This window comes from Vibrio sp. 10N.247.311.49 (assembly GCF_041467655.1).
GTDB lineage: Bacteria > Pseudomonadota > Gammaproteobacteria > Enterobacterales > Vibrionaceae > Vibrio > Vibrio crassostreae_C.
Genome location: NZ_JBFSVA010000001.1, coordinates 125,344 through 183,014 on the forward strand (window position 1 = coordinate 125,344; position 57,671 = coordinate 183,014).

Consider the following 57,671-nt stretch of genomic DNA (forward strand, 5'->3'; position numbering starts at 1 on the left):
AGAGCCGGCAGATTTACAGTCTGCTCCCTTTGGCCACTCGGGAACCCCTCCAGGGTGTGTCTTACTCTTCACAAAGTAAGCCTAAATTGATGTTTTCCCATAAGCCCATCAATCAGGTTGTTCTCTTAACTCTTAAAAGAGGTAAGAAGAATATGGTGGAGGGAGACGGATTCGAACCATCGAAGGCGGAGCCGGCAGATTTACAGTCTGCTCCCTTTGGCCACTCGGGAACCCCTCCAGGGTGTTTTTTCCTAACTCATAATGGATAGGCTAAAGAGATGTTTTTCCCAACGCATCTCTCAAGTGCGGAGCGCATCATAGCAAACACGTTAAACCTGTAAAGAGTTTTTCTTATGGTTTTGTGTTGAATGCTGCCTTTTTGGGCAAAGATGGCGAAAAGTACGCATATTGCTCGGGAAGTGAACATCTATACTAAGGTTTACGTAGTGATAGGTAACACCTTGAGGTAACTCGCTTTCTACATTGTGTTTGGTTTGTGCAATTCGCCAAGAAACGTAAATGGAATTTAATCTAGATTTACACTTCTTGACGTTACAGCATTCATCAGTTGATAGAATACGGTTAATTTCATTTATAGATATTAATACCAATCGTAGTAAATAACATGTCATCCTAGCCTGTTAAAATGCTCGAGAACAGCGTCAGAAATTTTGATTGTAGAATAACTACTTATCGAAACTATCTGTTGAAAAGAGCTACCTTGTTCTCAAGCCTTTTCCCTACGCTATTTCTGACCACTTACTCACTGTGATTGGTATAAACCTTACTTGCAGACCATTATTATGAAGCATAAATCTGTTTTAACCCTGCTTAGCTTGTCTATTCTTATGGCGTCTCCAGCCGCACTAGCTAAACGCATGGGCCCTAGCACTGTCACTGTTGTTACTGAGCAAGTTGATATTCACCAAGTTAGCCAATCTCTTTCTTTGGTAGGTAAGTTAGAAGCAGAACAATCTGTGATCATTACCTCTGAAGTAGCGGGCAGAGTTGACTCTATCAACATCAAAGCCAATCAAGATGTCACCAAAGGGCAGATGTTGGTTCAATTAGATGACGACAAAGCAAAAGCAGCAGTTGCAGAAGCGCAAGCGTATTTAAAAGACGAGAAACGTAAGCTAGCGGAATTTCAACGCCTAGTGAAACGTAACGCGATCACGCAAACTGAAATTGACGCTCAGAAAACCAATGTAGAGATCGCCAACGCTCGTTTAGCTGCTGCAAATGCCAATCTGAAAGATCTTCACATCAGCGCGCCATTCTCGGGCACTGTTGGTTTTATCGACTTTAGCCGCGGTAAAATGGTGACTGCAGGTACTGAACTCGTGACCTTAGATGACCTATCGGTAATGCAATTAGATCTGCAGATCCCGGAGCGCTACCTTTCTAAACTGTCTAAAGGTATGAAAGTAACGGCTCGCACTAGCGCATGGGGCGACACTCAGTTCACTGGTACTGTAGTAGGCATTGATTCTCGTATTAACGCTGAAACCTTGAACCTTCGAGTTCGAATCCACTTCGACAACAATAATGATTATCTAAAGCCAGGTATGTTAGTGGCGGCGGATATGGACTTCCCACCAGTGGAAGCGCCAATCATTCCAGTTCAAGCGCTTGAGTATTCAGGTACGAAGCGTTTCGTTTATGTTATCGACGAAGATAATAAAGCAACTCGTACAGAAGTTTTCCTTGGGGCACGTATCGATAACGAAGTCGTGATCGACAAAGGCATCGAAATTGGCCAGAAGATCGTGGTGCAAGGTATCGTGAACATGCGTGACGGCGTCTTGGTTCAAGAGCTTGCCGTTAATCGCCCAGCTGATGCAGCAAGTGATAAAAAAGCACAAGAAGGCGCTAACTAATGTTGTTATCTGATGTTTCTGTAAAGAGACCAGTAGCGGCCGTCGTATTGAGCCTACTATTGGTTGTGTTTGGTATTGTCTCTTTCAATAAGCTCGCGGTTCGTGAGATGCCAGATATTGAAAGCCCGGTAGTATCGATCAGTACTCGTTATGAGGGTGCGTCTGCCACCATCATTGAAAGCCAAATAACCTCCAACCTTGAAGACCAGTTATCCGGCATCAGTGGTATCGATGAGATCGAATCCACAACGCGTAACGGTATGTCGCGTATCACGATTACTTTTGAGCTTGGTTACGACCTCAATACCGGTGTGAGTGATGTTCGTGATGCTGTAGCTCGTGCGCAGCGTTCATTGCCAGATGAAGCCGACGACCCAATTGTTTATAAGAACAATGGTAGTGGTGAAGCTTCGGTCTACATCAACTTAAGTTCGACGGAGATGGACCGAACGCAGTTAACCGACTACACCGAACGTGTGTTGATTGACCGCTTTAGTTTGATTTCTGGCGTGAGCTCGGTGGATATCTCAGGTGGCTTGTACAAAGTAATGTACGTGAAGCTGAAACCTGCGCAGATGGCGGGTCGTGGCGTTACTACCTCGGACATCACTTCTGCTCTGAACAGTGAGAACATTGAAAGCCCAGGTGGTGAAGTACGTAACGATGCGATTGTGATGTCGGTTCGTACTGCTCGTTCTTACACTGAAGCGGAAGATTTCGAATATCTAGTCGTTAAACGTGCCTCTGATAACACACCTATCTACTTGAAAGACGTAGCGGATGTTTACATTGGCGCAGAAAACGAGAACTCGACCTTTAAGAGTGACGGCGTTGTTAACGTAAGCATGGGTATCGTGCCTCAGTCAGATGCGAACCCACTTGAGGTGGCTGATTTAGTCCATAAAGAAGTCGAAGCAATTCAAAAGTTCTTGCCAGACGGTACTCGTTTAGCTGTCGATTATGACTCAACAGTCTTTATTGACCGTTCAATCTCAGAGGTATACAGCACACTCTTTATCACGGGTGGCTTGGTTATCCTTGTGCTTTACATCTTTATTGGTCAAGCACGTGCAACACTTATTCCAGCGGTAACCGTACCTGTATCTCTGATCTCGTCGTTTATTGCCGCGTACTACTTCGGTTTCTCCATCAACCTGATTACCCTGATGGCACTTATCCTGTCGATTGGTTTGGTGGTCGATGATGCGATCGTGGTGGTTGAGAACATTTTCCACCATATCGAACGTGGTGAGTCACCGCTGCTTGCTGCCTATAAAGGTACTCGTGAAGTAGGCTTCGCGGTAATCGCAACAACGCTTGTATTGGTAATGGTATTCCTACCAATCTCGTTCATGGACGGCATGGTTGGCCTATTGTTTACCGAGTTTTCTGTATTGCTTGCGATGTCGGTGATCTTCTCGTCGCTAGTCGCATTAACGCTAACGCCAGTGCTAGGCAGTAAGATCCTTAAAGCGAACGTTAAACCAAACCGTTTCAATTTGTTTGTCGAGCGCGTATTTGGCAAGCTTGAGTCTGGATACCGCGCGGTATTGCGCCGTGCTCTTAACTGGCGTTGGGCCGCTCCAATCATCATTATCGCGTGTATGGGCGGTAGTTATGGCTTGATGCAACAAGTGCCGTCGCAACTGACGCCACAAGAAGACCGTGGTGTTATCTTTGCGTTTGTTCGTGGTGCTGATGCAACCAGTTACAACCGTATGTCTGCCAATATGGACATCGTTGAAGAGCGCCTAATGCCGCTGCTTGGTCAAGGTTTCTTGAAGTCATTTAGTATTCAATCACCAGCGTTTGGTGGTAATGCGGGCGACCAAACGGGCTTCGTTATCATGATCCTGGAAGATTGGGATGAACGTGATGAAACCGCTCAGGAAGCGTTGAACGAAGTACGTAAATCTTTAAATGGTATTCCTGATGTACGTGTATTCCCATTTATGCCGGGCTTCAAAGGTGGTTCAAGTGAGCCTGTTCAATTCGTACTGGGTGGCTCTGATTACTCTGAGCTTCAGAAATGGGGCGAACTGTTAAAGCAAGCGGCTGAAGACTCTCCAATGATGGAAGGTGCGGACATCGATTACTCTGAGAAAACACCAGAGTTATTGGTAACCGTAGATAAACAACGTGCAGCCGAGCTAGGCGTTAGCGTTTCGGATATTTCAGATACGTTAGAGATCATGCTTGGCGGCCGTAGTGAAACCACTTTCGTTGACCGTGGTGAAGAGTATGACGTATACCTTCGTGGTGATGAGAACAGCTTTAATAATGCTAATGACTTGAGCCAAATCTACATGCGAACTCAGTCTGGTGAGCTGGTTACACTCGATACGTTGACGCACATTGAAGAAGTGGCATCCTCGATTCGTTTGTCGCACTACAACAAGCAGAAATCGGTGACCATCAAAGCGAACCTAATGGAAGGCTACACGCTGGGTGACGCACTTGATTTCCTTGATGAACAAGCGATTGAACAGCTACCGGGCGATATTTCAGTGAGTTACTCTGGCGAGTCAAAAGACTTTAAAGAGAACCAATCAAGTATCTTAGTGGTATTTGCGCTAGCGATGCTGGTCGCGTACTTGGTACTGGCCGCGCAGTTTGAAAGCTTCATTAACCCGCTGGTGGTGATGTTCACTGTACCTATGGGTATCTTTGGTGGCTTCTTAGGTTTGGTGTTGATGAATCAAGGGCTCAATGTCTACAGCCAGATTGGTATGATCATGTTGATCGGTATGGTGACCAAAAACGGTATCTTGATCGTAGAGTTTGCTAACCAACTTCGTGACCGTGGCATTGAGTTTGAAAAGGCGATCATTGATGCTTCGGCTCGACGTTTACGTCCAATCTTGATGACGGCGTTCACCACACTAGCCGGTGCAATCCCATTGATTACTTCAACAGGCGCAGGCTATGAAAGCCGAGTGGCAGTGGGTACGGTTATCTTCTTCGGTATGGGCTTTGCAACTTTGGTTACTCTGTTCGTAATCCCTGCGATGTATCGACTGATTTCTGGCTCAACACGTTCTCCAGGTCATGTGGAAGCGGTTCTAAATAAAGAGCTGAGCCATGACAACGTGGGAAGAAGCAGTCACGGTTAATGAACACGCACGGCTAATGAACATGCAATAGTGTAACAATATTGAAAAGCCTGCGTTTGCTCCTAGCGAATTGCAGGCTTTTTTTGTATAACAAACAGAGCTCAACGAATTAATACAATAAATCGAATAAAGGAAAGTAAAGTGGCTGAATTTAAATACAAAGATCTTTCTCAAGAAGAACAAGATAAGCTAGATGCAGCAACCTTTCGTCGTCTGCTAGCACACTTAGACAATAATAAGGATGTGCAGAACATCGACCTTATGATCTTGGCTGGCTTCTGCCGTAACTGTTTCAGCAAGTGGTATAAAGCGGAAGCTGAGCAACAAGGCCTAGACTTGGATATCGATGACGCTCGTGAGCGCGTATATGGCATGACTTACGATGAGTGGAAACAAAACCACCAACCAAAAGCGACACCTGAGCAACTAGCGGCGTTTGAAGCGAAGCAGAAGCCAGAGTAATTTGTTCTCGTTGGTGGTTGATTAATAGAATGAATAAACAAAAAGAGCCCATCAAGGCTCTTTTTAGTTTGGAGTCGGTGCTTGCTCTGTATTTAAGCCAGCTCACCTGTTTGCGAGAAAGCTTCTAGCTTCGCTGCATAAGGTTGTAGGTCACCGATATTCAGATTTACCCACTCGTCATTGAAGTAAGTGTCTAGGTAACGTTCACCGCTATCACATAGCAAAGTCACGATAGAACCTTTTTCTCCACGAGCTTTCATTTCACTGGCTAACTGAAGCACACCGTACATGTTAGTACCGGTTGATGCGCCAACCTTGCGGCCAAGAATTTCAGATAACCAATGTGTCGTTGCGATACTTGCTGCGTCTGGGATTTTTCGCATTTCGTCAACCACACCAGGAATGAAGCTTGGCTCTGCTCGTGGGCGACCAATACCTTCAATCTTGCTGAATGTATTGCCTTTCACGTTCGCATTGCCTGTTTGGAAGTATTCGTGGAATACAGAGTTTTCAGGGTCGACAACACAAAGCTTAGTTTCATGCTGTTGGTAGCGAATGAAGCGGCCGATAGTTGCAGAAGTACCGCCAGTACCTGGGCTCATTACTACCCAAGCTGGAACTGGGTGATCTTCCATCTGCATTTGATTGAAAATTGAGTTCGCGATGTTGTTGTTACCGCGCCAGTCGGTTGCGCGCTCAGCGTAAGTAAATTGGTCCATGTAATGGCCATTCAGCTCTTCTGCTAAACGGCGAGACTCATCATAAATTTCATCTGAGCGGTCAACAAGATGCGCTTGGCCTCCGTAGAATTCAATCTGCTCAATTTTCTTCTTCGCTGTGCACTTTGGCATCACTGCGATAAACGGAAGACCTAGTAGGCGAGCAAAGTAAGCCTCAGACACGGCTGTGCTGCCTGATGAAGATTCAATGATCGTCGTTTCTGGGCCAACCCAGCCATTACAGATAGCGTATAAGAACAGAGAACGCGCTAAGCGGTGCTTCAAAGAGCCCGTTGGGTGTGTGCTTTCATCTTTAAGGTAAACATCAATGCCTTCGATACTTGGTAGTTCGAGCTTGATAAGGTGCGTATCCGCTGAGCGTTGGTAGTCGGCTTCAATTTTACGAATCGCGTTGTTAATCCATTGATGGTCAGTGCACATAAGCGTTCTCCTGATCGAGTGTAGGAATTCTTTGTAATTGGTATGGTTCTAATTTAGCTACAATCAGAGAGAAAAACTTTGCCATATTTGCTTTGTTTTGCTTAACTTGTAGAAAATAATTCTCTTTAAATGCGATTTGGTGAAAGTGTGATAGATGCCGTAGATAAAAAAATATTAGGATTACTGCAAGAAGACAGCACCCTGTCATTGAATGACATTTCTGAAGCGGTCAATCTCACCACAACGCCTTGCTGGAAAAGGCTTAAGCGCCTCGAAGAGAACGGCATTATTGAGAAAAGAGTGGCGTTACTGAATCCCGAAAAGCTCGATCTTTCTTTTACCGCGTTCGTATTGATTAAAACCAGTGATCATTCTCATGAGTGGTATGGTCGTTTTGTGAATACTGTGTCGGAATTTCCAGAAGTGATGGAGTTCTATCGCATGGCTGGCGAATATGACTATATGATGAAGGTTCAGGTTAAAGACATGAAGTGCTTTGATGATTTCTATAAGCGCTTGGTGAATAGCATTGATGGTATCTCTAATGTGACCTCGACGTTTGCGATGGAACCATTGAAGTACACGACAGCATTGCCGCTTTAAGCTGCGCCTAGTAATAGATTAACTATCGCTTTAGTTTAACTATCTTCTCAGTTTAGATCTCGTCTCTGCGATAAAGAAAAGGATTATTCATGTTTGCAAAAGTATCTACCGCTATCCAGCTGGTACTGGCGGTCGCCATTTTTTACTTGGGTTACACCATCTACTCATTGACTAATAAAGTCGGTGAAATCGTTGATACTTACCCGCAAGTTATCGAAGACATATCGGGCCTCACCAAAGGGCTCAAAGTAGAAGAGCTATTAGCGCTTGCAGAACATGTCAGCGATCTTGCTCCTCAGGTGTTAAACACTGTCGAAGAAGTTAGAAAGACGATCGATGATGTGAATCAAACCGTAGCCTCGGTCGACAACAAAATCCCTGCGATATTAGATGAAGTGAAAAATGTTCGAACGGAAGTCGAGCAGGTAAGAACCGATGTTATTCCACCAACATTAACTGAATTAAAGAGATACCGCGTAGACGTAATGCCACCAATGCTCGCTGAAAGTAAGTCTTACCGCGAACAGACTATTCCTGTCATCGTCACGGAATCTGAAATGCTACGAGCGGAAGTCCCAGGTATTTTGGCACAAGCTAATTTGTTAGCTGATAAGAGTAAGGAACTCGCTCAGGGAGCCGCTGAGGGCGCGGTGAAAGGCGTAGTGTTATCGCCATTTAACCTTCTACGAGACGCAGGTGATGGCATTAAAACGCGAGTTCAAGGCGAGTTTGAGCCAACGTTAGAAGTTGAGTAGGTTTTATTGATTTTTGCGTGACGAGTTTTCTTAAGCGTCATTAAAGAAAGAGGCTAGGTATTAAACCTAGCCTCTTTTTGTTTGTGCTTATTTGGGGCTTGTAAGAAGCGTTTATCCGCTATTTATTTGAGTGCTATTTAGTAAAACGCATCACACCTTCTTGTACTGCTGTCGCTACCAGCTCACCTTTCTGGTTGAAGATCTCGCCGCGCACTAGGCCGCGAGTGTTCGCTGCCGTTGGGCTTTCAATCGCATAAAGCAGCCATTCGTCCATTTTGAATGGGCGGTGGAACCAGATTGAGTGGTCAATCGTCGCCACTTGAAAATTTGGCGTCATGATAGAGACTTCATGTGGGTGAAGCGCCGTCACTAAGAATCCCCAATCCGATGCGTAGGCAAGCAGGTATTGGTGGATCAAGTGGTTGTCTGGCATCGCGCCATTCGCTCTTACCCAAAGGTATTGTTTCGCTTCCGTCTTCTTAGGTTTCAGTGGGTTTACCACCGTCACCGGACGCATCTCAATCGGCTTTTCGCCACAGAAGGTTTTGCGCAGTTTCTCTGGTAAGAATTCCGCAATGTGGCTCGCTAATTCAGTTTCTGAGGCAAAGTTCTCTGGTCCCGGAATATCAGGCATTGAAATCTGGTGCTCAAACCCTGGCGCATCGCCATGATAAGAAGCAGTGAGATAGAAAATAGGGCGGCCATTTTGAATCGCTTTTACACGGCGTGTGCTAAAGCTGCGTCCATCTCGTAGGTTCTCAACATCGTAAATGATTGGCTTTTCAGGATCGCCGGGAAACAGAAAATAACTGTGGAACGAGTGAACACTACGGTCGTCTTGAACGGTATAACGAGCAGCAGAAAGCGCTTGTCCCAATACCTGACCGCCGTATACCTGTGGTAGGCCTAGGTTCTCACTTTGCCCACGGAATAAACCTTCTTCCAGTTTTTCTAGCTGAAGTAAACTTAGTAATTCTTGTAAAGGTTGACTCATCGCCAGCATTCCTCTTCGTAAAATGGGTGTCAGATTATGGTGTTAATCATTTAGCTTAGTCAGATATCTGTCAATAAATCATAGGGTTTCAAGACAGAATATGAAAGCTCTCTTATAATTGGTGAGTAGATTTGCCGAGTCCGGCAAACATGTTGAGAGAAATTGAATATGAAAAAGGCTCTAATTCTTATTACGTCTTTAGTATCGTTTGGCCTACTTGTTGGTTGCCAAGCAACATCAGAAACGAGCGCTTCTCAAGAAGTGGTTGCAGAGAACACTCAAGTGATTTCAGGAACAGTAAGCTACCGTGAAAGAATTGCATTGCCAGAGAATGCAGTGGTTACCGTTACGCTAGAAGATATCTCACTGGCTGATGCACCATCGACGGTTATCGCAACTCAAGAGTTCACCACAGACGGTAAGCAAGTACCGTTCGCATTCGAGCTGAGCTACGACAACGACAAAATTAAAGCTAACCACCGTTACAACATGCGCGCATCGATTCATGTTGACGGTAAACTGCGTTTCATAACGGACACGATTAAGTCAGTAATTACTGATGTAGAAAATACACAGCAAGCAGACCTACGTTTGGTTGGTGTTCGTTAATCAGAAATCGATGCCACTGTTAAGGCATCTTGATTGGCTTAACTTAGCCAGTTGAATCAGCGATTAGTGGCAGCTCTAGGGCTGCCATTTGTATATTCCGAGTTTGATCTTTCCTGCATCACTCACCTCAATCCCTTCTTTAACCAAATGCTGCTTTTGTCGGTCGAACGAATCACCCTTTAAAGAGATTTCACCCTTGCTGTTTATCACTCGATACCAAGGCAGTTTGCTACCTTCTGGCAGGTTACCCAGCGCTTTACCAACATGGCGCGCATAGCCCGGAAATCCTGAAAAACGTGCTATGTCTCCATAAGTTGTTACTTTCCCATATGGAATTTGGTGAATCACAGCAAAGATTTGGCTCAAAAATTGGTCCATACTAAATGTTCCTAGTTCATAAATACCAATCACAGTAAGTAAGTGTTCAAAAATAGCGCAGGGAAAAAGCTTGAGAGCAAGGCCGCTCTTTTTGATAAGAAGTTTTGATAAGTAGTCATTCTCCAATCAAAAAATCTAACGAGGTTATCGAGTTTTTTAACAAGCTAGGGTGACCAGTTAATTACTACGATTGGTATGGTACCACGGATCGGTAGAAGGAGAGGGCTATGGTATTTACAACGTTTCAGTTCTTGATCACCACATTATTAGCGGTTGTTTGCGCGAGAGCAATCAGTTTAAGTGAGGGAGATATCCCGGTGCTTGCAATGGTCATTCCTGCCTTATGGATTTTACCGCAGGGAGGCATAGCAGGATTAGCTTTGCTTGCTGCCATGACCACTTATGGTCTAACCCTTCCTTTGCAGCCTATCACGCTGTCTGTCAGTGCGTGGGTACTGTTCCCGCTATTGATGGTGGTCTTTTCAAGACGCAGTAGTTTGTCGGTCGTGATTATTTCCGGCCTAATTGTGACTACTTTGCAGGTCGGGATCATGGTCACGCAATCAGCAGGCAAGCTTGAAGGCGTCCCGTGGGTTACCACACTTCAAACCTTATCAATCATCGTGATTTGGTGGGCGGCAAATCATCTTAAGCCTGCTAGCCGACACAGCTGGTGGTCATTAGGCTTAATACTTCCATTATGGATAGCCGATTTACCTTATGCCGCTTTGGTTGCCTTGTGTGTAACGGGCATCATGGCATCGATGGAAACGCTGACGCGCTTGAAAACCTTCCGCTGGAATAAACTATTATGTTGGACACTGCCAACGGTTGGTTTTGCAGCTTTGGTGATTACCCCAAGTATCGAAGTACCTAGTCCAGTCTTTGTAGTATGGTTGTGTCTATTAGGCACCGCGTGGATGACAGACTACATCATTCGTACAGAAGATAACGAAGACATCGATATCTAGTACGTAGATAACCCGAACCTTACAAATGCAGGTAAATGGTGAATTTACCTGCGATTTTCTAGTGGTTTGAATAAAGGATAAGCACTTAGACCGCAATTGTTCAAAAATAGGGTGGAAGGGCTTGCAATGGTTGCTGTGATGCTTAATAATCCAATCACTCTTTGAGGCAAGCCTCTTAGAAAACGAATCTATGGGGGCCTGGTCCTCCCGCAACAATAGCTCGTGAACTCGGTCAGGCCTGGAAGGGAGCAGCCGCAGCGAGTGACTTGTGTGCCGGGATGTGGCTGGGTTCCCACCCATTATGATGTTTGCAAATTAACTTAGCATAAATTGCAAAGAAGTTAGCAAATTTGCACTATAAGTCAGCATAGTCTATTTTTTGTTGTAGGTTTACAACAAAAGTGATGCGCACTATGTTTGACCAAACCAAAAAATCCTCTCACGTTCACAACATCTGCAAGTTCATGAGCTTGAAAAATGATGCTGTTGTTCGCACTCTCTCTGTTTTAGAGTTCGATTTTTGTTTCCATCTCGAATATAACCCTGATGTTAAAGGGTACATATCTCAACCACACGGTTTTTATTACTACTTTAATGGTCGCAAGTGTCGTTATACGCCAGATTTTTTAGCCGATAATCATAACGACCAATCTACTCTTATTGAGATTAAGCACTCAAGCCAGATTTTAAAACCAGACTTCAGGCTCCGATTTGCTGAAAAACAGCGAGTAGCACTAGAAGAACAAGGAAAACGCCTTGTTTTAGTGACAGAGAAACAAATTCGTATTGACCCAATATTTAGTAACTTAAAGCTGTTACATCGTTACTCTGGTTTGCATACCATCACTAAAGCGCAAAAGTCTGTTCTCGGATTTATACAACGTAGACAGAAAGTACAATTACGCGAAATCTCCGACCACTTAGGACTGTCTGAGCATGAAACTCTGATATCAACACTCTGTTGGCTATCGTCAGGGAGAGTTAATACTGATATTAGAAGCTCTGATTTTGGTTTGAATAGCTACGTTTGGTGTTAGGTATGACGTCAGATTTTGATGACGTTTTTGGTTTCATTGATGAAATGGAAGCTTCTGCCAACGAAGCGGAATTAGTAACCCAAATACCGAGTGATTTATTTGAAGAAGATAAATCGTATCTCCCTTCCATTGATACCTATCCTGTAAAAACTCAACAAGAAGTATTACGACGTCTTAAAGTCATTCAATTTACTGAAAAACGTCTAAAAGGTGGGTGGACAGAAAAAAATCTTGTACCGATTTTAAATCAGGTTGAACAAGAGCTAGGGCTATCTCCACCGAGTTGGCGAGTTCTTGCCGGCTGGAAGAAAATGTATTTTGAATCAGGGAGAGCCGTTCTTTCGCTCATTCCTAAACACGCCCAAAAAGGAAATAGAACCGTTCATACAGATTCACAGTCGCTCATTGATGAAGCGATTGAAAAAAAATACCTGACTAAAGAGCGTTTAAGCGTTGCAGAGGCTTACCGCTATTACAAAAGCCGAGTAATTAAAGCCAATCAAGAAATAGTCGAAGGCAAAATCAAGCGAATTAGCCAAAGAGCATTTTATGACAGAGTGAATAGTTTACCACCCTATGATGTTGCAGTGGAAAGGTATGGAAAGCGATATGCAGATAGAGAGTTTCGTTCTGTAGGCCAGCAAATTGAGGCGACGAAACCGATGGAGTACGTTGAAATTGACCATACTCCAGTCCCTGTCATACTGATTGATGATGAATTGGATATTCCATTAGGTCGCCCATATCTAACCATGCTCTATGACAGGTTTAGTAAGTGCATCGTCGGCTTCAGCGTTAACTTTAGAGAGCCTAGTTTTGATTCCGTCAGAAAAGCACTATTAAGTACTTTGCTAGACAAGCGCTGGGTAAGCGAAAAATATCCCTCAATAACAAATGATTGGCCATGTCATGGAAAAATAGACTATCTGGTCGTTGATAATGGTGCCGAGTTTTGGAGTGATAGCCTAGAGGACTCTTTGAGACCTTTGGTGTCGGATATTCAATACAGCCAAGCTGCCAAACCGTGGAGAAAGACCGGTATAGAAAAGTTATTTGATCAACTAAACAAGGGGTTGGTTAACGCTCTGCCTGGAAAAACATTCACAAATCCCACTCAGCTTAAAGATTACGATCCTAAAAAAGAGTCTGCCGTTAGAGTTTCTGTATTTATGGAGTTAATACATAAATGGGTTATCGACCGCTATCACATGGACTCTGATAGTCGAGAAAGGAATGTTCCTTATCATAAGTGGAATGAATCGAAATGGCTTCCAAATTTCTACCAAGGACAAGCTGCGGCCGAGTTACGTATTGAGTTGGGGTTGTTAAGGCACCGGACGATAGGGATCGCTGGGATAAGGTTGCACAATTTATGCTATCAATCGGATGAGCTCATAGAGTATCGAAAATACAATTCGGTTAATTCACAAGGGAAACTCTTCGTCAGGACAAAAACCGATCCGTCGGACATAAGCGCTATCTACGTTTTTCTTGAATCAGAAAAGAAATACATAAAAGTCCCAGCGGTTGATAACAGTGGGTATACCAATGGACTTTCGTTGTTCGAACATGAGCGAATTCAAAGAGTGCGCAGGTTGAATACCCGAAGCCTCGTCAATGAAGAGTCTTTAGCCGATACCTATCTCTATATGGAAGCTCTTATTGAAGGGGAAGCTGAGAGAATGCGTAGTTCTAAAAACAAAAAGCTCACCCAACCTAAAACAGGGAACACTTCTAAGATTGCAAAATACAGAGATGTTGGCACGGAAGGACCTGGCTCAATCGTTAGAAAAAATGAAAGCAGTAATTCAGCATTAAACGTTGTTAGTACTCAACTATCATTGGACGATGATGATCTTGAAGAGATAGAGGGCTACTAATCGTGAATTTTACTTCCATGCAGTGTGAACAATTGAAAGCCTACGATAATTGTTTTATTGAGTACCCCGAAATTACGGAGATCTATTCGATATTTGACCAACTTCGCTTTAATCAATTACTAGGCGGTGAACCTGAGTCATTCCTATTAACAGGCGAATCGGGAAGTGGAAAAACCGCTTTGATCAATAACTACCTTTCACGCTTCAATACAGGAACGAGTTGGTCCAAGCAAACAGTCCTAAGTACCCGAATTCCTAGTCGAGTAAATGAACAAAATACTCTGACTCAATTTCTCGTTGATCTGGACTCAAAATCAGGAGGACGTTCAGTACGAAAGAGAAATGAAATTGCACTTGCTGAAGGAGTGGTAACTCAGTTAAAACGTAAATCTGTCGAGCTCATTATTGTTAATGAGATTCAAGAGCTTGTGGAGTTTTCGACTGCGGATGAAAGACAAACCATCGCTAATACATTTAAATATATCAGTGAGGAAGCCGGTGTATCCTTTGTATTGGTTGGAATGCCTTATGCTGATGTTATCGCGAAGGAGCCGCAGTGGAACTCTCGATTGAGTTGGCGCAGAGAAATCAATTATTTTAAATTGCTTCAGGTTGAAAGTGACGCGAAAAATACCAACACTCAATACAGTATTGATGCTAAACAAAAGAAACACTTTGCTAGATTTGTGGCTGGACTAGCCTCTAGAATGGGCTACGAGCCAACGCCAATACTGACTAAGAATGAAATTCTATATCCCTTGTTTTCAATGTGTCGTGGAGAGTGTCGAAGGCTCAAGCACTTTTTGAAAGATGCCATGATAATGAGCTTTAAAGAGAACAAAAGTACGTTGAACAAAGAAGTACTATCTAGGACATTTATACTGAAATTCCCCTATTTGGAGAACCCATTTGAATGTTCATTAGAACAGGTGATGTTAGAGCAAATAGATAAAGGTTCAGCGTACAATATGAGAGCGATTACAGCAGAGGATAGGATTATCGCCCCCCGATTTACAGATGCATTACCGCTGAGTACGTTGTTAAGTACAAGTAGCCTGAAAGTATAAAACTGCGATGTTGATAACCAAATCATTGAGACGCTAGTTTTTCCAGCAACACCGCCTTCTCTTCATCACTCATTTTATCAATGGCGCACGCTAGCTCAGCGCTCAATTCGCTCCTACAGAAAAAGTAGTTTAGCGGCACATCTAATTCTTCAGCCATACGTTCAAGCGTACCAATATCGGGTACATGCCTGCCTTTCTCGTAATGATTCATACGACCGCTAGCAGAACTCTGCTCCATACCAATTTTCACCCCTAAATCTTTTTGGGTGATCTTGGCTTTTTTACGCGCAGCTTTGAGCCTCGCAGGGATGGGGTTGTCTTTTTGCACTTACACATTTCTTTTCAACCTTTAGATAACTTAGATTGTCTAAGTTTTACTGATTTTTGTATACTTAGCAATCCTAAGTTTTTATTGCCTGTAAGAGTCACATGAAGAAAGTAACCAGAATTAACCCTCACATGTTTAACCTATTGATTGAGAAAGGGATGGATAATTTCTCCGTCACAGACGCTAGGGATGCTTTGCTAAACAGTGCTTCAACCTTCTCGAGTAAGGACGACGCTCGAAAGTATGTTTATAAGCAACTTCTATCTTTTGAGGAGAAAGGCTGGCTTTCTGTTATTGGGGTTCGCAGAGACAAACGCTACCATCAAACTAACGAATTCAAAGCGCTCACAATTGAGCCTAGATCGGGTCGAAATAGGAAAGCTAAGGTCGACTCAACGGATATTCAAATTCCAGAGTGCTCTCTAAATGCACTAGAGCGAGAGAAGAAACAGCATGAAGGTGAGCTGGCGATTACTCTAGGCGAGATTGAGGAATACCAATCGTTGTTAGCGCGTTTCCCAAACAACAAGCAAGATATGCAGCCGCTATTTAATGCAGCAAGAGAACGCTCAGCCAAGCTATTAGGCAGAATTAATGCACTAACCAACTGGATGCAAGTCGCCCAAAGTAAGGCTCCTCAATGTTAAGAGCATGGCAAGCCGAGTGTGCAGATCAAGCTGTCGAGAAATTCACTTCAAACAAGCATTCACACTTCTTCTGCCAAGCGACTCCTGGAGCGGGTAAAACCGTTATGGCCGCCGAGGTTGCGAGTCGGTTATTTGAAATAGGCATGATTGACTTAGTGCTGTGCTTCTCGCCCTCTCTGACTGTTGCTGAAGGGATGCAAAAGACCTTTTCATGGAAGCTCGAATGTTCCTTTAATGGAGGTTTGGGTTCTCTTGGAGGCTCTTACACCTACCAATCAATCCGTTTTTTGGATGAAAACTTTTGGTACACCGTCAGCAAATATCGAGTTTTAGTCATATTTGATGAGATCCACCATTGTTCGTTTGATGACGAGGGGCGGTCAAATTCATGGGGGCTAGAAATTGTTTCTAAGATCCAAGGCTTTGCTCGTTACACTCTGGCGCTGTCGGGCACGCCTTGGCGTTCTGACCGACTACCGATCGTCATGGCTGAGTATTCCGACCCTGATGGTAAGGTTGTTTGCGATTATCAATACGGCTTGCAACAGGCAGTTGAAGATAAGGTATGCCGCCGCCCTAAAATCGTTTTAATCGATAATGAACACCTGAGCGTTAAGGCTGGCAGTGACAATCAACACTTCGCCTCTATTCTTGATTGCCTTAAACAATCCGATGTCTCTTACCAAAGCGTCATTCACAACGAAGACGCTATGAATTACATACTAAATAGCGGTTGCCAAAAGTTAGAGCAGATAAGGCAAGAGTCCCCAAGTGCTGGAGGCTTGGTGGTCGCCTCTTCTATTAAGCACGCTAAAGACATTCAAAAGCGACTTGTTGAGCACTTTAATCAATCAGCATGCATAGTGACTTATCATCACGATAATCCGTTAAATGAAATTGAATCTTTTCGTCATTCAAGCGTTCAGTGGATAGTCAGTGTTGGGATGATAAGTGAAGGAACGGATATTCCAAGGCTGCAGGTTTGCTGTCATATGAGTTCGGTAAAAACGGAGCTTTACTTTAGACAAGTCCTTGGAAGGATATTGAGAGTTAATGATTCACCCAATCAAGAAGCCTGGTTGTATACCTTTGCCGAAGAAAATTTGATTGGGTTTGCTGAAAGAATTGAGCAGGATATTCCTGATAGCTGCTTGTACATTAAACAAGAGAATAATGTGCCGAGCGCTACTGATGAAAAGCACCTGACACCGAGTACCGTGTCGGGAAGCGTTCAATCTGATCGACCTCACCCAAGCCTACTTAATTGGGGAGAAGCTTCAGATGTTATCAACTCAAATAATGTAGGACTCACTTTAGCTTTGGATGAGCTGAGATTAGGTCAATTTAAGCAGAGGGTTATTGCAGCGTTCACTTAAACTGTAGTAACTCATATTAGATCTTACACATCGGCTTGTTAGTCACGACTAGATCGTACAAGCCGACTTGTTGAAATCGTAACTCATTCTTGGACAATTATGATTTAGAGTATTAGCTTCAAGGCCAGACTAGCACGGGAATAAATCAAACCTTGGGGTGAGTTTTTATTCAAACAATAACGCCTCTCTCCTGTTAAATAATTCAACAAAGAGAAAGGCGCTAGATTACTAGACAGGTTATCTATAACAAGGCTAAAGCTCTATTATGAGCTTTCTTTTTTGAACAACATCAAAAGTTAACTGTCCATTGGTTTGCGATGGTAACGAGTCCTTGCTCGCTATAATATCCATCTCAAATATACAGCTATCAAAACCTTGAGTTAACTGTGCTTGCGTTTGACCAAACACTTCACTCAAGCTCTTATTGTAAGAGCCTGAATTAAGTAGATGCTCACCAGCGTTAATATCTGGTGACACAGTTCTGATATTGGTCTCAATACTATTTTTACAAGTTAGCGTTTCCACTAGGTAAGAGTATGTATGGTCTGCCTCAGGAGCCCATGATACATCTATCACTTCGCCTGCAAAGCTTGTCGTTAATGTAAAGGGTAACGGTAGTTCATTCACTGCCAGTGAACTTTGAACAACATCCCCTCTCAATAACTTTACAATGTACTCTGAGGCGCTTGCTGAAACATCTCCACCATAATAGTAAACACCTCCTTCCGCCGATGTTTCAGCTAACGAGAAGTTTAGGCTATCAACTTCAGCAACTAGCTGGTCACCGCCATTAATTGCAACATAGTTAAACGAACTATCTTGAACATATCCTTCGATTTCAGCCTCGGATGGGCTTGTTACCGATAATGCAAAGAACACTCGTAAATCAGAAGCTGCATAATCACTACTGTAACGAGTGACAGTATCCTCTGAGTTTGCAGAGGAAGAGCTACCGCCGCCGCTTCCTCCACCGCAACCTACAAGTAACGTTAACATCAGCGCACAGTATAATTTCTTAAAATGACCCACTTTTATTCTCCTTCAAAATAGGTCGTACTTTACGTGTACCAAACCAGTAGCCCAAGCACATTAAAGGAAACATTGCTAATGTCCGCCATAGGTTATTTAAACCGACTAACTGGAATAAATATACAATCCCAAAGAAATATAAAAACGATACAGCTATACACAAAGTGAAGTACGGATATTTATTGCGTACAGGCCTCAGCACTGGTGCGAATATGATCGTAATCGTATAGACAACACTTCCGAGAGCAGCCAAAAGATAATCACCTTTAAAAAAAAGAATCCCTACTCCACACCAAAGCACACTACATATAGCAGTTACATCCCATTTATCATCTCTGTTAGTCACATCTCACCACCGTATTACAACCGACTGACGCGGCATCGTTAATTGTCCCTACATTTTCTACAGTTTGCTTGATAACCGGAGCCCCAAAATACACGGTATCATCTATCATTCCAGCAGCCTTTCCTGCAGGACCAATCATCATACCAATAAAATTAGGCCAACTGGAGTCTAAACCCCATGCAGCCGTTGCCAAGTACCCCCCCGCAACAGGGTTCAATGCACCAACCCCAATCGACATCGTAGATAAAACATTCGCGCCGATTTGAGCGGTTTCTTCAGCTGTAGTTTCAAGATAATCAGACATTGGCTGTCCAGCTTCTTCCGCTAAATATGCATTTGCAGCATTTTTCTGAAATGTTTCTTTATCCACATACATACGCTGTCCTCGGTAATTTACCCAGCCCATCTCGTTATAAAGATAGATAGTAATCACACTCATAGCAGAGCGCATCACTGCATCTCGGCTATTCGCTCCACTGGCCGCCGCTGCAATGCCCGACACAATCACCATACCTCCGGCTTCCTGAAGCGTCAGCGTTTTATCACCGTCATGAACAATGCCACCACCAAGCTTACCAATGACACCACTGATAAAGCCTTGCTTGAAGCTGCCACCTTGCAGCTCATGGAAGCCGCCTTGCACCACACCATGAGCGACGGGCAGAGCGGCGCCAAACGGACTTGTGCCACCCGCAGCACCATGAGCTACCCCATAGGTGACACCCGCAGACAGCCCTCCTAACACGCCAGCTTGCATCGAGTCACCAAAGTCACCTGTCGTGATATAAGTTGTAGTAAAAGAGGTACTAGCCCCTGAAGCCATCACTGCTCCTATAGTTTCTGTTCCAAAAACTCCAGCGGCTCCATACCCCATCGCGATAGCGCCAACCACCATCCCTGCCATTTGTATAGCCGGGTTTTCAAAGGTTTGACTCACCACAAAAAAGGCCATGGCCGCGGCCCACCACACCCAATGCCCCGTCGGGTCCGTATATTTTAACGGGTTGTTATAAACGTACGCGTAACGGTTGTAACTTTGGCTAAAGCTTGGTTCTGGTACGAACGTATCCGCACTCAAGAATCGACCAATGGCTGGGTCGTAAAGTCGAGCGTTCATGTTGATAAGACCGCTGCTGTTACCGACATTTTCATGCCCAGTGAAACCGCGCATCTCAGCGTTGGTAAACATAGGTGTGGCTTGTAACTCTGCCGACGCTAAAAGCTCACCAAACGGCGTATAACCACGCTCTATTTGCACTTGCCCATTCGGGTCGGTGATTAAATCTGCCGTCCCTAACGCATCTCGATGGAAGTAAGCGGTTCGGTCAATTTGCTTTTCACTGCCAATTAACGTTTTCACGTGCTCAGCGACCGCCTGACTGTCTGCCATAAATCGGTGGCGCATCGCTGTTACAACCTTACCGTCCGCGTTGGTCGACACCTCTAACTGGTACTCAGGGCTGATGTAGTAGGTTGTGACACCATCAGACGTCTGTTTTACACGCTCTCGCTCACTGCCATACTCATACTGAGCAACCGCGCCATTGTCATTAATGTGCTTGGCCTTGTTAAACGAGTTCCAAGCGATGGTTCTTCCGCGACCTGAAACCATATTGCCGTTGGCATCATACGTGTAATCGCCAACCAATTGCCCGTTGGCATTAACATTAAACTGGCCTTGTCCGGTTTTATACGTCAAGTTTCCATACACATCATAACGGTAATCGCGTTCGACCTGAGCAACGCTGCGGTTATCGCTGTAGTGCCATTGTGTTAAACGGTCAAAATCATCGTACTGGTAGTACTCTTGTTGATTTCGGACAGCACTGACTTTGCGCAGAACGTTACCACGCTCATCGTAAGTATAATGAATGTCTCGAAGGTAGTTATCTCCCATTCCCGTCGTTATGCGTTGAACCGTTCCGCGAGAGCGGTCAATATCACGCCTTGTCAACATTCCATTACCAAAGAGTTCCCCACCAATTCGTCCAAAGTTATCACGACTGGTCGCTACCCAGACAATTTCCGCCGTATCATCGTCTAGACGTTGGTCCATTATCTCTTGAAGCTCTGCCTCCGCAACCACCAAATCATCGAGTTCATCGGTTAAGTTAGACAGTAAATCGGTTTCTTGTCTGGCTAACGCGGCATTTTGCTGAGCTTGCACAATCAATTCATTCGCGCGACGCTCTGCATTATCAGAGGCGGCTTGATAGTGGTTAGCCTGACTCTGCTTTTGGTTTGCCTGAGCACGCTGACGATTCGCAATCGCTTGATAGTGGTTTGCCCATTGATTATAAACTTGCGTTAAGTTAATACTGGCTTGAGCACCATTGAAGCAAAACTTATTGCCTTTCCACGTCGTACAGCGGTGAGTTTGAACCATCCATAATGGTACTTTAGCGGTAAAATACTCTTTCTTTTTACAATTTCCTTTCCAATCTTTCTTAGTACATCGGTCATATTTGTAATACGCGTAGCCATTTTGTGTTTTGTAGTTACTGAACACTCGATTACCAAAAGCTCGCCAGTAATATTGTGCGCTACGACGATAACTCGCGGCGCGGTTAGCATTAATATTGGCACTTCTAAATATCGAACTCGCGCTGGCACTGAGTTTGTTGGCGGTATGTTGGTAACTATTACTTTTGGCAAACAACTGCGCTGCCGCTTGACGTAAACGCTCAGACTCTTCGATATAAAATTGCGCACTTTTCTCAAGCTCATAAGCCTGCATCTCGAGTTCAACAATGCGCTCTGAGGTGGCTTTTAACGCTTCCTCAATTTGCAGGTATTGGCTATCCCAAATATCAGAATAAGGGATACTCATTCGCTTAAGCAGACCATTCACATCGTAATCTTTATCTAAATTCATCCCCGACGGGAAGGTAACCCTACTGAGACGACCTTCTTCATTGTACTCGTAGTAGGTCGTGTACTCTGAGCCATCAATGGATAGGGTCATCGATTGAGTGCGCCCCAACGCATCGTACGTATAGCGACGCTGGCTACTGCCAGCGCTGCTGGAGGCATCCAGTCCGCCTTTCAACGATTGATCATATTGCCATTGATTGATTTCATCTGGGCGAGTTTCATTAATTTTACGACCGAGTGCATCATAAGTGAATGTGGTGCGCTGTCCTTTCGCATCCTGTTGCCAAACCAGCTCCCCCCACGCGTTGTGACCATACGTCCAAGTGCCCATCGCAGGGTCAATCATCTTAGTTTTATAACCGAGCTGGTCATAACTCAGCTCCGTTATCAGTCCATTGGTATCGGTTTGGGTGAGGTTACCGACTGCATCATAGGTATAGCGTAGGGTTGACTGACCATTTTCTACGATTTGGACCGTTTGTCCCAAACCATTGGTTTGCTCAACCTTCTCAAATGTACCGGGGCCCGTTATTGTTGCGGTTAAACCTTGATAGCGAGTGGTCGCAACAAGGTCACCGACATCTTCCGTTGGTTGAGTTTGAGCAGTAGGTCGACCTAGCGCGTCATAAGTAGTTTGTAACCAGTACGTCGCATCCCCTGCAAAATACCCCTCGAAATAAGGCACAGTTTCCCCAACGAGCTGCCCTTTAACATCGTAAGCCTTATCAACCATCACGGTCTTACCATCACCGTTCAATTGCTTGGTGCGTACTTCACGCCCCAACTTGTCAAAATACGTGGTCGATAAACCGCCCTGAGAGGTTTGCGTGGTCACCATGAAGACACTGCGGTCACCCAGCGTCAATCCGTGTTGGTCTAGGCCGGCATCGGCGCCATCGCTCCATTCATAAACTTGCTCAACCCAGTTACCATCGGGCAAAGTTTTCTTAATTTCTCGACAATAATCGTCATAAGTAAACCGGGTCATCAACCCATTCGCATCGGTGACGGTGTCGGGCAATCCACACGAGTTGTTATAAGTGGTCGTGACAAAGTGACCAAGGGCGTTGGTATGTTTCGTCACTCGACCTAAAGCATCGTACAGGGTCGTCGATTGACGCGTTTCACCACTGCCAGTCGTACGCTCTAAGGTGCGAAATCCGCTGGCATTGTAGTCAAATTGCGTCGTTAACGAGAGTGCATGTCCAGGCTCGACGGTTTGCTTAACCAAAGCCCCGGTATTTGCATCATAAGAAAAGGTCGTATTTCTCGTTTGAGAATCGTGACCATTGGATTTGGTCACAGATACATCACGAGGTTTTCCGATTAACCAACGCTGCGTATCATGCTGATAGCGTGTGCTCGTTTTTTCAACAAATCGTTCACCATTACCATCCTCGACCGTTCGTGTGATGGTATCGGGGAAATTAAGCGCATCGTAACCTTGATATTGCGTAACCGTATGGGTCAAAAGGTTTCCTGATGTATCCCAAGCTGATTGACGGCTTTCAATCATTTGTGGCCAAGACTGCCCAGCGATAGGAGACGTCACCTCACGATAGTCAAATTCACTTTGAGCAATCTTTTGGTTATTGATTCGCGTTTGTGTACGCTCAGCATAGGGTGTCCAATCACTGCTGTAGCCGGTCACGGTGGAGGTGAGAGTGTGGCTCGCTAAGTCTTTGGTTTGTATTTCCCCAAATCCGAGCAGGCCCTTATCAGGGTGAGCGTGATACCCTCTATAGAAGTACTCAGTACGGTTCATACCGCCTATGCCATTACTGCGCTTAAGTGCCTTGACCACTTTGAAGTTTGGCTCAACGGTGTATATCCCAAATGCACTTGTTTATGGTCAATAACCGACAAGCCATGAATAAAATAGGTGTGAGTTTTCCGGACTGGAACGAATCTACAGTTGGCCAAACCATTGCCTTTGTTGCTGAAGATAAAGAGATGATGGTTGGACTCGCTTTTCAGCCCTATTTCTCTGTGATGGTAAATGAAGGTTTATTTGAGATCTCCAGTGTTTGTGAGGTGCCTGACATTGCGGTTGAGGTGAGGTTTACCCGTAATCAAACGATTGGGAAAAGTTTTCTGGGCTCCAAGAAACGTCGAATCAAACGTAGCATGGCGAGAGCCGATTTCTCTGGTGATGGACAATCATTACCAGCCACTAATGAAGAGCGAATCATCGATAGTTTTCATCGAATCCCAATCTCCAGCGGTTCATCAGGGGAAAGTTATATTTTGTTTGTACAAAAGGAGTTTGTTAGAGAGCGCGTTGCAGCAAACTTTAATAGCTATGGTTTAGCCACCAATCAAGAAAGAAAAGGCACGGTACCTGACCTACGTTTTTGACCCTTTTATGAAAGCTCTTTTTCGGAGAAGTAAAAACAAGGAGTTACAGACGTAAGAAGAAAAAGGGTATCTTGGTGAATTGTGACTTTAAGCATGCAGAATCAGATTGTTAGAGACTATATTCTACAGTGTCCTGCCGAATAGGCAGCTAAGAAAAATCTGATAACCTAGAATGCCGTTATTGCCTTGTGTCCTGCCGAATAGGCAGCTAAGAAAAAAGCCATGCTTTTATCTTTGACCATAGATTGGTGTCCTGCCGAATAGGCAGCTAAGAATAGGCCAGGAAGAAAGCAACCTTCCTGCTGAACAAGCAGTTAAGAATAAAAACCATCAAGTTTAAGCTTGGTGGCTTTTGTTTGTTTACAATCGGTTTTATTCGTCCCACTTTCTAACATGGAAATGCCCCAAAGTTTGTTTCAGCGCATTCGTCCTAACGGCAGTCTAGCTGATTTTGCTATACTCCAACTAATCTAAATATCCTGTTAGGTTGTGTGCGATGAGCAAAAAAAAGTTGACCGAAAAAGAGCTGTTGAAAGGGATGACTCCTTATAATGCGCACAGTGATTTGCTTGCCAAGAGTGGAACAAAGCCTGATTGGCTATCCTTCGCCGATGAGGTAGAGCGGGTTACAGATGATTTCATGGCTGATCGAAATGAGGTTTTAGATAACCCTAGTTCAGATTTTCTGAACCCTGATATTTTTCTTTCAAACCTCAAGTTAGCGCTTGATAGCCTTCCAGATGGTGATATTGAACTTTGTAACTTGGGCAATGAAATTGGTCGAGTCATTGCTAATTTGAACTCACCAAATAAGACGCTTTTACGTGAAGTAATTTATGGTGTTGAACATGGTTTTGACATGATTAGCAAAGAAAGAGGAACTTCGAATGAGTAAGCTTGATGAATGGGTCGACAACAATATGACATTAACCAGTATCATCATAATGGTTGTGGGTTCAGCACTCGGATACATCCTTGTCTAGTATCAATTACTAAGGCTTCGAGGAAAAACTCAGTTGTTGCAAATTCTGCAACAACTCCAATCTTCTAATTTTGCAACAGCCTGTTGCACAATTGCGATACAACCTGTTTCGTGAATTATTTCTGCCCTATTGCGTGTTTCGAACAAGGTTCTACATTACGGCTAGTAGCCCATTTTGCTATAAACTATTTATGTCATTTTTTAATCGAGAAACGACTTATGAACAAGAAAAGGTTGTCAGAAAAAGAACTACTTGATGGTATCACACTCGATACTGCCCATGCAGATGAGCTTGCAACGGTATCATGGGATGAACTAGGGCTAGAATTCTCAGAAAGCGAATATAAAGCCGTTATGAAGAGAATTGAATCCCTGTTTGATGTGGCTGAACCAGGCACACCCGAAGGTGACGAACTTGAAAAGTTGGTGACTTGGGTTGAAGCGTATGAAGAAGAGCACTTCCCATTTTAAGTTAGCTAGCCCACAACTGAGCAACATTTAGCCCAAAACGTTTCAGAAAACATAATTTCAGCAACAGAGCTAGCTAATGTGCAAAGCATGTACATTACTTATTAATCAACTGTAGAGGTGTTTCCTCGGTCGTTGAACTATTGCAATTTTTTCTCGAGTAGAGAAACAACTCATACCTGCACTTTTTCGAGTTAGACGCTCATTTCGCAGTGTGCGAATCGCAACCTGCGAAATGAACTTATCTTTCCCCTAAATCTTACGTGTCAAATCTAAAGGGAGCTAGCTTAGCTAAAGCACAGACACGACCATAACCACAAAAAGTAGCTCTATTATGCGCTACCTGCGGTCAATAGTGTCAGATATTGAGCCCCTTCAGTTCGGAATGCTTTTTCTAAAAAAAAATGGTAATTTTTGCAACCAAAATTAATCATTATAAAACATACAGTTAACCTACTTTTTGATGTCGGATTTCACGGTGAAATTGACAGGTAGACCAGAAGGTTTGAAAGCTTTATTTAGCGGCTTTCCGACAGCAAACGTTATTCTCACTTTGCTATTTTACGTGATAACTCTAGGAAGGTTTTGCCCCAATACGAGTTACGAGCACATCTGAAGCTGCAATACTTACCTCTCAAATTCGTTGAGTAAACTTATAACCAACACCATAAACAGAGCGAATTGGTGATTCGCCCGTAGAGACTTGGCCTACTTTTTTACGAATATTCTTGATGTGAGTGTCGATGTTGCGATCCGATACATCAGCCGTGTCTGAATAAGCCCGATTTAAGATATCGTCACGGCTGAACACTCGACCTGTGTTCTCAAGAAACAGTTTTAGGATCTTGAACTCTTGTGGCGTCAGGTCAATTAAAGCTCCTTCAAAGCGAACTTCAAACTCATCAGGCTTCATTTCAAAACCAGAGTCGATGATCATGGATGCTTGCTGATTTGCCGAATTTATCGGTGTCACTCGGCGCAGCACCGTTTTGATGCGGGCGATGACTTCGCGTGGACTGAATGGTTTACAGATATAATCATCGGCGCCAAACTCAAGCCCCAGCAGTCGGTCAATCTCTTCGCTTTTTGCCGTAATCATAATAATTGGCAGTTGAGAAAATGCCCGAACCTGTTTACAAATATCCATGCCATCGGTATCTGGCAGCATTAAATCAAGCAGCATCATATCAACATGGTGAGTTCTGATATGGTTGATGACGTTTGAACCACTCGCGAGATGTGTTGCTTCAAAGCCACTGTTTTGGCAATACGCCACCAGAACTTCTGCGATATGAGCTTCATCCTCGACAATCAAAACTTGAGGTTTCGTCATAGGTTTACTTCCTTAAACAGTGGTAATCGGATGGTCACTTTTAGGCCGCCAAGTGGGGAATTACTAGCAATAACAATGCCTTGATGCGCTTCGGTAATTTGTTTACACAGAGCCAAGCCTAGCCCTGAACCGCCATGTTCGCGGTTTCGAGAGGACTCGACTCTGAAGAAACGATCAAACAATTTGTTGTGCATCTCAACAGGTACGCTTGGCGCCGAGTCTTGTAAGACTAATGTGAGGTCTTGATCTTCAATCTGAGCAATTAGGTTCACTTGCCCTTTAGCATGCGTATATCGGTAGCTGTTTTCCAATAAATTAGTAAATAGCTGCTTCAGGCGGTCACTATCGCCAAGTATCTGACAACGTTCATTGTTTAGCAGGGGGGTTAACGTCGAACAGTTAACAGAAAGTGGCTTTTGATCGAGTTTTGCTTCAAATCCGCTCAACACTTCCAGTAACAATTGTACTGGCTGCACCACCTCTTTTTTATAGGAGAGTCCACCGACATCGGTGATAGAGAGTTGGTACAGGTCGTTAACGATGCGGCTTAATGAATCCACCTGATCCACCATTAGTTGAATGCGCTTTTCATCGGCTTGGAAAACCCCATCTTGAATGGCCATCAGTTGTCCACGCATCACGGTTAATGGTGTCTTAAGCTCGTGCGAAACATCCGACATCCATACCGATCGGTTATTTTGGTTTTGCTCTAAGGTTTGCGCCAGAATATTCACGTTTTCCGCCAGATGAGCAATTTCATCTTTGCTCTGTTTCTCAACGCGAACTTGATAATCGCCTCGAATCATTCGATAGGTACCAGATATAAGGCGACTGATGGGTGAGACAAGATGTCGCGAGAAAACCCATGCAGTAACAAATGACAGAATAACCACAGCAAGTGCGATGGTGTAGTAATTTCTGGTTTGTTTGGCCAGAAACTCATTCTCTGCACTGTAGCTATTAATTTGAGCGGGTATGAATGAGAGGTAGCCCACTAAGTTACCATTATGCAGAATGCGCTGGTTGCGCGCATCGGGGTGAAACTCTTTACGCCCGATCACCACCTCTTTATTGGCATCAAAAAGACTCACTCGTCTCGGTACGTGAAGTAAGCGACCCAAGCTATATTCGCTCTCCGCCTCTTGTGTTGATTGGTCTGCTTTTCGATGAAAGTTAGCAATACTTTTCCACAATGCGTCATCTTGTTTTAACGACTCCCAGCTCTTTTCTTGGTCGTAAAAAAGAGTCAATTGCTCTTGTAGCGCGGCAACATGCTTTAATTCCTCAGCTTCCACGTAATCATTGAAACCCGTAGATAAGTTATGCGTGACCAGCAGCAACATTAATCCCACCGATGTAAAGCTAGTCACACAGAAAGTGAAGAAGAATTTGTAGAGTAGTTTCAATGTTCTGTCCTAGTAAAGGTTCGCCACACACACCATAAGGAATGGGGCGTTTTTGGTTTAATCTCGCGCTAGTGCTTCTACTGGATCGAGTTTGGCGGCATTGCTCGCGGGTAGAAATCCAAAGACAACGCCAATTAAAGTCGAGCAACTGAATGCTGCGATGATAGAACTTGTTGAATAAATCATTCGAATGTCACTACCCATATACCCTAATGCAAAGCCAACAAAGTAAGCCAAGCCTATTCCCATCAAGCCACCTAAAACACAGACTAACACAGCTTCAATCAGAAATTGGCGCAGGATGTCGGTTTGTCTGGCTCCGACGGCCATACGAATGCCTATCTCCCTCGTGCGCTCGGTAACGGACACCAACATAATATTCATTACCCCAATTCCGCCAACAACCAGCGAGATAAAGGCGATGGCTGAGATGAGCATGGTCATGGTTGATGAGGTTTTCTCAATGTTTTGGCGAATAGCGTCTGTATTGACTGTAAAGAAATCCTCGGCACCATGACGCGCTTTGATGAGCGTGATAATCGCCTGTTCAGCCGCTGAACTTGATACCTCGTCATTGAGTCTTACCGTAATGTCGTTAACATAGCTTTGGTTCAGTAATCGGCCCGATACTGTCGAGTAGGGGAGCCAAACATTCAACGTATCGCTGCTGGTAAGGCTATCATCTTGCTCTGCGGTGACACCGATGACGCGCACAGGCAATTGACCAAGAAAGATGACCTTACCAATCGGGTCCTCCCCCTGAAATACATCGGTTACGACATTGGCGTCAATGATCGCCACTTGCTCGAGCGAATCGATACTCTCTTGACTGAAAAACTGCCCTTTATCGAGCTCAAGCCCCTTAACTCGAAAGTAGTCTAAACCCACTCCCTCAACGCTTCCTGTATGCACTTCACTGGCATAACGAATGGCACCATTCGCTCGTACTGTTGGTGTCACGCTATCAACAAATGCAAAGTTTTCGAGCACTTTGGCATCATCCGCAGTAAGCGTTCGGATACGACCCGAGTGTTTATCACCCCTGCCAGTTCCGGGTTTTATCTCTATCGTGTTGGTGCCCATGTTTGCCATGTTCTCAAGGATGGTTTGCTGGGAGCCAGTACCCATTGCCACAACCGATACCACCGAGGCGATACCGATGATGATCCCTAACATGGTCAGAAAGGTTCGTAGACGGTTGTTAGACATCGCAAGCAACGCCATCTTAAACGCCTCTAGATAGCGAAAAATGCTGAGTTGTTTGTTGTGATCTTGGATCGCGTTGTTCTCTTTAGCGACAACGTTTGATTTAGGTTTATCGTGGTTTTGCTGGTCTTGGATGATTTGACCATCTTTGATCTCAATGACTCGATCAGCAAACGCGGCAACCTTAGGGTCGTGAGTAACAAGAATGATGGTATGTCCGTTAGCGTGAAGCTCCTGAATAAGTTGCATCATCTCTTTGCCGCTGTGACTATCGAGCGCACCTGTCGGTTCGTCAGCAAGGATCACATCGCCACCATTGACCAGTGCTCGGGCGACACTCACACGCTGCTGCTGACCACCACTTAATTGATTGGGCTTATGATCAAGGCGCTCCTCTAAACCCAATCGAGTGAGTAGCTGCTCGGCTTTCTCACGGCGTTGCTCTTTGGTTGTATTCGCATACAAAGCAGGGATCTCTGCATTCTCAAGCGCCGTTAAGTCACTCAGTAGATGATAGCGCTGGAAAATAAAGCCGAAGTTTTCTCGTCTTAGTTGTGCAAGCTGATCAGCATCCATATTTGAGACATCCTGACCATCAATCAGATATTGGCCTTGGGATGGTTTATCAAGACAACCAAGAATGTTCATCAATGTAGATTTTCCTGAGCCAGAAGCGCCGATAATCGCCACCATCTCGCCTCGATTTATCGCTAGGTCAATGTTGTTCAGCACAGTGAGTGCTTGATCGCCAGATTGGAACGCTCGGCTCACGCCTTTGATTTCTAGTAGTGGATTATTCATCGCTTACATCCTCATTGGGCCTTGGCCGCGTATGGGCATATCGCTAGACGCGGTTGACGAGGCTTGACCAACCACCACCTCATCTCCCTCTTGAAGGCCAGATGTTATTTCTGCATATATATTATTGTTAAGCCCAACTTCGACCTGTCTTAGCTCCACTTTTCCACCCTGAATAACAGGAACTTGAAAGCCATCTTTGCCAGAGTTTTGTAGTATTTGCGCTGGGATCATCAAAGCATCATCCGCACTATCAAGAACAATCGACACCTGAGCTGTCATGCCAATGCGTAAGAGTCTGTCTGGGTTTTGCACCTCGAAGCGTGCGTTGTAGTAGATCGCATCGCTGTCGCCAATTTCTAGATTGCTATCATCACCGTTCATTAAGGTCGGGCCCGGTTCAATTGAGCGTAATACGCCACTAAAGCGTGTATCTGACTCGCCAAGAATCGAAAAGTAAGCCTGTTGCTCCTCACTGACATGGATAACATCCGCCTCAGAAATTTGAGCACGGACCACCATGGTATCGAGATCGGCAATCTCAACAATGGATGGGGTAGATTGATTGGTGTTGACCGTTTGTCCTTCCTCTACTGAAACGTACACCACAGTGCCACTCATTGGGGCATCAATCGTGGTGTAGCTCAGATTTAGACGAGCAGTATCGACGTTGATTTCGGCTTTCTGTTTTTCTGCAACTAGCTGATCTAATTCAGCTTCGTAGATAGCAAGCTCTGCTTCAGCACTGTCGTAATCCGCTTGTGATGACGCCTTGTTACTTAGCATCGACTTATAGCGCTCAAAGGTGGAGGTTGATTTCTTGATCATGGCTTGCTTAGCACGAATTTGCGCCTCGATAGAGTCGAGAGAAGCAAGCGCTTCTTTTAGCTCATTTTGTTGAGTGAGGCTGTCTATCTGTCCGATCAACTCTCCTTGCTGGACTTCTTGACCTAACTCGACAGCAATTTGTTCAATTTCTCCGGAGACTTGAGCACCGACGTTAACCAATTTATTTGGGTAAAGCACACCATTGCTCAGCACGACATCCTTGATGTTGCCTCTACGCACCATGTCAGTGGTGTACACCATTTCTTGTTGAGCGTTCTGAGCTTGGTAGTAGTATGCGCCGCTACCTATAGAGCCAATCATCAAGCATGTAATAATCGCTTTGGTTAGTTTTTTCATCATATCCCCTGAAAGGTTAAGTCGGCTGAATGAACGTTGCCTTGATTGATGATGAAATAATAACTAACAAAGATAGGGGAAAAATGAAGTGCGGTAATTTTTAAATAACTGAATAGTAAAGGTTAATTTGAATTGTGAAGAGATAATGAAGATTATGGTGTGTGCTATGAGACTATAATAAGTATTCGCTATTGATAACCGAAAGATTAGATGCAGATATCTGCCATTGAATGGAATGGAGCTTTTATTCTAAACCATTTTTGTCCAAAAGTTTGTTACACACATGTCGATTATGTCTGCTAGAGGATTAATTGGAGCGTAGTAAATTTACTACGTTGAATCTTAGTCGTTGTTCAAATTTGCAGACTTTCGATGCAATGTTATGCGAACTTATACTGCAAATAGTATTGTAAGTCTTTGATGGTTGGTTCGAGTTATGCTGACTTATCCTGCAAGCATCACTTTAAAAAAGCCGCTCTTTATGAGCGGCTTTTTGCTATCTGCAATTTATGTAACGTTCCCACCCATCTCGTTTGTACTTGGACTTTATTCGATAGATTCAAAGCTTTTATATAGACACTAATTAATAGGCTTGATATTTAAAATAAATATAAATTAATGGTCTATTGATATTCTTAAGATTATATCTCGCGAAATTCTTCAAAGTTTTAGTTAGTAGATTGTCAATTTTCTTAGATCGCGCGAATAAAACCAATATACGACTGAAGGTGCTCTTTAATGGCTATGGTGCATAGTGTACCCTTTACTGAGAGAGAGTTTGATAAAAGTTAAATATGAACATCTATATCTTTAATAAGACTGTAGCGTGTTTACTATACTTCTATGCGGGCAACTCGTAGATTTATGTTTAAGTCACATAAATTGGAGAGAAATTGGCTAATATCAAATGAATACAGTTAACGATATGTCTCGAGGTGTCTTTTTTGTTTATGAATACAAAACAAGCTCTGAAAATTGCAGAAGACGGCTACGCACCATTATTTAAAGCCACAGACTTTTTACTAATAAATCTGTCTTTAGCAGTTATTGTCAATACGGTATTTGTTGATGAAACCGCAATCGATGTGGCAGCGGCGTTTTTTGTCGCGACATTCTTTTTGTTATTCGGCGAGTATTATCATTTATATCGTGTTCATGTACGTCGGCGCCTCGATTCTTCAATTGTTCGAATTGTTGCGACAGCCTTCTTTACTTTGATCGCAATGGAGATCGTAAAATATAACGTAGAAGACTTAGTCGGAAGTCAAATAAGTCACTTTAACAATGGCTTGTATTATATCTGGTTTGCTAGCGCTATGTTATCAACCATTCTAATTCGAGTTATTGCTTTTACGATCTATCGTTCGTGTTTTAAAAAGTACAAAAAGGTAAAGAGAATAGCGATTATCGGGCTATCACCAGCAGCAATTGCTTTGGAGAAGCAATTGCTGATTTATTATAGGAGCCAGGACATAGAGATTGAACTGTATGACGACCGTAAGGAAGAACGGTTTGGATATATGATTAAATCTCGTTATGTTGGCACTGTAGATATTTTGATAGAACAAGCGCAACACAACCAGATTGATGAGGTTTACATTGCGTTACCTATGATTGCAAAAGAGCGAATCACTCGTTGTCTGACACTTTTATCTGATACTACCGTCGATACTTTTATGGTTCCCGATCTGTATAGCTATAACCTATCAGCATCCCAATTCAAGTCTGTTGGTAATGTACAAACGTTAAGTATCTTTGGTACTCCATTTGATGGGATAGGTGGAGTGATCAAGCGTATCGAAGATATTGTCTTAGCTAGCCTCATTTTGTTGCTTATTACGCCTGTTCTTTGTGCTGTGGCAATCGGAGTCAAACTCAGTTCTAAAGGTCCCATCTTGTTTAAACAAGATCGTTATGGTCTGGGTGGAAAAAAGATCAAGGTATGGAAATTTCGCTCTATGAATGTGATGGAGAACGGGGACGATTTTAAACAAGCAACGCATTCAGACCCAAGAGTGACAAAGTTTGGTGCGTTTATTCGCCGAACATCTTTAGATGAGCTTCCTCAATTCTTTAATGTCTTACAAGGTTCAATGTCTATCGTAGGGCCAAGACCTCATGCAGTTGCTCACAATGAGCAATATCGAAAGATTGTCTCTAACTATATGATTAGACACAAAATCAAGCCAGGTATAACAGGTTGGGCACAAATTAATGGCTATCGTGGAGAGACAGAAACCGTCGATAAAATGAGTAAACGGGTTCAGTATGACATCGTTTACTTACAGAGCTGGTCGCTTTGGTTGGACATTAAAATAGTGTTTCTAACGGTATTTAAAGGGTTTGTTAGTGAAAAGGCGTACTAGCCTACTAAGTATCAGCGCTGTAGTTTTATTTGGTTTTGTTAGCCAAGTTTGTCATGCAGAGCTTACTCCCAAGTCGCATATCTCAGTAGCGGGTATCGATGTCCAGTCAGAAGTTGGCGCTGAGTATGGTCAGGATTCAAATGTGACATACCAAGTTAACCCTATGAACGAGATTGCATCAGCTTACACCAAATTAACACCGTACTTGCGTGCAGTAGGCGAGCGTGGAGAGGACCGCTATGTGTTGGTGTATTCTGGTGATTATTCACGCTACGACAGTGCAAGCGATGATGATTACACCGACCATTTTTTAATGTTTCGATCTTCGTTGAGGTTCGGGCTTAAGCACGGTCTTGATTGGTTTATCCAGCAAGATTGGGGGCATGAAGAACGGGGGACAGAGCTAACGGAAGGTTTCAATCCTACTCAGTTTACGTCTTTTGGAGTGAATACACCGTTACAAAACCGGTTCTTAAATAGTGAGATACGATATAGCTATGGTGCGCCTGAGGGGCGGGGGAAATTAGACCTTGCGTGGCAGGTTAAAGATATAGCGTTTGATGAGTTGGACGAAGTTCAAAGCGCATCCAGTGACTTCTACCATTATATAAAGGAGCAGGAATGGAACGAAAATACTATAACTGCTGAATTGTTCGACCAGTATTCATCGCGGACTCGTTTTCGATACAGTCTAATTAGTAACCTACGAAGCTATGAAGCGAATTCGGCTAAGGATTCGAGTGAACATTATGCGCTTATCGGTTTGAAGTCCCAAAGAACGGGAAAGCTGTTAATAGAGACTGATTTAGCTTGGTTGTACAAGCGTTTTCCGAATAACAGAGAGGCACAATCGTTCAGTGGTTTAAATTGGGACGCCAATATTAACTGGCAACCACTCAAGCATTCGAAGTGGTCTTTATATGGTTGGCGTAGAGTCAAAGACCCAACGGAAGAAGGTGGTTATATTCTTAACACTAAGGTCGGTCTATCGTGGGAACATCATTGGTGGGTCGAGAGGTTAAGTACTACGGTTGATTATGGAAGAGAAGTCGATGACTATCGGGTAGAACAGAATGATAGAAAGGATGATCTAGACGTTGCGTCAGTCACGTTAGGATATGATTTTCGGCCTTCTATTAGGCTTGAGTTGAACTATCAGTTCGCCCGCAAACGTTCGAGCGAGGATGAAGTCGTGTTTTTCATCGGAGATAACTCCCAATCCTCGGTGAGTCGTAAACTTGGCTATGACAAAAACACAATTGGATTGGCACTAAAGGTACAGATCTAGAGATGAAAAAAATAAAGCTACTGTTATTAGGTTACTGTGTGTTGATGGGCTGTATTAGTTTTGCTGCAGCCGCAAACACGATAGCACCTGAAAAAGAAGTGAAAAATACTACTTCCATGACTCTTGAAAATAGCCATCATCCGGCTAACAGTGAGACTCGAGAGTACCTTTTGGGGCCAGGGGACCAGATACGAATCTGGGTGTATGGGGAGAAAGAAATGTCGATGTCTTTAAAGATAGGCAAGCGTGGTGATATTAATTTTCCTTATATAGGTCGAGTACAGCTCTCAGGACAAACGACAGACTCGATAGAGCATGATATTGAAACTCGTTTGAAAGCTGGGTTTATTCGCTCGCCAATGGTGACCGTTACTATGGAAGGGTTCCGTAAATTTTACCTTCTTGGGGAAGTTGAAAACCCTAATGGCTACGAATATGAGCCCCAACTTACTGTAGAACAAGCGATTGCTATGGCCGGTGGCTTCACTGATCGGGCTGATAGAGGTGATATTAACATTCGCCCTTCAGGGAAAAAAGAAATGATAAAAAAAGTCGAGATGACACACTCTGTCTATCCCGGCGATGTTGTTATTGTTGAGAAGAGCTTTTTCTAAGGTGATAAAAGTAATGGTAGAACGTGGTAAACCTTTAGAAAGTAACGTTAACTTTGCACCGTTTTTGGCTGCTCTGAAAATTCATGGGCTTAAGCTATTGCTGGTTACAGTAGTTGTAACGGGGTTAAGCCTGCCAGTGATTTGGTCGATGACGGCTAAGTATGTCTCGACTGCGACAGTATTGATTAAAGCGCAATCGGACAATGTCTCTCCGGTTGATCCGATCGAAGATTATGACTCTGCTCGCTCACAGTACTATGAAACGCAATTTAACCTAATGCAATCTAGAGTCGTGTTGGTTAAAGCTGTTGAAGCGTTAGAACTGCAACAAAATGAAGAGTTTAATGGTTCAACGTTAACTGGCAATGGCGATTGGACACTGCCTCGAGAGCTACGCATTAACCATGCGGTTAAAGAGTTGAAGCGACACCTAACATTTACTTCAGTCCGCTTAACTCAATTAGTTTATGTGTCTTATGAATCTACGAACGCACAACAAGCTTCAACAATCGCAAATGCAGTGGCACAAGCTTTTATTGATTATACGGTGGAGCAAAAAATTGCTAAAACCCAGCAAGCTAAACGATGGAATACGCAACAGCTAGGTGTACTCAAACAACAAATTAGTCAGCAAAAGAAAGAAATAGACGCATTTTTGCAAAGCGAGGGGTTACTGACCTTCCGAGGTGTTGATGGTTTTGAAACAGAAGAACTTGGGATTATTACCAATAAATTGGCGGATGCAAAAGAGAGGCGCTTAGCTGCTCAAGCTAATTATGAATTGGTGAGCCAATATATGAAAGGTGATACAGGGACTCTCACCTCGTTGCCTGACTTCTCCTCCCACCCTCAGCTACAAGATCTTAGAATTGCACTTATACAAGCAAAACGGAAATTATCAGATCTTAATCGACGATATGGACCTAAACACCTTAAAGTTCTTGAGGCCAATGCTGAAATTGAGGTGATTCACAAGCAAACTGTACGCCTGCTTGATGAGCTAAAATTAGGGCTTCAGCAAAAATATCAAGCAGAACTTATCAAAGAAAATCATTATAAAGCGCTCTTAGCTCTGCATAAAAAAGACTTCTTTGCACTTGCAGATAAGCGTGATCATTATGATGGCTTGATGGCAGATCTTACTCAAAAGCAATCGCTGTATGAGCAGCTTTATCTGCGTACTACTGAGCATACTCTTAATACGACGTATAGAGAGCAAGATGCACGAATTTATGATCCCGCGGTGGCTAGTGAGCGTCCAGCGAAACCCAACAAGCCATTGTTAGTCGTGATGATAAGTATTATGACAATGCTAGTTAGTGCTTTGGTTGTCATTATTCGAGCAGCCACAAAGCAAACAATAACAACTCTTGCACAGCTGGAAGCAAAGCTTGGATTAATTCCACTAACTGACATGCCTTCATTTACAAGTGAACCGATGTCGACATGGATGTTAGGTAAGCAAATTCGTTCCAACCAATATGCCAACGAGATCGGAAATGGCGCTTATACCGCATTATCTTTAGCTCGCCCAAGTAGTCAGTGTGTCGGTGTCGTATCGTCATACCGACAAGAAGGTGCAACGACGACGGCGTTATTATTAGCTGCTGCGGTCAGTGAAGTGAAACCAACTTTACTGCTTGATTTGGATTATCGTGGAGAAGGCGAATTTACAAGAGATATTGTTGCGGACAGTCACTGCAGTTCCCCTAAGTTTAACGTACAGGAAGAAATTGCTGGGTTTAGTCATTTGGTGTTTAGCCAATTGAGTTCGGTACAAATAGGTGATGAAAACAAGTCTTCATCATTACAAGAAGCACTACAACTCGATATTGAGCAAGTCATTATGCCAATATCACAGGGATTGTCTTATATCGCCCCTGGTACCCTGGCTGAATCACCATTAACTTTTTTTGCTCGCCCAGAATGTGAATCTGCATTGTTGGCACTTTGTCAGCGTTTTGAATCTGTCATCATAAAGCTTCCAGCTCTGAATGATAGTAAGGATGCACAGCTCCTATTGCGCTTTTTGGATAGCTTGATTGTCGTGGTCAAATCTGATCAACATACGGCGAATGAAATAAAGCATCAACTAAATAAGTTGTCGCCGTTGTTGGACCAGCGAGCTTTTGGAGTACTCAATCAAGTGAGTGATGACCGAGTTGTGGGTGAAGAGTCTCTGCGTTTTATTGCTCAAGGTAGTATGGATTTACTCAATATCGAGGGCTCTTAGTGAGCTTGCTTAAAAGCATTTCCACTATTGCGACATCATCGATATTGTCTCAGTTAATTGGGGCTGGTTCGATATGGTTGATTTCGCATTGGTACGGGATGTCGGAAGTCGGCTCATACGCGTTAACGTACAGTATTGCCTTAATCGGAGCACAAGTTTGTACGTTTGCATCACAGCTGCTATTGACAAAACAACAGAGTAACGAGCTAGGGCAAAATGTCTCTTTTTGCTTGTTATTTAGTGTTTGTGCGTCGGTCATTTATTCTATGGGCATTGCATGTTTGTTTGACCGTCCCATTCTTCAAACTCTGATGTTAACGTTGGCACATGCATGGGTTTTGATCTCTGAGAATCTACTGCTGAGAGTTCAAAAAATGAAGTCACTAGCTTTACAGCGAACATCGATTTCGATGTTAGTGTTGTTACTTATTGCTGTCAGTGAAGACTTGAGTGCATTCTATTGGGCTTGGGGAGCATCGTTGCTAGTGTGTATGTTGCTATGTATTGGTTACTCTCTACCAAGAAACGTGATGAATCTACAGCAATTCTCGCTTTCATCCTTGTCACTGTTTTTCCGTAAGCACAAACATCATATTGTCAAAGTTGGGAGCGCTGAGATTTTGGCGATGGTGAATAATAATTTACCCGTTATCCTTATTAACGTGTGGTTCAGTCCTGTTGTAGCCGGTTATTACGCCGTAGTTAGCCGATTTTGCTTAGCGCCTATTGTTATCATTGGTAACGCTGTAAGAAACTCTATTTTTTCCACTTGGTCTGTCGACTTTAGACGCAATCAGTTTAATTACGCTGAATTTTCCAAGGTGCGCCGGTTACTCTTTGCTATGGGGACTACGGCGGTGCTTGGAGTTTTCATTTTCTACCCCATAGTGATGCAATTAGGGTTTAGCGCTGAATGGGTCGCTTCAGTGCCAACTTCTCGCTATATGCTACCGTATTTGTTTATGGCGCTAGCGGTGTGCCCATTGACCGTTCTTGAGTTGGTTTATGGCTCTCCCAAGTATTTCCTTCGCATTCAGCTTGAGCAACTTATGGTGGTGGTATTGGCTTTTGGTGCGCTGCCATTTTTTATAAGTGATTATGCATACTCGGTTATTGCCTTCGCCCTACTGTCTTCTATTCGATACCTGTTTATTTATTTTGAAGTGAATAAAACGGCTGTGCGACTTCGTCGAACGATGGAGGTTACTTGAAGATAAATAATGGTCTGTTTTTGCAGGTATACACGTTTGTAACGTTAGTTGCTTGTGGGCTAGTACAGTATCTGACTGGTGTCGGCGCAGTGCTTTGGCTGCCATTTGTTGCTGCCTTTGCGATGGTTTTGTTGCTATTGATGCAAACCAATTATGAAGCGGTTAAGTTAGATAATATAGAAACAGTACTCACATTGTTGTTGGTGGGGGCCTATACGTTGATCTTAGCGTCGACAGTTCTACAAAATGGGCTGACGGTGACCATTTTAGGTTGGAAGAACGAACTTGCATTGTCGCTTATTTTTCTATGCTTACTATTGGGGTTTATCCGAGAGTCGCAGCTTTACCGCGTGGTGCAGATGCTATATTGGATTTTCTATCTACAATTCCCAGTTATCTTGTATCAGATTTTAGTTGTTGTCCCACAACGTGTCGCTTTGAAAGGTGAATTTGAAAAGTGGGACTCTGTGGTAGGGACTTTCGGTGGTGACCCTATGGGCGGGGGAAACACGGCAGCATTAGGGTTATTCTGTTTACTTGTCATGCTCCTTAAATTGTCTGAATTTAGGCATGGTGTAGTTAGTCGGCTTAACATGATACTGCATATTGTTGCCGCGTTTATTTTGTGCGTTCTTGGTGAAGTTAAGTTCGTCATTTTGCTTGCTCCTATACTTTTAATATTTGTTTGGCTGTGCCCTAGTTATGTTTACGGCGTTAGGCAAAAGGATATTAAGAAAGTGCTTCTTATGGTTTGTACCATGGGATTGTTAGTTTTATTGGCAATAGTTGTCCTTGCTGCCTCTTACGCAAGCGCTTTTGATACCGACCCTGACCACAGTGCTTTAAAGGTGTTTTGGGATTCTTTAGAGTATATATATGACTCAAATTACATCTTACCAACGGGAGAATTAGGGCGGATGACCACGCTATTTTTCTGGTTGGATAATAGTCAGCTTTATGGATGGTCTAACGTGTGGTTTGGTTATGGGTTAAATGCAACCAACCACGGTAGTTCGGTAGCTCCAGGTTTCTTGAATCAAATATTTAATGTCCTCCTAGATTCTACGTCACTAAGCATGATGTTGTGGGAATTTGGTGTCGTTGGGTTAGTCCTATTTTTATGTCCAATTTTATTGGCGCTAAAGGTGTCAATGCCCAAGGAAGTGCTAAAACGTGAGCAGTTATCGATGCAAGACATTCAATTGCTCTCTTGGCAACCTGCGTTTATTGCATTTAGTTTTGCAGGTTTATTAAGCTTACCTTACAGCCAAATTTTAATGTTGGTGCCTATGTTGCAGTTCCTTTTCTATTTTTCACTTGGCGGAAGTCTAATCATACGCAAGACTGTTATTCAATCGGGGGCAAGGTTATGAGTTCTTTACCTAGAATCACCGTGATTATAAAAACACTCAATGAACAAGGTGGTATTGCTGCAACGATTAAAAGCGTTCAAAGTCAGCTAAAGAATTATCAATATGATGTCATTGTTGCCGATAGCTTATCTGATGATGATACGCAAAAAATTGCGTTAGAGAATGGCGCTAAAGTCGTGACGTTAATCAACGCTAATGATCGTTGCTGCGGCGTAGGCCATCAACTTGGCTATTTATACAGCACTGGTGACTATCTATTGTTATTGGATGGTGACATGCGTTTACAAGACGGGTTCATTGATGCGGCGATAGCATTTCTGGAAAAAGAGCCGGCTTACGCCGCTGTGGCGGGGGCGGTTGAAATGGATGAAGCGAATAGCTACGAATTTAAATCTCGCCAACAAAGGCATCACAAAATATACCCTACTGGTGATTGTAGTCATTTAGCCGGGGGAGGGCTGTATCGGGCGAGTGCAATCAATGATATAGGTTATCTTACACATCGCACATTGCATGCCTATGAAGAGGCCGAGCTTGGTATGAGACTCGAACATGCTGGTTACAAATTGCATCGTTTGGATACCCCGTTTTTCCATCATACTTCTTATGATATGCCGACGTTAACGTTACTGCGCTACCGATGGAATCGTGGTTATTTGTTTGCGTCAGGCGAATTGCTAAAGAGCGCGTTTGGTAAAGCGTACTTTCGAAAAGCTGTGAGTGTGGTGCGTAATGAGTTGATCTTTGCTTGCTATCTTGCTTGGTTAATTTTGGCCTTGCTGGTGGGTAATGTTTCGTTGTTGACCATTAGCCTGTTGCCATTGATGCTTTTCTTTGCTGCTAAAGCGTTTAAAAACCGCTCAATAAAGGACGGTGCGCAGAGCATTATTAATTTGACCGTATTTTCAGCCGGATTGGTAAATGGTTTGTTGTTGCCCATTAAAGACCCAAATCAACCACCGTCACATAAAGTGTTAGAGCGAGATGTGTCATGAAAGTATTGGTGGTGAATAAGTTTTTTTTCTTAAAGGGGGGCGCTGAAACGGTCTTTTTTCAAGAAAGAGAAATGTTGATGGATCGAGGGTTTTCGGTTATCGACTTTTCAATGGCTCACAATGACAACTTGGTATCTGATTACAGTGCTAGTTTCGTCGATAATGTGGATTATCACGCCAATGCTACTTTACTCAGCGCGTTGAAAACGGCAATGCGGTTTGTACATAACGCAGAAGCGTGTGAAAAGCTTTCTGAGTTGATTACTACTGAGCAACCCGATATCGTTCACTTTCACAACATTTATCACCAGCTAACTCCCTCAATTATCAAGGTTGCTAAGCAAGCCGGATGTAAAACGGTGCTCACCGCTCATGATACTAAAATAGCCTGTCCTAGCTATACTATGTATCGTGATGGACACACCTGTGAAGCGTGTTTACAAGGAAGTGTTTTTAACGCTTTAAGATATCGCTGCCAACAAGGATCATGGTTTAAAAGTGGCTTGCTTGTTGTGGAGGCGTTGTATCAATCGCTTGCTCAGAACTATCAATCACTGGATGTGATAGTTTCACCTAGTCAGTTTTTAGCCAATATCATTCGTCGTAAGCTCCCTAATAATAGAATTGAGGTCATAGTGAATGGCATTGACGAGAACGTTGATCAGCAAGATGTGGCAGATCATCGATATTTTTTATATTTAGGGCGGTTGAGTCAGGAAAAAGGCGTGGCGACAATGGTAGCGGCTTACGAGTTGTCTAACCAATCTATACCATTAAAAATAGCCGGTACAGGACCACTTGCAGACTCCCTATCAGGGAAACAGAGTAAGGTCGAGTGGCTAGGTTTTAAAACGGGACCGGATTTACATTTACTCATAAAACAAGCTAGTGCAGTTATTGTCCCTTCGGAATGCTATGAAAACTGTTCTATGTCAGTGCTTGAAGCTATGTCGTACGGGAAGCCTATTATCGGTGCAAATATTGGAGGTATCCCTGAGCAAGTTCGAGATGGAAAAGAGGGGCGTTTATTTGAAGCGGGTAATGCCCATGATCTTGCCAATGTGATGGATGAGTTTGCGATACGGCCAGAGCTTACAAAGTATTATGGTGAACAAGCAAGACAACGCTTAGAGTCGCGCTATTCATTGAGAGCACATCATCAGCAGTTGGTCGATTTGTATCAAAATTTATTGGGTGAGCAATCATGAAAGTAACCGTACTAGGGACGCGTGGTATTCCTGATGTATTAGGAGGAGTCGAAACTCACTGTCAGCACCTTTACCCTCTTATTGTTAAGCAAGGATTTGAGGTAGAGGTTATCGCTCGTTCTCCTTATGTCGCTTATAAAACGAGGAGTTATAAAGGGGTCGCGGCCAAAGCACTGTGGGCTCCGAAAAAGACATCGTTAGAAGCTATCGTTCACTCGACTATTGCGGCATTTTCTACCTTAACGGATGGCTCGAATGTGGTGCATGTTCATGCGATCGGCCCTGGGTTAGTCGTGCCACTGTTACGCTTGATTGGAAAGAAAGTGGTATTCACCCATCATGGTCCAGATTATCAGCGTGAGAAATGGGGGAAGCTAGCAAAGATTGTTTTGAAGCTCGGTGAGCGTTTTGCCGTTAAATATGCCAATGAAGTCATTGTCATATCAGAGGTGATTAATGACCTTATTAAGCAATCTTATCAAAGAGATGATGCACATCTTATTTATAATGGAGTTAACCCGGCTAAGTCTCTGCCTGTTGATGTCGTATCATCTATATTGGAGCGCTACCAGTTAAGTGCGCGAGGATATATTGTCGCGGTAGGACGTTTTGTTGAAGAAAAAGGCTTCCATGATCTTCTTCAAGCCTACGCAAAATCCAAGCTTGATATGCCGCTCGTACTGATCGGAGATTCCGATCATGAAAGTGAATACAGTCGCTCATTAAAACAAGCAGCGAAAGACACCCCAGGCGTGATACTGACCGGTTTTCTCAAAGGGGAGGATCTACAAGTTGTATTTTCTCAAGCTAAGCTATTCGTAATGCCTTCTTATCATGAAGGGCTGCCTATTGCACTGCTAGAAGCGATGTCATATTCCTTACCCGTGGTGGTTAGCGATATTGCGCCAAACAGTGAGGTTGGACTTGAATCTGATTGCTATTACCCAGTCAAAAATATAGATGAATTATCACAGGCAATAAATAAAAGGAGTGTGATGCCTCTACAAGACTATCAACACTTTTTAGAACGATATGACTGGCATAAAATCGCTGATCAAACGGTGGATGTTTACAATAACATGTTGGGAAGCAAGCGTGACTAATCGTCTTAATAAAAACAATGATACGGATGAGCCTAATAAGAGCCGGGCAGTGACTCAATTTTACCGAGTTTTACAGCAAGAAACGCAACAAAGCTTGAGTGAAGAACAAAGGCAAGCTATTGAAAAAGCAGTTAATCAAGTTGGCTTAGTCGCAAAACATTCCGTTGATATCCGTAAAAGCTTTCCTTGGTTTGGCAAGCGCTACTATGTCGTGCTGTTGAGTGGGCGTGATCGTCGTACAGCAGAGCGTCAAGGTGAGTCTAAATGGTTAGTCTATGCTACAACGGTATTGCTAACTACCTTTGTCCTTGCGGGGGGGATGCTCGCTCTACTGGCATTGTATTTGTTAAAGTCTGCACTGGGTATCGATCTGTTCGAGAGCTTTTCACTAGGTATATGGGACTGGTTTCAATCACTATAAGGGTTGAACTCGAGTGATAAATGATAGGAAATAAACAAGTGAAAAAAGTCACTAACTGGCAGTGCTCATGGCTATACCTATTATCGTTAGTATTCTTTGTTACCTCATACGCCTATGCTGACGAAGTAGGGGATAAAGTGACGTCAATCACGGCACTCAATACACCTATCTCTAATCCAGGTATGGGGGTTGAAACGTTTCACGACGGGTGGGGTACCGTACTAACTCTTGAGCAATATCCTGTCTCGGGAATGGGATACTACCGGTATTATTGGAGTGAACTTGAGCCAAGCGAAGGTGAATATAACTTTTCTCTCATTGATGACTTGCTTGAACAGAATGCCAAGCAATCAAAGCGAGTAGCTTTGCGTTTTATGACACTTGATGAACCATTCTCAGGAACAAAAATTCCACAATGGCTCATCGATAAAGGTATCGAAGGGCAGTGGGTTGAAAATGGAAAAACTTTCGTAGCCGATCTCGATGACCCAACTTATTTATACTATGTAGAAAAATTACTTAGTGCTTATGGGCAACGTTACGATAATGACTCGCGGCTGGCTCAGATTGACATAGGTATGGTGGGTTCTTGGGGAGAGTGGCATAACAGCAACTTTCCAGAGCTTGAACCACTATTTAGTAGGTATTCAGAACACCAGTTAAATAAGTTCGTTGATCTGCACTTTTCAGCATTCCCAAATACTGCAAAATTAATGCTTATCAACGGGGGGGATTCTTTCGCATACGCAATAGAAAAAGGTGCTGGCTGGCGTGCCGATTGCTGGGGCGATTGGCATAATTTTGGCCCTACTTGGAGTCATATGAATGATGACTACCCGTATCGAATTCAACAAGCAAACTCGCAAACACCAATATTTGATACGGCTTGGCAGCACCAGCCGGTTAGTTTTGAAGTCTGTGGTGACATGCATGGTTGGCTAGCCACACAACATTACACAAGAGCTCAAGTGGCTGCCTCATTAGACTGGGCGATTAATCAGCATGCGAGTAGCCTAAACTTGAAATCGAAGCCAATTCCCGAACAGTACCGCGATTTGTTAGATAATGCGTTGCTAAAAATTGGATATCGCTTTCGAGTCGATACGATTCGTCATTCAGCTTACCTGTCGATGGGGAAAAACCTCTCTCTGGAAGCTCATATTTTTAACGATGGAGTCGCACCAACATACCAACCTTATTATGCGTATTATCGATTAGTAAACAGCAACGGTCAGGTGGTTTCGTTTGCAAAAGATAGTACAAGTAGCGAAGCTTGGCTCCCTGGAGATTATAAATCTATTGCGAACTTCTCATTGCCGACAGATCTAAATGTCGGTCATTATTATATCGAAATAGCAGTGAGTGAAGGTCGTGACAGTAAACCTTTGAATTTGGCAAATATAGGGAAACAGCCTGATGGTTGGTATCGGCTAAGTGAAGTGATCATTGAAGAGTAATGACAATTGTCATTACTCTTCTAATGCATGCTAGATAAGATGGTCTGGTTAGCCCTGATTACTCAATCTAATTCGCAGGCAACACCACTGCTGACGCTTCCTCAGAGTCTTCTTTGCCTTCTACTTGTTCAGTAACCCAATCAATTGTCTTGGTTAAATAAAGCTTATTGGTTTCGGTATCACACCAACGCTTTGACAGACCTCTTCGGTTAAATTCGCTGCCAATAGCGGCCAGTGTTTGATTGCTCGGCCTTCCGTAATACAAGGTGTCGCACAGTTGTAGGTTCGACATCGACTGCGGGTATGAATTAACTGACGAAGAGTTCATGCTTAACGCTTTCGACTGGTTATGAGTGCAACCCGTAAGGCTCAAGAAAAAGATCAATGCTAAGGCTTTCTTCATCATATCTCTGAACAGTTACCAATAATTGGCGGGGATTATGAACATGATTAAGTCGTTGATTTGTCAATTCTTCGCTAACTGCTTAAAGAGCACGATCTTGCTCGCAATTAGAGCACGTTATTGAGCCGTTTAATTCCTAGGTCAAAAAATGTCTTAGCTGCCAAATGCGCAATTTTGTACAAAAGCTGAAAGAGACTATAGGGTAGACTGATAAGTCGCTCGATAATCAACAGGCTTGGGAATTGTTATGGAGAACAATAAACGCTCTAAAGAAAAGGCCGAGTATAAGATAACCGAAGAGCTCGGCGGCCTTGAAATTCTTAATGCTGAATACGAAAAGCAGAACTTCTCGCGCCACAGCCACGAGGGCTATACGCTGGGAGTCATCGAGCAGGGCGCTCAGCGTTTCTATCGAACGGGCGGGCATCATATAGCACCACAAGATGCGATTATTCTGGTCAATGCCGACGAAGTTCATAGCGGTCACTCTGCCACTGAAGGCGGTTGGGCGTATCGAGCCATGTATCCACTCCCAGATCAACTTGCCAAGATCACTCAAGAGCTAAACCTACCCAATTACGGGGCGCCTTACTTCCCAAGAGCGGTTGTTGAAGATCCTGAACTCGCCAATCAATTGAGATTAGTCTTTAACACGATTGATGAATCTGACAATCGCTTGTTAAGAGAGACCTTGATGTACGGGATGTTGGTTAAACTGATTAGCCGACACGGAAAATCGCCGCTTAACCCTCAACTCGACGGAAAAACTCAGCGCCAGCTTGTCTTGGTGAAAGAGTTCTTAGATGATTTTCCACAAGCCGATGTGTCCCTAGAGGAGCTGTCTAAGTTAGCGGCATTGAGTCCGTTTCACTTAGTGCGTTCTTTTCAAAAAGAGTTTGGTCTTCCGCCACATGCGTATCAAATCCAGTCTCGGTTAAGGCTTTCGCGTAAGTTATTGAAACAAGGACATACCATTTCAGATACCGCGCAAGAGTGTGGTTTTCATGATCAAAGCCATTTTCATCGACACTTCAAAAAGGCCAATGGCTACACGCCGGGGCAATACATCAAAATGCTCTAAACTTGCATGGCTAAGGCATGGCCAACTTGTGTTAAGTGCAGTTAAGTGCAGTTAAGTGCAGTTAAGTACGGTTAAGTGCGGCAAACAGAGGGGCATGAAATCGAGCAAGTTTGTACAATCGAACCGACTCAACTCCTCTTACATTGAATAGCCAATGTGAAGAGAGAAAAGAACTATATGGATAGTGAAACAATGGATAGACGAACACAGTTATGGAAGGGCGTTTTAGCGGGAATGCCGTTGAGCATTGCGGTAATCCCTTGGGGGGTTCTGGCCGGTTCATATGCGATAGATGCCGGATTGAATCAACTTCAAGCGCAAGCGATGTCGGCTATTTTGTTTGCTGGCTCAGCGCAACTTGTCGCCGCGGGTATGTTTAAAGCGGGTATTGGTCTAGGCACCATGTTGTTGACTACCTTATTCATCACGTCTAGACACTTTCTGTATAGCGTATCGATGCGTGACAAAATCAACCATCTTCCTGCGCGTTGGCGTCTATTACTCGGATTTTGGCTCACCGATGAGTTGTTTGCGATTTGTAGTGGGCAGTCTCAGAAAGAATTTAATCGCTGGTACGCTGCGGGTGTAGGCGGCGGTTTTTACCTAGTTTGGAATATTGCGAGCTTTGTTGGCATTGTCGCGGGAAGCCAGATTCCTTCGCTTAATGAAATTGGGCTCGACTTCGCGGTCGCAGCAACCTTTATCGCCTTGGTGTTCCCATTAATCCGAACTCTACCCGTCGTGGTGTGTGTGGTTGTTTCACTGGTCACTTCGGTTGCCATGTCGGTTAACAATATTGAGGGCGGGCTAATGATTGCAGCGATTGCCGGTATGTTAGCGGGCTTTATCAGCGAATCGTTCCAAGAGCGAAACAACGGCAACAAGACAATTGTGGAGGGGAAATAGAGATGATTTGGTTAACGATATTCCTTATGACAGCGATTGTTTTCTTTAGTCGGTATCTGTTTCTAGAGCCTGCAATCCCGCTTCGATTAAATCAAACCACGCGTCGACTGTTACGCTATTCAAGCCCCGCTGTGCTTACCGCAATTTGGGGGCCGATTGTATTTGCACCAGAGCAGACATTTTGGCCAAGCTTTGAAAACCCATACTTGATAGGCGCGCTGGTCACAGGTCTGTTGATTTGGAAAACAGGCAATGTGCTACTTACTATCGGCGTCAGCATGGCGGTGTTTTTGTTCTATAACCTTGTCGCGGTTGATTACCTTTTCTCGTGAGCTTCAACTTCAATGTCAACTTAGGCTTTGTGTTTCTCCTATTATTTAAGGGCTGTATAAATATGATTACTTGTTATGTTCGATATGTGATTGATCCTAAAAAGGTAAATGAGTTTGAGGCATACGCAAAAATGTGGATTCCTCTGGTCGCTAAATTCGGGGGCCAACACAATGGTTATTTCTTACCGTCGGAAGGGGCGAACAATATTGCCTTGGCGCTGTTTACCTTTGAAAGTTTGGCTGCCTATGAAGAGTATCGGATTAAATCGTTGAACGATGCTGAGTGTATTAAAGCGTTTGAATTTGCAGACGAAGTTGATTGCATCGTGAGTTATGAACGCAGCTTTTTTAGACCTGTTTTAGAGTGATAGACCTTGCAACGTATAGCGTGGTGGCATCTAATGTACTGATTCACTGTTTGTGTGTTTAGGTTTTGGTAAGGAGTTAGTTTGGCTAAGAAATATTATGTGGTTTGGAAAGGTCGCACACCGGGTATTTTTACCACTTGGAACGAGTGTAAAGCGCAAGTCGATGGCTTTGCTGGTGCGAGATATAAATCGTTTCCAACACTAGGCGAGGCTGAGTCTGCTTTCGGTGGTAAAACGTCGTCTGCGTCAGGTTCTACAGCGACAAAGCCAAGCTCTGCGGGTAAGGCGACGAAAGTGAAGGTGCCGCCTCTTTCGGAGCAGCAAATCACAGATATGCCTTTTGATATCAAGATCTTTACCGATGGTGCTTGTGAGCCAAATCCTGGTGAAGCGGGGACGGGTTTAGCGGTATACCAAAACAACCAATTAACAGAATTGTGGTATGGCTTGTATCAGCCTGTTGGTACCAACAATACCGCCGAGTTACATGGGCTTAAGCAAGCGTTTATTCTCGCGAAAGAGAAGTTAAACGCGGGTCTGTCTGTTGCGATTTATTGTGACTCTAAGTACTCAATTGATTGTATTACTAAATGGGCAACGGGCTGGGAGAAAAAGGGCTGGACTAAGTCGGGCGGCGAGATCAAAAACCTCGATATTATTAAGCCTGCGTATGCTCTCTACCAAGAACTGGCTTCAAAAATCACCATCTACCATGTGAACGGACACGTTGGTATTGAAGGTAACGAATTGGCCGATAGAATGTCGATTGTGGCTATTTCATCGAAAGAGCAGGAGCTAGCTCAATATCGTGACATCGAAGATCTTGAGTCTATTTTGGCACTTCGAGCCGGCTAGCTAGGCTTCTTAATGAAAAGCTAATAAAAGTTACTGAAAGCATAAGTTGCTATCATTAAGCAGTGCTTAGTTGAGCGCTACATTTCAAATGGATGTAGCGCTCTTTTGATCTTGTGGTGCTCAGTCGTTTTTGTGAGGCATAGCTGTCTGAGTTAATCCTTATTGAGCTGGGTTCTCTATCCAACGAGATAATTGCTGAGCTTGTTTGATCGAATTAAAACTGTCTTTCACTCTCTCACGTGCCTTTAACCCCATCGATGCTTTATCGTTACTGCTTAGCTGCGCGAAACGCTCAATCGCTTCTCTTAATTCTTCCACGTTCTTTTCGCTAACCACAAAACCTGTCTCTGGTGAGACGATCTCTTTGCATCCCATGATGTTGGTGGTAATGACGGGTGTGCCCACGGCCATCGCTTCTTTTAAAACCAGTGGCCCTGTATCCACACACCCAGTTTCGGAAAAACAGAAGGGCGCGATTAGGCTGTCATAGTTCGATAGTTTCTCTTTCACCCACTCGTGAGGTTTAGCGCCAAGAAAGGTCACGTTTCGAGTGAGCCCTTGCTCTTTGACCTGCAATTTTAACTGTTGCTCTAAATCGCCAGTACCGATGATATCGAGATGAATATCGAGAGGTTCGGCAATCGGCGCTAATGCATCAATAAGATGGTGGATACCTTTTTGCTCCACTAATCGGCCAAGGAAAATAAAGCGAAGTTGCTTCGTTTCGGTTTTTGGGTTGAGTTGGAACTGTTTGGTATTAACTCCGCAATGCAGGAGCTTAATGTTTCCTTTCGCCATGGTATTGAAGTCAGCAAGCATGTCTTTACACACTGCAACCACAAAATCACTCGATGAGATTTTATGTTCAATGTCATAAGCGAACTCGTAAACATCATGACCATGAGCAACGAACGAACAGGTGATATTCAGCAGCTTTGCCGCGACGATGGCGTGAGCTGTGGTGTGCTGACAGAAATGCGCATGTACGTGTTCGACGTCGTTTTCCGCGAGTTGCAGCGCTAATTTAAACCCATAAGCGAACAGTGACTTTTTCGGCATGCTGGTTTGCTTAGAAATAAATGAGACAGCCTTGATGAAACCTATCCAGTTAATGCTGGCGACTTTACCCTTCCGAACATTTTTACCTATTTCGACAATGTCGTAGTCGAACTGTTTTTCACTGTTTTCAATTTTGAACGTCATTACACAAACATCGTGCCCACACGCTTTCACAGAGTCGACTTCTGTTTGAATGAAGGTCTCACTGAGTACTGGGTAGGTTGGCGCCACAAATGCTACTTTCTTCATTCCTTACTCCTCAAATCCATATGACTAAAGCTATCAAGCCAAGGTAATAACCAATAAAGCAAGATACGAACCAAGATCGAATCGTAGCTTTGGAGGGCTTTCTGATTGCTTTTCGAAGGTTACCCCTTAAGAGGTAGCTCGTTTTCTCAAATTGATAATCAAATTGGAGTTGCAGTTTTTTTGAACATCTGTGTTTGGTCGTCATTTTGAGAATGGACGCGTAGGTGACTGATATAGAGGTGATTTTGTAGTAAGACACTCTCGGCATAGAACATGCAACGTCAGCCATATAACGTATAAATCTGAGGGCGTCATTATGGCTAAAGTAAGTGTTGTTATTCCTACCTACAATTGTTTGGATTACCTGCCGAAAGCGATTGGTAGTGTACTAAAGCAGACTCATCAAGATGTTGAGCTGATTGTCATTGACGATAACAGTAACGATGGAACGTCGACGTATCTTGCTTCTATAGACGATGAACGCATTATTACGTTGTCCACATTGGGTGTTGGTGCGCCTCAAGCGAGAAACCTAGGGATTGAAAAGGCGACCGGTGAATACATCGCTTTTTTAGACGCAGACGATTTCTGGTTTCCTGAAAAAATTGAGCGCCAACTCGAATTTCATCAACGTTACCCTGATCTCGCGATGAGCTTTACTAACTACGAGCATCTTACTGAAGATTACCAAGTAATAGTCGACTGCTTTAGTTACTGGTCGCAGTTTCAAGATCAAGATGAGCTGTTCATCAATATCGAGAACCCGTTGGAGTTCATCATAGAAAATAACGTGATTGGAACATCAACGGTCATGGTGAAAGCGGATGTGTTTTCTCAAACAGACAGTTTCAATGCTGACATCAAGTATGGGGAAGATTGGGAACTGTGGCTTCGAATGAGTGAAAACCATCAGATCGGTGTGTTGAACTCGGTGCAGGTTGGCTACTTGATGAGAGCGAGCTCTGTTACCCAAACTGAAAGTCTTAAATTGAGAAATTTGCAGTCTATAGAGACTATTCTTCAACATTACCAAAATGACAGTCAACGATGGAATCTACCCACTTCTAGCTTCAAAATCGCAAAGGCGAGAATACTGGAAGGTTATGCTGACTATTATCGAGGTTTACAACAGAATAGACAGGCTATTGCCTACAGTTTCCGTTCTTTGGTCATGTCACCTCAAAAACGCACATTGCGACACCTAATTGGAGACTGTAAAAGTTTCCTAAAGCCAGCTTGGTAAGGAAAAGGTGACGACTATGGGTTCTTTAAAGCAGTCGGCTTACTACGCCATCGGTATATTAATGATGAAAGGGATTTCATTGGTGATGATCCCGTACATTACGCACAATATGACGTTGGCAGAGTATGGTTCCTTAGAAGCCATTGTCTTGCTGGCAGACATTGGGACGATATTGTTCAGCTTCGGTATTGTCGATGCCATGTATCGTTATGTGGGTGTCGCCGAAGGTGATGAAAAGCAAAAGCTCGTCTCGAACTGCTTCACATTGAGCGTGCTGGTGTGCGTGCTTGGGGGCGCCTTGATTGCCCTCAGTATGCCGTTGTTAATCTTAATGTTGCCAGTTGAATTCCAGCCTTACCAGATACTGCTTCTGCTTATTCCTACCATGCTCGATGGGGCGATTTCTATCCCGCTAACGCTGATGCGTATGAACGCGATGGCGAAACGTTTTTGCATGCTCAATGTGTTGAAAGCCGGTGTTCAAGCCATCATGACTTTTGTTTTGCTTGAGGCTGGATACGGTATAGATGGCGTGTTGATTTCAGCTGCGGTATCCAGTGTATTGCTAATGGTTTGTTTAGTGCGTTATCAATGGCAAGAGATGGGATCTTTTGGTTGCTTCAAATACTCGGCGAAGATCTTAAAATTCGGACTGCCCGTTCTGGTTGGCGGTGCATCAATGTATATGATCATGGGGCTCGACCGCTGGGTAATGGCAAGCTTCGTCGGTGTCGAAGAACTCGCGATTTATGCGGTTAGCGGAAAGTTCGCGTTGATTCTTGGTCTGTTGTTGCAGCCTTACGCGCTTTGGTGGTTTCCAAACCGTGTGGCGATGCTTCAACAGCCGGGTGGCAGTAAGATGTGTGCCGATAGGGCGTTAGTCGGAGTGAACCTCGCCATTGTTTTAGGTTCGTTGATGATTCTAACGGTACCCGGATTTATTTCTCTCATTTTACCGAGCAGTTATCATTACGCGGGGGCCATTGTTGTTGCGCTGCTTGCGATTAGCGTTATCAAAAATGCAGGTGATTATCTTAACCTTGGTTGTTTCAGTGGCGATTCGAGTCAATCTCAAATGTGGATTCAAGGTGGATGTGCGGTCTTGGCGGCCATTGGTTATTTCACAGTGACGCCTATTTATGGCGTGTGGGGTGTTGTCGCGGTTCTTTGTGCAACTTATGTTGTGCGGCTCATGCTTCTGTATGTTGTAAGCCAAGCGATGGAACAATTACCTTATGAACACAGCAAGTGGGTAACCGCAGTTAGCATCGCATTAGTAGCGATAGCGAGTGATCAACTTCTGGGATTGGTGTTGGTTGATGTCCATGACTTTATTCTTGGATCGGCTGTTGGTGTAATCGCGCTGGTGGCCTTTGTTAAATACTCAGTGATCGTTGTCCCGCAAGCTCTGCTCGACAAGTTGATGCTGGGTAAGCAGTCTCACGCAAATTAAAATAAAACACTGTTCATAATGTGTGAGATTCGATAGTATTTATAAATTCAATGAATGCCATCAATGGAAAGATACATGAACAAGTGGATTGTGCTCTCAGCTCTATTCTCAACCTTATCGTACGCTTCGTCTGAATTGTCTAACCACGACGTACTCACTCAGCACTTTGACGTTCCTGAAGCTATCTCCTTAGAAAATCAAAACAGGGTATGTAATAGCCTTGTTTGTAGTTCGGTGTCTGCGCCAAAATCTGTTCCTGCTGTTGGCGACTTCCCAGAGCGAGAATCAAACCCAACGATAGATACAATTGCGAGCGCTATCTATTTCGTCGGTGAGATTGGTGTCGCCGAAAATCTAGCGACACCCGAGTACGAACAGTTTTTTGAGAACTGATTGAAAATTTACTGTATAGATTTGGTGCTTATTTTTTATGCAGTTACAAAAGATATGAAATGCTGTTATAAACGATAAGACCTTGTTTAAGGATTTTATAATCACGGCATTTGGCAATTAGGAAGCACCAATGGAAATCTGGAAGTTACTGCTGTTTATCCCCGCTTGTTTTGCGCTCAACATGACTCCGGGCCCAAACAATTTGTTATCAATGAACAACGCCCGTTGTTACGGATTTCAGGCCGCCTTTGTCGCAGGCCTAGGAAGAATCCTCGCTTTTTCTGGCATGATTGCTTTGGCTGCATCTGGCTTAGCGGTTGTGCTTTATACTTCTGAAACGCTGTTTTTCCTGATCAAACTATTTGGCGCGATGTATCTGTTGTGGATCGCGTTCAACCTATGGCGCTCACAAGCTAGCCCAGTAGCGGACATTGAACGTAATAAGAATTGGTTTGGTCTAGTTAAACAAGAGTTCACCCTTGCAGCTGGTAACCCTAAAGCGATACTCATCTTTACCGCATTTCTGCCTCAATTCGTTGATGTTTCAGCCAATGTAAACACACAGTTCTTCATTCTAGGTGGCACATTCCTAGTGTTAGAGCTGCTCGCGATATCTATCTACGCTGCCTTTGGTTTATACCTCAGAAACTGGTTCTCCAAGCCGCAAATGGCTAAGCGTTTCAACAAAGCGTGCTCGGTTTTTCTTGCGTTATCTGGCGCAAATTTGTTGGTTATTCGACAGTAAAACATAAGTAACCTAATCTACTCCTCAGGCGTTAGTTAAGTGGCATCTTCGTTAAGGTAGTTCGTAAGCCTTTAGGCTGTTGATATATTATTAATAGCACCTTTGAGTTTGCATGTTTAAACTTGAGGTTCGGTTTAAATGAGGTCTATCTATGAATGTTGTTTGTGCGGAAAAACAAGAACTGGCTGATATCTACCAGCTTGAACATGCTTTGTTTGGCGCTCACGCCTATCCGCTGTTTTTCTTTCGTCAGGCCTTTGATTGCTGGGGAAAAGGTTTATTGGTTGCTAAGCAAGACTCAAAGATTGCTGGCTATGCCTTAACGACAACCACAGACAAGCAGAATGAGTTTTGGGTCCTATCATTGGCTGTAGACCAGAATTATCGTGGCATGGGAGTTGGCCGGAAACTGATGCAACAGGCGGTTGAGCAGTTGCCTCGAGATGCTAGGCTTTTGCTCACTGTAGACCCAAATAACACATCGGCTCGTGCGCTTTATGCATCGATGGGGTTCGTTACCATCAAGCAAGAAGACAACTACTTTGGTGATGATGAGCCGAGGTTAGTGATGAAGCTCATCATCTAGATTGTTGCTAACGGTTTTTAACAAAGGCGCTTAACTAAATCAAAGGCTCACACTTCAAAGACAATCTCGTAGCTCTAGGTTAGCATCACGATACCGTGCATTAACACGACACTAGAGGTCAGCCGAGTCCTCATATCAAAGTAGCCATCAGGACCTTGGCTCTGGTTCTCTTCTCTCATCGTCCTTTCAGCTCGCCAAACCGCAATATAACCAAAGATGAGAATCAGAGTTGTCACTAGCTCTTTTTGTTCGCCAAGCAATACTGCCAGCCAAGCGATGAGCACAATCGCGTTGCTTATTAGCAGTGCTTTGTTACTTGATTGGCTTTCAAAGTTTTCGATGCCATTTGCCCACAAGATCCCTGAAAGAAAACTCAAAATTGCCACGCTGTAGGTGATGAACAGCGTTTCACCGCTTATCCCCATAAATTGGCTGTCGGTGAGCGAAAGGAGAAGACCGAATAAAAACGGAATTAACCCCATGTACCCCAGTTTGGCCATGGTGTTACGGGTTTGAGTTGTTGCCATGTAATCCGCCTTCATAACTGCTGCTCAATCGCGTTTTTGAGCGTGGCACTCACTGGAGATGTGGAGCTAGGGAAGGTGGCGACGACTTTACCTTCTTTACTGATCAAGAATTTGTAAAAGTTCCATTTAGGCGTTACGCCCGCTTGCTGTTGTATCTCTGTAAACACGGGGTTGGCGTTGCTACCAGACAGTGAAGCTCGTGCCATCATTGGGAAGGTCACGCCATAGTCTAGGTAACAAACCTTTGCCGTCTTCTCTTCGCTTCCCTTGTCTTGGCGAAAATCATTACTTGGGAAACCGATAACCGTGAAGCCTTGGTCTTTGTAGGTTTGATGAAGTTGCTCGAGTTGCTCAAACTGCGGAGTGAAGCCACATTGGCTCGCTGTATTTACCACCAATAGAGTTTTGCCTTGAAACTCATCGCACAAGGCGATTTCTTCGGTTGAGTTTAACAAGCGCTGTTTGCCATTAAGTATTTCGGGACAGATCGCTGCAAAGGCGATGGAACTCGTGAGGCTTGTAATCAGTGCGGTTGAGCAAAGTAGTGAACATTTCATAGGGTTGGCTCATTTTAGTTGGCGTAATGGTTATTACTCTTGAGCACGATGAAATGATCACTTTGCGTATTATTTACTGTCTCATTAACTCGCGCTTTTAGTTGTGCTTTTGCTCTCTGAGATAAGATATGGAGCGACCAAGCGACTGATATTCACTTTTGCACCAAGGCGAGCCGCTAATAGATACATGCCACCAATTTTTCGGTGCAGGAACAGCGCATCGGCGGGCGGCGTATGCCAATACTCTTGTTCCATGCTCAAAATGGTGCCTACTTCACGAAGCCTTTGTGCCAATCCACTGGCTTTGAAGTCGTACTCTTCGTCAACTAACATCGGCTCACAGGCCATCTTCACTAGATTTAGAATCGCTTGGCGTTGTTCGGGAAGAATTGTCTCGCTAAAGAATCCTATTTGCTCTAAAGCTCGGTTGAGCACTTGCTCATCGTTGTTAATGACAGAGGAAAAGGCCAAGCGATAACCTTCGCTGAAGCGGTCACTGTACTCACGGGTTGCTCCGAAATCTAATAAGCCAATTTGTCGGGTGTTTTCAACATAAAGGTAGTTGGCGAAATTGGGATCGGTTTGCACCATCTTAAAATCGAACAACTCTCTGAACAGAAGCTCCAGTAAGCTGTGCATTACAAAGTCACGTGTGCTTTGGTCGTAACTTTCGATTTGCTCTATCGAGACGCCTTCGATGAAGTCCATGGCGAGCACCGATTCTGAAGAGACTTGCGGATGAATCTTAGGTACGACGAAGTGAGAGTATTCTTTCAATGCATCATGGTAACGAGTTGCGTAATCAGCTTCGCGAGCATAGTCTGCTTCATCGTGGAGCTGTTTCTTTGCCTCTTCTAACAAGCCTTTGTAGTCGACCGACTTTGGTATCAAGCCAACAATATTGAGCAGCGTGCCCACGTTATCTACATCACTGTCGATACTTTTTCTAATGCCGGGGTATTGGACTTTGACTGCGAGTTTGTCCCCAGCATCACTATAGGCTTGGTGAACTTGTCCGATAGATGCACTGGCGATCGGTTTAAAATTGAAGGACAGGAATTCGGTTTTCCAATGGTTCCCGAGCGAGCTTTCTAACACTTGATTGAGCTGTTTTGTTGGCAGTGGATCGGCATCGGAGCGCAGGCGAGAGAGAATGTCGGCTAACTCTGGTTCTAAGACATCACCCGCATCCATTGATAGCATCTGTCCTAACTTCATAGCCGCACCGCGCAGGTGTGCGAGTTGATCGGTCAGGCGAGCAATGTTTTGTGGCGTTAACAGTAAGTCTTTTGCTTTGGGCCTGTTGCCTTGTGCAATTTGTTTGGTGCCTTCCGTTAGCACGTTACCCGCGACTCTTGTCGCCAACGAAGCGAACTTACTGAATCTAGAAATTCGATGTG

Annotated in this window: 51 protein-coding genes, 2 tRNA genes and 1 other RNA gene (2 of these 54 only partly in view); 37 read left to right on the forward strand and 17 right to left on the reverse strand. The window is 43.9% G+C overall.

From position 1 onward, the window contains the following. Together AB6E54_RS00520 and AB6E54_RS00525 are read right to left on the reverse strand one after the other, a co-directional pair. A tRNA-Tyr gene (locus AB6E54_RS00520) sits at positions 1-51 on the reverse strand; it reaches 134 nt to the left of the window's first position. Between the two features lie 102 nt (positions 52-153). Beyond that, positions 154-238 (reverse strand) — tRNA-Tyr (locus AB6E54_RS00525). 565 nt (positions 239-803) lie between these two features. Between AB6E54_RS00525 and AB6E54_RS00530 the strand changes: the two genes are divergently transcribed. From AB6E54_RS00530 to AB6E54_RS00540, 3 genes are all read left to right on the forward strand, one after another. Continuing rightward, the gene (locus tag AB6E54_RS00530) at positions 804-1,880 is read left to right on the forward strand and encodes an efflux RND transporter periplasmic adaptor subunit (RefSeq protein WP_372058631.1); all 1,077 of its coding nucleotides are present in this window, start codon (positions 804-806) and stop codon (positions 1,878-1,880) included. Next, positions 1,880-4,993 (forward strand): vibriobactin export RND transporter permease subunit VexH, encoded by a 3,114-nt coding sequence (vexH, locus tag AB6E54_RS00535; RefSeq protein ID WP_372102723.1) that lies wholly within the window; start codon positions 1,880-1,882, stop codon positions 4,991-4,993. Before AB6E54_RS00530 ends, vexH begins: the two co-directional genes overlap by 1 nt. 141 nt (positions 4,994-5,134) lie before the next feature. Further along, positions 5,135-5,455 (forward strand): DUF1244 domain-containing protein, encoded by a 321-nt coding sequence (locus tag AB6E54_RS00540; protein WP_004736423.1) that lies wholly within the window; start codon positions 5,135-5,137, stop codon positions 5,453-5,455. 92 nt (positions 5,456-5,547) lie between these two features. Here the strand turns inward: AB6E54_RS00540 and AB6E54_RS00545 are convergent, their stop codons facing one another. Further along, positions 5,548-6,615, reverse strand: coding sequence for a PLP-dependent cysteine synthase family protein (locus AB6E54_RS00545; protein WP_368084662.1), 1,068 nt, complete (start codon positions 6,613-6,615; stop codon positions 5,548-5,550). A 129-nt stretch (positions 6,616-6,744) separates the two neighbouring features. Between AB6E54_RS00545 and AB6E54_RS00550 the strand changes: the two genes are divergently transcribed. Together AB6E54_RS00550 and AB6E54_RS00555 are read left to right on the forward strand one after the other, a co-directional pair. Next, complete coding sequence (locus AB6E54_RS00550; protein ID WP_017078855.1) at positions 6,745-7,218, forward strand: Lrp/AsnC family transcriptional regulator; 474 nt, start codon at positions 6,745-6,747, stop codon at positions 7,216-7,218. An 89-nt stretch (positions 7,219-7,307) separates the two neighbouring features. Next, a complete protein-coding gene (locus AB6E54_RS00555) occupies positions 7,308-7,973 on the forward strand; it encodes a hypothetical protein (protein WP_017070264.1) in 666 nt (221 codons plus the stop codon). Positions 7,974-8,106: 133 nt separating this feature from the next. Here the strand turns inward: AB6E54_RS00555 and tesB are convergent, their stop codons facing one another. After that, positions 8,107-8,967: an acyl-CoA thioesterase II gene (tesB, locus tag AB6E54_RS00560; protein WP_029235187.1), complete on the reverse strand. Its 861-nt coding sequence runs from the start codon at positions 8,965-8,967 to the stop codon at positions 8,107-8,109. 168 nt (positions 8,968-9,135) lie between these two features. Between tesB and AB6E54_RS00565 the strand changes: the two genes are divergently transcribed. Beyond that, positions 9,136-9,576 carry a YbaY family lipoprotein gene (locus AB6E54_RS00565; protein ID WP_017058951.1) on the forward strand — a complete coding sequence of 147 codons (441 nt, stop codon included), beginning with the start codon at positions 9,136-9,138 and terminating at the stop codon, positions 9,574-9,576. A 75-nt stretch (positions 9,577-9,651) separates the two neighbouring features. Here AB6E54_RS00565 and AB6E54_RS00570 read toward each other — a convergent pair whose 3' ends face one another. Then, positions 9,652-9,954: an MGMT family protein gene (locus AB6E54_RS00570; protein ID WP_372082532.1), complete on the reverse strand. Its 303-nt coding sequence runs from the start codon at positions 9,952-9,954 to the stop codon at positions 9,652-9,654. A gap of 227 nt (positions 9,955-10,181) precedes the next feature. Here AB6E54_RS00570 and AB6E54_RS00575 point away from each other — a divergent pair, with 227 nt between their 5' ends. The 5 genes from AB6E54_RS00575 to AB6E54_RS00595 all read left to right on the forward strand — a co-directional run bounded on the left by AB6E54_RS00575 (position 10,182) and on the right by AB6E54_RS00595 (position 14,909). Further along, complete coding sequence (locus AB6E54_RS00575; protein ID WP_017070265.1) at positions 10,182-10,925, forward strand: hypothetical protein; 744 nt, start codon at positions 10,182-10,184, stop codon at positions 10,923-10,925. Between the two features lie 196 nt (positions 10,926-11,121). Beyond that, positions 11,122-11,218: signal recognition particle sRNA small type (gene ffs / locus AB6E54_RS00580), an RNA gene on the forward strand. A gap of 120 nt (positions 11,219-11,338) precedes the next feature. Further along, a complete protein-coding gene (locus AB6E54_RS00585; protein WP_102333420.1) occupies positions 11,339-11,962 on the forward strand; it encodes a TnsA endonuclease N-terminal domain-containing protein in 624 nt (207 codons plus the stop codon). Between the two features lie 2 nt (positions 11,963-11,964). Then, on the forward strand, positions 11,965-13,842 hold the full coding sequence (locus AB6E54_RS00590) for a Mu transposase C-terminal domain-containing protein (RefSeq protein ID WP_102333419.1): 1,878 nt from the start codon (positions 11,965-11,967) through the stop codon (positions 13,840-13,842). A gap of 17 nt (positions 13,843-13,859) precedes the next feature. After that, complete coding sequence (locus AB6E54_RS00595; RefSeq protein ID WP_372107304.1) at positions 13,860-14,909, forward strand: TniB family NTP-binding protein; 1,050 nt, start codon at positions 13,860-13,862, stop codon at positions 14,907-14,909. 22 nt (positions 14,910-14,931) lie between these two features. Here AB6E54_RS00595 and AB6E54_RS00600 read toward each other — a convergent pair whose 3' ends face one another. Next, positions 14,932-15,237, reverse strand: a complete 306-nt coding sequence (locus AB6E54_RS00600; protein WP_102333418.1) for a helix-turn-helix domain-containing protein — start codon at positions 15,235-15,237, stop codon at positions 14,932-14,934. A 101-nt stretch (positions 15,238-15,338) separates the two neighbouring features. Here AB6E54_RS00600 and AB6E54_RS00605 point away from each other — a divergent pair, with 101 nt between their 5' ends. Together AB6E54_RS00605 and AB6E54_RS00610 are read left to right on the forward strand one after the other, a co-directional pair. Beyond that, positions 15,339-15,884: a hypothetical protein gene (locus tag AB6E54_RS00605; protein ID WP_017064061.1), complete on the forward strand. Its 546-nt coding sequence runs from the start codon at positions 15,339-15,341 to the stop codon at positions 15,882-15,884. After that, entirely contained in the window at positions 15,878-17,260 is a 1,383-nt protein-coding gene (locus AB6E54_RS00610; protein ID WP_017064060.1) for a DEAD/DEAH box helicase, read from the forward strand. The genes AB6E54_RS00605 and AB6E54_RS00610 overlap by 7 nt, the downstream gene beginning before the upstream one ends. A 252-nt stretch (positions 17,261-17,512) precedes the next feature. Here the strand turns inward: AB6E54_RS00610 and AB6E54_RS00615 are convergent, their stop codons facing one another. Both AB6E54_RS00615 and AB6E54_RS00620 read right to left on the reverse strand, forming a co-directional pair. Continuing rightward, the gene (locus AB6E54_RS00615; RefSeq protein WP_102333415.1) at positions 17,513-18,289 is read right to left on the reverse strand and encodes a hypothetical protein; all 777 of its coding nucleotides are present in this window, start codon (positions 18,287-18,289) and stop codon (positions 17,513-17,515) included. A 338-nt stretch (positions 18,290-18,627) separates the two neighbouring features. After that, a complete protein-coding gene (locus AB6E54_RS00620; RefSeq protein WP_372107302.1) occupies positions 18,628-23,274 on the reverse strand; it encodes an RHS repeat domain-containing protein in 4,647 nt (1,548 codons plus the stop codon). Between the two features lie 71 nt (positions 23,275-23,345). Between AB6E54_RS00620 and cas6f the strand changes: the two genes are divergently transcribed. The 3 genes from cas6f (at position 23,346) to AB6E54_RS00635 (ending at position 25,320) form a co-directional block, all read left to right on the forward strand. Then, positions 23,346-23,867 (forward strand): type I-F CRISPR-associated endoribonuclease Cas6/Csy4, encoded by a 522-nt coding sequence (gene cas6f, locus AB6E54_RS00625; protein ID WP_240799479.1) that lies wholly within the window; start codon positions 23,346-23,348, stop codon positions 23,865-23,867. 496 nt (positions 23,868-24,363) lie between these two features. Further along, positions 24,364-24,762, forward strand: coding sequence for a hypothetical protein (locus AB6E54_RS00630; protein ID WP_102333413.1), 399 nt, complete (start codon positions 24,364-24,366; stop codon positions 24,760-24,762). A 306-nt stretch (positions 24,763-25,068) separates the two neighbouring features. Continuing rightward, positions 25,069-25,320, forward strand: a complete 252-nt coding sequence (locus AB6E54_RS00635) for a hypothetical protein (protein ID WP_102333412.1) — start codon at positions 25,069-25,071, stop codon at positions 25,318-25,320. Positions 25,321-25,951: 631 nt separating this feature from the next. Here AB6E54_RS00635 and AB6E54_RS00640 read toward each other — a convergent pair. Genes AB6E54_RS00640 through AB6E54_RS00655 form a run of 4 tightly spaced genes read right to left on the reverse strand, consistent with a single transcriptional unit; the run spans position 25,952 to position 31,248 of the window. After that, positions 25,952-26,650 carry a response regulator gene (locus AB6E54_RS00640; RefSeq protein WP_102333411.1) on the reverse strand — a complete coding sequence of 233 codons (699 nt, stop codon included), beginning with the start codon at positions 26,648-26,650 and terminating at the stop codon, positions 25,952-25,954. Beyond that, positions 26,647-28,056, reverse strand: coding sequence for an ATP-binding protein (locus tag AB6E54_RS00645; protein ID WP_372107300.1), 1,410 nt, complete (start codon positions 28,054-28,056; stop codon positions 26,647-26,649). Before AB6E54_RS00645 ends, AB6E54_RS00640 begins: the two co-directional genes overlap by 4 nt. A 57-nt stretch (positions 28,057-28,113) precedes the next feature. Beyond that, complete coding sequence (locus AB6E54_RS00650) at positions 28,114-30,063, reverse strand: MacB family efflux pump subunit (protein ID WP_372168704.1); 1,950 nt, start codon at positions 30,061-30,063, stop codon at positions 28,114-28,116. A gap of 3 nt (positions 30,064-30,066) precedes the next feature. After that, positions 30,067-31,248, reverse strand: coding sequence for an efflux RND transporter periplasmic adaptor subunit (locus AB6E54_RS00655; protein WP_170967426.1), 1,182 nt, complete (start codon positions 31,246-31,248; stop codon positions 30,067-30,069). A gap of 947 nt (positions 31,249-32,195) precedes the next feature. On the opposite strand from AB6E54_RS00655, the gene AB6E54_RS00660 reads away from it, so the two are divergent. From AB6E54_RS00660 to AB6E54_RS00710, 11 genes are read left to right on the forward strand one after another with little or no spacing between them, the layout of a single operon-like run. Beyond that, a complete protein-coding gene (locus AB6E54_RS00660; RefSeq protein WP_102333009.1) occupies positions 32,196-33,611 on the forward strand; it encodes an undecaprenyl-phosphate glucose phosphotransferase in 1,416 nt (471 codons plus the stop codon). Beyond that, the gene (locus tag AB6E54_RS00665; RefSeq protein ID WP_102333008.1) at positions 33,595-34,899 is read left to right on the forward strand and encodes an outer membrane beta-barrel protein; all 1,305 of its coding nucleotides are present in this window, start codon (positions 33,595-33,597) and stop codon (positions 34,897-34,899) included. The genes AB6E54_RS00660 and AB6E54_RS00665 overlap by 17 nt, the downstream gene beginning before the upstream one ends. Before the next feature lie 11 nt (positions 34,900-34,910). Continuing rightward, on the forward strand, positions 34,911-35,513 hold the full coding sequence (locus tag AB6E54_RS00670) for a polysaccharide biosynthesis/export family protein (RefSeq protein WP_372050168.1): 603 nt from the start codon (positions 34,911-34,913) through the stop codon (positions 35,511-35,513). A gap of 13 nt (positions 35,514-35,526) precedes the next feature. Further along, positions 35,527-37,746, forward strand: a complete 2,220-nt coding sequence (locus AB6E54_RS00675) for an exopolysaccharide transport family protein (protein WP_102333007.1) — start codon at positions 35,527-35,529, stop codon at positions 37,744-37,746. Further along, positions 37,746-38,957: a lipopolysaccharide biosynthesis protein gene (locus AB6E54_RS00680; RefSeq protein ID WP_102333006.1), complete on the forward strand. Its 1,212-nt coding sequence runs from the start codon at positions 37,746-37,748 to the stop codon at positions 38,955-38,957. The genes AB6E54_RS00675 and AB6E54_RS00680 overlap by 1 nt, the downstream gene beginning before the upstream one ends. After that, the gene (locus tag AB6E54_RS00685; RefSeq protein ID WP_372107298.1) at positions 38,954-40,330 is read left to right on the forward strand and encodes a capsular biosynthesis protein; all 1,377 of its coding nucleotides are present in this window, start codon (positions 38,954-38,956) and stop codon (positions 40,328-40,330) included. The genes AB6E54_RS00680 and AB6E54_RS00685 overlap by 4 nt, the downstream gene beginning before the upstream one ends. Further along, positions 40,327-41,325, forward strand: coding sequence for a glycosyltransferase family 2 protein (locus AB6E54_RS00690; RefSeq protein ID WP_102333004.1), 999 nt, complete (start codon positions 40,327-40,329; stop codon positions 41,323-41,325). The genes AB6E54_RS00685 and AB6E54_RS00690 overlap by 4 nt, the downstream gene beginning before the upstream one ends. Beyond that, positions 41,322-42,533 (forward strand): glycosyltransferase family 4 protein, encoded by a 1,212-nt coding sequence (locus tag AB6E54_RS00695; protein ID WP_372107296.1) that lies wholly within the window; start codon positions 41,322-41,324, stop codon positions 42,531-42,533. The genes AB6E54_RS00690 and AB6E54_RS00695 overlap by 4 nt, the downstream gene beginning before the upstream one ends. Then, positions 42,530-43,636: a glycosyltransferase family 4 protein gene (locus AB6E54_RS00700; RefSeq protein WP_372107294.1), complete on the forward strand. Its 1,107-nt coding sequence runs from the start codon at positions 42,530-42,532 to the stop codon at positions 43,634-43,636. The genes AB6E54_RS00695 and AB6E54_RS00700 overlap by 4 nt, the downstream gene beginning before the upstream one ends. Before the next feature lie 49 nt (positions 43,637-43,685). Further along, complete coding sequence (locus AB6E54_RS00705) at positions 43,686-44,057, forward strand: hypothetical protein (protein WP_170964679.1); 372 nt, start codon at positions 43,686-43,688, stop codon at positions 44,055-44,057. A 38-nt stretch (positions 44,058-44,095) separates the two neighbouring features. Next, positions 44,096-45,514, forward strand: a complete 1,419-nt coding sequence (locus tag AB6E54_RS00710; RefSeq protein WP_240799481.1) for a DUF4832 domain-containing protein — start codon at positions 44,096-44,098, stop codon at positions 45,512-45,514. A gap of 67 nt (positions 45,515-45,581) precedes the next feature. Here the strand turns inward: AB6E54_RS00710 and AB6E54_RS00715 are convergent, their stop codons facing one another. Further along, on the reverse strand, positions 45,582-45,917 hold the full coding sequence (locus tag AB6E54_RS00715; protein WP_102333000.1) for a hypothetical protein: 336 nt from the start codon (positions 45,915-45,917) through the stop codon (positions 45,582-45,584). A 247-nt stretch (positions 45,918-46,164) separates the two neighbouring features. Here AB6E54_RS00715 and AB6E54_RS00720 point away from each other — a divergent pair, with 247 nt between their 5' ends. The 5 genes from AB6E54_RS00720 to AB6E54_RS00740 all read left to right on the forward strand — a co-directional run bounded on the left by AB6E54_RS00720 (position 46,165) and on the right by AB6E54_RS00740 (position 49,459). Next, a complete protein-coding gene (locus AB6E54_RS00720) occupies positions 46,165-46,998 on the forward strand; it encodes an AraC family transcriptional regulator (RefSeq protein ID WP_102332999.1) in 834 nt (277 codons plus the stop codon). 177 nt (positions 46,999-47,175) lie between these two features. Continuing rightward, complete coding sequence (locus AB6E54_RS00725; protein WP_102332998.1) at positions 47,176-47,904, forward strand: AzlC family ABC transporter permease; 729 nt, start codon at positions 47,176-47,178, stop codon at positions 47,902-47,904. Between the two features lie 2 nt (positions 47,905-47,906). Then, complete coding sequence (locus AB6E54_RS00730) at positions 47,907-48,236, forward strand: AzlD domain-containing protein (RefSeq protein WP_017080376.1); 330 nt, start codon at positions 47,907-47,909, stop codon at positions 48,234-48,236. A 62-nt stretch (positions 48,237-48,298) separates the two neighbouring features. Further along, entirely contained in the window at positions 48,299-48,604 is a 306-nt protein-coding gene (locus AB6E54_RS00735; RefSeq protein WP_017070270.1) for an NIPSNAP family protein, read from the forward strand. An 81-nt stretch (positions 48,605-48,685) separates the two neighbouring features. Beyond that, positions 48,686-49,459, forward strand: a complete 774-nt coding sequence (locus tag AB6E54_RS00740) for a viroplasmin family protein (RefSeq protein WP_017087185.1) — start codon at positions 48,686-48,688, stop codon at positions 49,457-49,459. Positions 49,460-49,618: 159 nt separating this feature from the next. On the opposite strand, the gene AB6E54_RS00745 is transcribed toward AB6E54_RS00740, so the two are convergent. Then, positions 49,619-50,767, reverse strand: coding sequence for a glycosyltransferase family 4 protein (locus AB6E54_RS00745; protein WP_017062219.1), 1,149 nt, complete (start codon positions 50,765-50,767; stop codon positions 49,619-49,621). A gap of 316 nt (positions 50,768-51,083) precedes the next feature. Between AB6E54_RS00745 and AB6E54_RS00750 the strand changes: the two genes are divergently transcribed. The 5 genes from AB6E54_RS00750 to AB6E54_RS00770 all read left to right on the forward strand — a co-directional run bounded on the left by AB6E54_RS00750 (position 51,084) and on the right by AB6E54_RS00770 (position 55,187). After that, entirely contained in the window at positions 51,084-52,010 is a 927-nt protein-coding gene (locus AB6E54_RS00750; protein ID WP_017062218.1) for a glycosyltransferase, read from the forward strand. A 16-nt stretch (positions 52,011-52,026) separates the two neighbouring features. Further along, positions 52,027-53,463, forward strand: a complete 1,437-nt coding sequence (locus AB6E54_RS00755) for a lipopolysaccharide biosynthesis protein (protein ID WP_017067059.1) — start codon at positions 52,027-52,029, stop codon at positions 53,461-53,463. Positions 53,464-53,538: 75 nt separating this feature from the next. Next, positions 53,539-53,856: a hypothetical protein gene (locus AB6E54_RS00760; RefSeq protein ID WP_017070274.1), complete on the forward strand. Its 318-nt coding sequence runs from the start codon at positions 53,539-53,541 to the stop codon at positions 53,854-53,856. Between the two features lie 130 nt (positions 53,857-53,986). Further along, entirely contained in the window at positions 53,987-54,601 is a 615-nt protein-coding gene (locus tag AB6E54_RS00765; RefSeq protein ID WP_136979725.1) for a LysE family translocator, read from the forward strand. A 151-nt stretch (positions 54,602-54,752) separates the two neighbouring features. Beyond that, positions 54,753-55,187 carry an N-acetyltransferase gene (locus tag AB6E54_RS00770; RefSeq protein ID WP_017062214.1) on the forward strand — a complete coding sequence of 145 codons (435 nt, stop codon included), beginning with the start codon at positions 54,753-54,755 and terminating at the stop codon, positions 55,185-55,187. 74 nt (positions 55,188-55,261) lie between these two features. On the opposite strand, the gene AB6E54_RS00775 is transcribed toward AB6E54_RS00770, so the two are convergent. The 3 genes from AB6E54_RS00775 to AB6E54_RS00785 form a co-directional block, all read right to left on the reverse strand. Next, positions 55,262-55,729 (reverse strand): DUF3429 domain-containing protein, encoded by a 468-nt coding sequence (locus tag AB6E54_RS00775; RefSeq protein ID WP_017062213.1) that lies wholly within the window; start codon positions 55,727-55,729, stop codon positions 55,262-55,264. Further along, a complete protein-coding gene (locus AB6E54_RS00780) occupies positions 55,726-56,271 on the reverse strand; it encodes a glutathione peroxidase (protein WP_102332996.1) in 546 nt (181 codons plus the stop codon). Before AB6E54_RS00780 ends, AB6E54_RS00775 begins: the two co-directional genes overlap by 4 nt. 84 nt (positions 56,272-56,355) lie before the next feature. After that, positions 56,356-57,671 carry the 3' portion of an AarF/ABC1/UbiB kinase family protein gene (locus AB6E54_RS00785; protein WP_102332995.1) on the reverse strand. Its footprint extends 28 nt past the window's final position, so only the last 1,316 of its 1,344 coding nucleotides appear in the window; its start codon lies off the right edge, out of view; it ends in the stop codon at positions 56,356-56,358.

Bases quoted from the DNA above. Each gene is read 5' to 3' on its own strand.
- AB6E54_RS00530 (WP_372058631.1), top strand. From the start codon at position 804: ATGAAGCATAAATCTGTTTTAACCCTGCTTAGCTTGTCTATTCTTATG.
- vexH (WP_372102723.1), top strand. From the start codon at position 1,880: ATGTTGTTATCTGATGTTTCTGTAAAGAGACCAGTAGCGGCCGTCGTA.
- AB6E54_RS00545 (WP_368084662.1), bottom strand. From the start codon at position 6,615: ATGTGCACTGACCATCAATGGATTAACAACGCGATTCGTAAAATTGAA.
- AB6E54_RS00550 (WP_017078855.1), top strand. From the start codon at position 6,745: ATGCGATTTGGTGAAAGTGTGATAGATGCCGTAGATAAAAAAATATTA.
- AB6E54_RS00555 (WP_017070264.1), top strand. From the start codon at position 7,308: ATGTTTGCAAAAGTATCTACCGCTATCCAGCTGGTACTGGCGGTCGCC.
- tesB (WP_029235187.1), bottom strand. From the start codon at position 8,967: ATGAGTCAACCTTTACAAGAATTACTAAGTTTACTTCAGCTAGAAAAA.
- AB6E54_RS00565 (WP_017058951.1), top strand. From the start codon at position 9,136: ATGAAAAAGGCTCTAATTCTTATTACGTCTTTAGTATCGTTTGGCCTA.
- AB6E54_RS00570 (WP_372082532.1), bottom strand. From the start codon at position 9,954: ATGGACCAATTTTTGAGCCAAATCTTTGCTGTGATTCACCAAATTCCA.
- AB6E54_RS00575 (WP_017070265.1), top strand. From the start codon at position 10,182: ATGGTATTTACAACGTTTCAGTTCTTGATCACCACATTATTAGCGGTT.
- AB6E54_RS00585 (WP_102333420.1), top strand. From the start codon at position 11,339: ATGTTTGACCAAACCAAAAAATCCTCTCACGTTCACAACATCTGCAAG.
- AB6E54_RS00590 (WP_102333419.1), top strand. From the start codon at position 11,965: ATGACGTCAGATTTTGATGACGTTTTTGGTTTCATTGATGAAATGGAA.
- AB6E54_RS00595 (WP_372107304.1), top strand. From the start codon at position 13,860: ATGCAGTGTGAACAATTGAAAGCCTACGATAATTGTTTTATTGAGTAC.
- AB6E54_RS00605 (WP_017064061.1), top strand. From the start codon at position 15,339: ATGAAGAAAGTAACCAGAATTAACCCTCACATGTTTAACCTATTGATT.
- AB6E54_RS00610 (WP_017064060.1), top strand. From the start codon at position 15,878: ATGTTAAGAGCATGGCAAGCCGAGTGTGCAGATCAAGCTGTCGAGAAA.
- AB6E54_RS00620 (WP_372107302.1), bottom strand. From the start codon at position 23,274: ATGAACCGTACTGAGTACTTCTATAGAGGGTATCACGCTCACCCTGAT.
- cas6f (WP_240799479.1), top strand. From the start codon at position 23,346: ATGCACTTGTTTATGGTCAATAACCGACAAGCCATGAATAAAATAGGT.
- AB6E54_RS00630 (WP_102333413.1), top strand. From the start codon at position 24,364: ATGAGCAAAAAAAAGTTGACCGAAAAAGAGCTGTTGAAAGGGATGACT.
- AB6E54_RS00635 (WP_102333412.1), top strand. From the start codon at position 25,069: ATGAACAAGAAAAGGTTGTCAGAAAAAGAACTACTTGATGGTATCACA.
- AB6E54_RS00640 (WP_102333411.1), bottom strand. From the start codon at position 26,650: ATGACGAAACCTCAAGTTTTGATTGTCGAGGATGAAGCTCATATCGCA.
- AB6E54_RS00650 (WP_372168704.1), bottom strand. From the start codon at position 30,063: ATGAATAATCCACTACTAGAAATCAAAGGCGTGAGCCGAGCGTTCCAA.
- AB6E54_RS00655 (WP_170967426.1), bottom strand. From the start codon at position 31,248: ATGATGAAAAAACTAACCAAAGCGATTATTACATGCTTGATGATTGGC.
- AB6E54_RS00660 (WP_102333009.1), top strand. From the start codon at position 32,196: ATGAATACAAAACAAGCTCTGAAAATTGCAGAAGACGGCTACGCACCA.
- AB6E54_RS00675 (WP_102333007.1), top strand. From the start codon at position 35,527: ATGGTAGAACGTGGTAAACCTTTAGAAAGTAACGTTAACTTTGCACCG.
- AB6E54_RS00690 (WP_102333004.1), top strand. From the start codon at position 40,327: ATGAGTTCTTTACCTAGAATCACCGTGATTATAAAAACACTCAATGAA.
- AB6E54_RS00695 (WP_372107296.1), top strand. From the start codon at position 41,322: ATGAAAGTATTGGTGGTGAATAAGTTTTTTTTCTTAAAGGGGGGCGCT.
- AB6E54_RS00700 (WP_372107294.1), top strand. From the start codon at position 42,530: ATGAAAGTAACCGTACTAGGGACGCGTGGTATTCCTGATGTATTAGGA.
- AB6E54_RS00715 (WP_102333000.1), bottom strand. From the start codon at position 45,917: ATGAAGAAAGCCTTAGCATTGATCTTTTTCTTGAGCCTTACGGGTTGC.
- AB6E54_RS00720 (WP_102332999.1), top strand. From the start codon at position 46,165: ATGGAGAACAATAAACGCTCTAAAGAAAAGGCCGAGTATAAGATAACC.
- AB6E54_RS00725 (WP_102332998.1), top strand. From the start codon at position 47,176: ATGGATAGTGAAACAATGGATAGACGAACACAGTTATGGAAGGGCGTT.
- AB6E54_RS00730 (WP_017080376.1), top strand. From the start codon at position 47,907: ATGATTTGGTTAACGATATTCCTTATGACAGCGATTGTTTTCTTTAGT.
- AB6E54_RS00735 (WP_017070270.1), top strand. From the start codon at position 48,299: ATGATTACTTGTTATGTTCGATATGTGATTGATCCTAAAAAGGTAAAT.
- AB6E54_RS00745 (WP_017062219.1), bottom strand. From the start codon at position 50,767: ATGAAGAAAGTAGCATTTGTGGCGCCAACCTACCCAGTACTCAGTGAG.
- AB6E54_RS00750 (WP_017062218.1), top strand. From the start codon at position 51,084: ATGGCTAAAGTAAGTGTTGTTATTCCTACCTACAATTGTTTGGATTAC.
- AB6E54_RS00755 (WP_017067059.1), top strand. From the start codon at position 52,027: ATGGGTTCTTTAAAGCAGTCGGCTTACTACGCCATCGGTATATTAATG.
- AB6E54_RS00760 (WP_017070274.1), top strand. From the start codon at position 53,539: ATGAACAAGTGGATTGTGCTCTCAGCTCTATTCTCAACCTTATCGTAC.
- AB6E54_RS00765 (WP_136979725.1), top strand. From the start codon at position 53,987: ATGGAAATCTGGAAGTTACTGCTGTTTATCCCCGCTTGTTTTGCGCTC.
- AB6E54_RS00770 (WP_017062214.1), top strand. From the start codon at position 54,753: ATGAATGTTGTTTGTGCGGAAAAACAAGAACTGGCTGATATCTACCAG.
- AB6E54_RS00775 (WP_017062213.1), bottom strand. From the start codon at position 55,729: ATGAAGGCGGATTACATGGCAACAACTCAAACCCGTAACACCATGGCC.
- AB6E54_RS00780 (WP_102332996.1), bottom strand. From the start codon at position 56,271: ATGAAATGTTCACTACTTTGCTCAACCGCACTGATTACAAGCCTCACG.